Raw genomic sequence first — 57,671 nt, 5'->3', positions numbered from 1 at the left:
ACGATTCCGCTGTTCTCACCCGAGAAAAAGCTTCAAAAGCTGGTGCGTAAAATCAAGACCAACTCGCTTGAGCCCGGCGAGCCGAAAGACCCGGATACCTGCACCCTGTTCCAGATATACGCGGCATTTGCCAATGAGAGCGAAACGTCTGCTCTGCGTGAACAGTACGCCGCCGGTATTGGCTGGGGCGATGCTAAAAACCAGGTGTTTGAGTATATCAATGCGCAACTGAGCGAACCCCGCGAGCGCTACAATGCGCTAATGGATGACCCTGCCCATATTGAAGCGGTGCTGCAAAAAGGTGCTCAGCGCGCTCGGGAGGAGGCCGCGATAACCATGGATAAACTGCGCTCAGCGGTCGGCCTTGGGCGTTTTATTTAAGCTTATTAGCGGCTGAGTAACTAAAAACCCCTTCCAATTGGAAGGGGTTTTTTTAATGCGAGCATCGAAAAGGTTTAGCCTTCGATAGGTGCGCGCCAATCGTCCGAGCCAGAGGTGCCGGCAACGGTGTGCTCCCAGTCAATCTTACGGTACGCCAAGGAGACATCCATCAACTGGGTGAATTCTGACTTGTTAATGTCCTGAGCGTGCGGCATGCGCAGGTTGATATCAACAATAGTGGCATCCGTCAGCGACGTGGTGAAGAAGTGCTCTTGCTTGCCTTCCACAGAGGTGCGGTACCATTTCAGTGCCACATTGGGCAGCATCTCACCAGAGGCGAGAGCGTTATACATCAGTGGCACAGACTTGTTTAAAGCAACTGTGAAAACGAAGGGTTTGTGGGCGCGCTGACCGGAAGGCTGGCCTGACTGCGGGTCAGTTGGCACGGTGACGACATGCTTGAACTCTTGTACCAGCATTTCGTCTTCGTGGCCCTCAACGTAGATGTTGCCTACGGAATCAGGTGTAAAAGCACCGGCAGTGATGTTGCCCTGAGTTTGGCCTTCGATGCTGATATAACATGGTGTTGGCATAGTCTGCTCCTTGACGAAAAAGTGAATAATGTCCAGTGGACACGAATATAGAGGGCAAGTGCTATGCCATTGTTTTTTTTTGTTTATTATTCATAGGGTTATTTGTTTAGTTAGTTATAATTAGGCAATGGTTCGCTTGTTTTCAAGCAACTCCTTGCCTGCCTGGCAATAAATTGCTTGTTTTCGCGCTAGAAATAGGTATGTGCGTAACTTTGTGTATAAAAAGATTCTTTTTGTATCTTTGGGTAAGTAGTGTTGTTCGTGTTTGTTATTGGCTTGGCCTGTTTTACAGCTAAAAACAGCCTTGGCCTCCTCTTATTCTGTTTCCTTTCCATGAAGATTGCGCTTAAAAGTGGGTAATCATGTAAGCCATCACTGATAGTTTTTGTAAGATATTTCTTACAAGCGCCTTTTCTAAAAATATAATATTTAAGTCTTGCTCTAATATGCTGCGTTCTTCGCGGATAATCCGGTTAAATGGACGGTTTTTCACTGCCAGCGTTTTGTCTCCACTTTTTGGGGGAAGGTAGAGAATTTATCCCTGTTTCGCTAACGTTGCCTGATTGAGAATTGTTCACGGTTACATTAAGAAACTTCTTCCAGGGCGGAGTGACATGGCTAAACAAGGAACCGTTGCGCCTAAAGAGCGCATCAACATTAAGTACGTGCCAGCTACCGATGGCCAACAGGCTGAGACTGAGCTTCCGTTAAAATTGCTGGTTGTTGGCGATTTTAAAGGCGGCGAAGAAGAAACCCCTATCGAAGAACGTCAGGCTGTTTCGGTTGATAAAAACAACTTCCAGTCTGTTATGCGTGAAGCCGGACTGACGCTTCAAGCCGCTGTGCCTAATCGCTTGGACGACAGCGAAGAGCCGTCGGATATGGCGGTTGATCTCACCTTCAAATCGCTCGACGATTTCTCGCCAGATGCCATTGCCAAGCAAGTTCCCGAACTGCGCAAGCTGGTCGAGTTGCGCGAAGCCCTGGTAGCCCTTAAGGGGCCGTTGGGCAATGTTCCGGCATTTCGTGACCGTTTGCAGAAGCTTCTTGAGAACGATGATGCTCGCCAGCAACTTTTGAATGAGCTGGAACTGCTGGATACCGATAGCACGAGCGAATAACGGTTTATCGCAAGTAGCGCACCTATCAAACGGTAAAACGAATTCGAGGCACAGCAATGAGCAAAACGGCTAAGCAGCAAGCAGCAGTAACAGAAACAACAGAAGGTTCGCTTCTTGATCAGGTCATGGCCCAAACGCGGATGGCCCCGGCAGATGAAGGCTACGACGTTGCCAAGCAGGGCGTGGCTGCCTTTATAGCGGAGCTTTTGAATAGTAACGATGAAGCACCTACCGTCAATAAATCACTTGTTGATAGCATGATTGTTGAGCTTGATCGCAAAATTAGCCATCAAGTCGACGAAATTCTGCATGAACATGATTTCCAGCAGCTGGAATCTGCCTAGCGTGGTTTGAAGCTTCTCGTGGATCGCACTGATTTTCGTGAAAATATAAAATTAGACGTTCTACATGCAACAAAGCAGGAACTGCTTGAGGACTTTGAATTCGCCCCTGAAATAAGTCAAAGCGGTCTCTATCACCACGTTTATAACGCGGGATATGGTCAATTTGGTGGTGAACCTGTTGCCGGAATCATTGGGCATTACGATTTCACGCCTTCCACCCCGGACATGAAGCTTCTGCAGCACTCCGCAGCCGTAGGTGCAATGGCGCACGCTCCCTTCATGTCGTCGGTAGCGCCTTCCTTCTTCGGTATTGATAGCTTTGAAGAACTGCCTAACATCAAGGATTTCAAGGCTATTTTTGAAGGCCCGAAATACGCGCGCTGGCGCAGCTTGCGTGAGTCCGACGATGCACGCTACCTGGGATTAACGGCGCCACGATTTTTGCTACGTACGCCGTACGACCCTATTGAAAATCCGGTTAAAACTTTCAACTACCGCGAAACGGTTAGTGAAGATCACGAGCATTATCTCTGGGGCAACACCTCTTACCTGTTGGCCGAGCGCTTAACGGACAGCTTCGCTAAATATCGCTGGTGCCCCAATATTATTGGCCCGCAAAGTGGCGGTGCTGTCGAAAACTTGCCGGTGCACACCTATGAGGCTTTTGGCCAGCTACAAGCCAAAATCCCGACCGAAGTATTGATTACTGACCGGCGCGAGTTTGAGATGGCCGAAGAGGGCTTTATCTCACTAACCATGCGCAAAGGCAGTGACAATGCTGCTTTCTTCTCAGCTAACTCAGTGCAAAAGCCGAAGGTGTTTCCTAATACCGCTGAAGGTAAAGCGGCGGAAACAAACTTCAAGCTGGGTACACAGCTTCCCTACATGTTCATCATTAACCGTTTGGCGCATTACATCAAAGTGCTGCAGCGTGAGCAGATTGGTTCTTGGAAAGAGCGTCAGGATCTTGAACGCGAACTTAACGCATGGATTCGCCAATACGTAGCTGATCAGGAAAACCCGCCATCCGATGTGCGCAGCCGCCGTCCGCTGCGTGCCGCCTCGATTCAAGTATCCGATGTTGAAGGCGAGCCAGGCTGGTACCAGGTCTCAATGGCAGTACGCCCGCATTTCAAATATATGGGGGCAAATTTTGAGCTATCACTGGTCGGACGTCTCGACAAGGAATAAAGGGCTGGCGAAGTCATGGCAACTGGCAGTAGTAGCTTGTTAAGTAGTCGGTTGTTTGAACGCCTTGCTGCACCCCATCAACCTGCGACTCTTAAAGAAGAGGAGCGGTTGATGGAGGTGGTCGAGTCGATCAAACGTCACTTGGTTGAATTGCTTAATAGCCATCCAGGCAACAGCCCCTGCGCGCCTGAACTGGGCCTGCTTGATTTCAATGACGCCACCATTGGTGTGCTGGACCTGGAACTCAACATCCAGCAGGCCATTCGCCAATGCATTGAACAATTTGAACCGCGTGTAAAGCGGGTTGATGTCGAGTCGCTGCCCAATTCCGGCGACCCATTGCAGCTGCATTTTCAGGTTCATGCAACGGTAGCATTAGGCAGGGACAGTGCGCTCACTACTATAGATCTACTGTTAAACAACAAGCGTTATCAGTGTCTCAATTGATGGACCCAAGGGGCACTCATGCTCAACCGTTATTATCGCGATGAACTCAATTTCTTAAAACGCCAGGGACGCGAGTTTGCTGAAGCAAACCCGAGCCTGAGCCGGTTTCTGTCTGAACGAAGCACGGACCCGGACGTTGAGCGGTTGCTTGAGGGCTTTGCATTCCTGACCGGGCGCATGCGAGAAAAAGTGGAAGATGAGTTCCCGGAACTTACTCACTCATTGATCAGCATGTTGTGGCCGAACTACTTGCGGCCCGTGCCAAGCATGACCGTTGTGCAGTTCACGCCCATGTGGCACTCCTTGAGCCAGCATCAGCAGGTGAGCCGGGGAACCGAGCTTGCCAGTAACGCTGTTGAAAACACGTCTTGTCAGTTTCGTACCTGTCATGACGTTAGGCTTTATCCGCTGGAGCATGCAGGTGTAGAGGCGCGGCACACGCGTGAAACCTCACTTGTCGAGCTAGCGATGGATGTACAAAGTGACCAGCCCATGAACGAAATGGGGATAACGTCACTGCGTTTGCACTTGGGAGGCGATACTTACACAGCGCGCACGCTTTATTTGTGGATGAGCCATTACCTTTCACGTCTTGAACTCGACATTGATGGGAACCGTCAAACGCTTCCTGCCAGTGCGCTGAAGGCCGTGGGGTTTGAGCGTGAGCAGGCATTGCTACCCTATCCAAGCAATGTGCACCAGGGGTATCGCATACTGCAGGAGTATCTCTGTTTTCCAGAGGCATTCCATTTCTTTGATGTGCTGGGACTGGATCAGGCGCTACCGGCAACGCCTGCGCAACGGGTCACGCTTCGGTTTGTTTTTGCGCGGCCGTTGCCTACGGATGCTCGCCTCCAAAACGAACACCTGGCGCTTTACTGTACGCCTGCCATTAATCTTTTTGAGCATGATGCAGAGCCTATCGACCTGACGGGCGAGCGTAGCGAGTACCGCATTAGGCCCAGTAGTAAGGCGCCCTCGCATTATGAAATATTCAGCGTGGATAATGTGTCAGGCCGCCTGGAAGGCGAACAAAGTAGCTCGCAGACCGTTTCGCGGCGATATGTTCCCTTTGAGAGTTTTCAGCATCAGATTGAACGGGATAGAGGGCGCCAAGCGCTTCACTTTCGTGTGCGTGTTGGCAATAGCCTGCGCAGCGATGGGTTTGATCACGATATTGCGTTTATACGTGAGGATGAGCAGGAGTGCCTGGGGCGCCGGGAAACCGTTTCTCTTGCGCTGACCTGTTCCAATCGGGAACTGCCAGAGCAGCTAACCGTTGGCGATATATGTGTCGGCACGGAAAAAAGCCCCTCGTTTGCCACGTTTTCCAATATTACCCGGCCCACTCCCGTGCTTCGGCCAGCCATTGACGATGGGTTGTTATGGATACTGATTTCAAACCTGTCGCTTAACTATCTTTCGCTGCTCAATCGCGATGCGCTGTGTTCGGTATTGAGAGCGTATGACTTCCGCGCCCTGGTTGATCGTCAGGCCGAGCGCATTGCCCAAAAACGTTTGGCGGGCATTATCAGTATCGACACACAGCCGGTTGATCGTCTTCGTAAAGGCCTACCGGTGCGCGGTTTGCGCTCCGTCATGACGCTTGATCAGGATGCGTTCGGCGATGAAGGCAGTTTGTACCTGTTTGGCAGCGTGCTCGCCCGCTTCTTATCACTTTACGCCAGCATTAATTCGTTTCACGAGTTGCAGGTCATTAATCGCCATAACCAGGAACGCTACGTATGGAGCCTACAGGAAGGGCAACAGCCACAGATGTAGCGTTGGCACCCCTGATTCAAAAGGCGCGCCGCTACGAGTTTTTTCAACTGGTCGAACTGCTGCACCGGCATCACGAAGATGATCAGGAGCAACGCCATAGTGAGGGCGTGCCTTCTTTTCAACGGGTGCGCTACAAGGCCTCATCCTCGCTCGGTTTTCCGGGAAGCGATGTGTTGGCACTGGGCGTTGGTGAGCGTGGCCAGTATGAAATGGAAGTGAGTTTCCTGGGACTGCAGGGGGCGCAATCTCCGTTACCCAGCTACTACCTGGAGGCACTGGCGCATGAGTCTGCGCATCAGGAGGGCGCGGCAGGCGACTTTTTGGATTTTTTCAATCATCGCCTGTTGACCCTGATGCATCAGAACTGGCGGAAGTATCGTCACTACGTGCGCTATCAGGACAATGCGCGGGATGGCTTTTCAGCAGCCGTCTTTGCATTGGTGGGGCTTGCCGACAGTGACCTGCGCGGCGAGACCCCCATCAACTGGAGCAAGATGCTGGCTTATGCGGGGCTTCTGGCAGGTCGCTCACGCTCGCCGGATGTGGTCACTGGTATCGTCAGCCACTGCTTTGACTTGGCCAGTGTGGACATCGAGGAGTGGGTTCACCGTTGGGTGGAGATCCCGCTGAACCAGCGTAGCCGTATGGGAATGACGGGAATGACGCTGGGTGAGGACATGGTCGCAGGCGAGCGTGTGGCCGATGTAAAAGGCAAATTTGCGCTGTGTCTGCGTGGCTTGACCCTGGAGCGTTTCCGAGACTTTCTGCCCGATGGGGAAGAGCATCAACCGCTAAAGACGTTGGTTAGCTTTGTACTGCGAGAGCCGCTCGCCTATGACCTGGAGCTTGAGCTGCTGGAAAGTGAGGTTAAGCCCATGCGCTTGGGTGATGGTGGATCATGTCAGTTGGGCTGGACAACGTTTGTAGACCCTGATGGTGACGATACCTCTACACGTCGCCGTGTACGCATTCAGATGATGAGTTAACGCATGCAAGTCGATCCGTTTGACGCCGTGACCTTAGTGGTTATGAACAGCGAACAGCTGGAAGGCCGTTCGTCCAGTAGCTATGTCTTCCAGGGGGAAGGAGGAACGCTTGGCAGCAGTGATTACGATGACTGGCTGCTACAGGACCACGCCGGAAAAGTGCGCCCTCAGCATGCCGAGATTACCAGGATGGACGGCAAGTTTTGTCTGATTGACTCAAGCGGCCACACGTATATCAATCGCGCCACGCTGCCGGTAGGGCGCAATCGTAAAGTTGCCCTGCGCGATGGTGATGAGCTGACGATTGGCGTCTATCGCCTGAAAGTACACTCAGGCGACCGGCACGCCTGGCAGCCTGGGGTCCATTCGCTCACTACGCTGATTGATGAAGAGCAAGACGACGTCACGGCGCATGAGCATGCCGCTTGGCCGGTGGGAAGTAGGCAGGAGCGGCAACACCCTACTCAGCAGGAAGACCCTATAGAAGCGTTAGGCGGTGTTGTGCCCGGGGCCATGCAGCATGACCCCATGGTCGCGCTTGATAAGGAGGCCGCGCCACCCTCCACGTTGGAGCCATTGGATGCGAATCCCGGCTCGTACCGTAGCCACGCCAACGAGTGGCCACAGAAAGAGCATCGCGATGACGCGGTGCGCCTTCCCGATATCAAACCCTTGAATGGCACGACAAAACAGAGGAGCAGTGGCATGGATGAACGGCAGCTAAACGACTTGGAGCGCTCTGTTGGCGAACAGTTAGAAGATCGCTGGCAGCAGCCAACCACTCAGGCGCTGGGTCATATAGGTGCCGACCCGTTGCTGAGAGGGTTAGGGCTTGATCTGCCTTTTCGAAATAGCGAAGAACAGCAGGCGTTCCTGGAAGAGGCGGGCCATACACTCCGCGCTACTATCGATGGCCTCCGGTTACTGCAACAGAGCCAAAACGATAGCAAGTACCCGCTTCGTGATCGGCGTTTGCAGCCTATTGAAGATAATCCTATCCGGCTTGGCCTGTCGTTTGAAGAGACGGCAGAAACCATGTTCTCTGCACAACGCAGCCCCGTTCACCTGTCAGCCCCTGAAGCGGTTGCTGAAAGCCTGCGTCATCAAGGGCAGCATCAGGCAGCGGTTGAAGAGGCCATCGGTCAAGCGCTGGGTGCCATTTTGGATGCCTTCTCTCCCGAGGCGTTGCTCAAACGTTTTCACGCCTATCGAGGCGCTGGAAATCGCATTGAGAACGAAGATGGCTGGGCCTGGGAGATGTATCAGCACTATTACCGCGAGTTGAACTCTGGCCGTCAGCAGGGCTTTCAAAAGCTTTTCTGGGAAGTGTTTGAGCAAGGCTATGACCAGTCCGTACGCCGCCAGCAACGGGAGGGTGCATGAGCGCCTCAGGCCTGAGCATGACGCTAATTCGCCTTGTCGGGCTGTTCTGCGTGCTTCTTCTGTTGGCCGGTTGTGCGTCGACTCGGGAGGCTGCGGGTAAAACGTGGCAGGTAATGCGCGACCCCTCCATTCCCGTCGGCTACCCCGAAGAGCGCCCCACGACGGTGGATCTCAGCATGGTGGCCGAGCCCAACATGAACCCCAATGTGGAAGGCGATGGCGCGCCGCTACGTTTCCAGGTGCTACAGCTGAAAGATGACTCCATGTTGATGGCTGCTGACTTAAGCCAACTGCAGGAAGACCTGGAGGGAGCGCTGGGTACGAATTACCTGACCCATGACGACTTTACCTTGCTGCCGGGCCAGTGGAAGTTCTATGAACCGTTCGCGGTTGATGAAGAAACACGCTACATCGGGCTAATTGCTTTTTATGCCACGCCTAACGAGGCGGAATGGAAAAAAGTCGTGAAAGTAACCAGCAGTGGAGAGCATTACCACCTGTTGGTTCACCTCCGTGACAATGAAGTTGAGCTAAGGAAGGAGGAGTAATGGCTAGCCGGAATCGAGTGGTATGGAGCGAAGGTCTGTTTATCAAGCCCCAGCATTTCCAACAGCAGCAACGCAGCCTTGAAGGGCTGTTGGACACGCGTCTAAAAGGGGTCAGCCACTACCTTTATGGGTTTTTGTCCCTTGAGTTGAATAACGAATTTCTAAGCTTTGGGCGGGTAGCGATCAGTCGGGCCAGCGGTGTCATGCCTGATGGCGTGGCCTTTCATTTGCCTGTCGATGATGTCGAGCCAACGCCGCTTGAAATTGATGATGCAAGCATCACAAACCAGGTCGTCTATCTTGGCTTGCCGCTGGCAACCGATGGGGTGGGCGAGGTGCGCTGGCCAGGCGATGACCTGCCTGCCCGTTATCGTCACTCATCGCGTAGCGTACGGGATCTTCACTCACAGGATGGCGCCACCGCCGAACTTGAAGTCGCCAGGGTGTCGCCGCGCTTACTGCTGGAGCGTGATGACCGCAGTGGCTATGCCTGTCTAGCCGTGGCGCGCATCGTTGAGCGTCGGCCCGACGGTAGCCTGGTGCTGGATGAACAGTTCCTGCCCACCCTGCTAAACGTGCAAGCGGCGCCAGGGTTACAGCGCTTTGTGGGCGAAATGGCGGGCCTGATGCGCGAACGCGCGCGTAATATCGCCCAGAGGCTTTCTACGCCCCACCAGGCAGGCGTTGCGGATGTGGCTGATTTTATGCTCCTTCAGCTGCTTAATCGTGCTCAGCCTCGCTTCCAGCATCTGGCGCGTTTGGGGCAGCTGCATCCTGAGCGTCTCTACGACACCATGCATGAAATCGCCTGTGAGCTGGTGACCTTTACGGATGAGTCTCGGCTGCCGCCCGAATGCCCGGCCTACGACCATGATCACCCTGAACGGGCCTTCAAGCCGTTAATGAAAATGCTGCGCCAAGCGCTTTCTACCGTGCTTGAACCACGGGCAGTGGCTATCCAGTTGCAGTCACGCCGCTTTGGCCTGCTGGTCGCACCGCTTTCTGATCTCAGCCTGATCGAATCTGCCGAGTTTATCCTGGCCGTGCGCGCTGACATGCCCAACGAGCGCCTGCGCAAGCTGTTTCTTCAGCAAACCAAAGTCGCCAGTGTCGAGCGGATCCGTGACCTTATTAGCCTGCAATTGCCCGGCATACCGCTTGAGCCGCTGCCGGTGGCACCTCGCGAGCTGCCTTATCACGCAGGCTACACCTACTTCCAGTTGGACCGCCAAAGCGAAGCGTGGGGAATGCTTAACGGTGCCAGCGGCTTTGCGTTCCACGTGGCCGGGGAGTTTCCGGGGTTGGAAATGCAGTTCTGGGCGATCAGGAGTTAAACCATGCAACATCTTGTCACTGATGGGCAACGCTCGACGCGTGGGGTTGCCGCGCCGCAAAAAATGCGCCACGAGGACCTCATTAACGAGCGAGGGTTAGAGCACCTCATTCATAGCCATGCAGAGCAGCTGGACGCTGACGAGGACTACTGGTTCCGGCTGCGCGGACATAACCTGAATCCCTTGGTAGATGCTGCCAGCAGCCTGTTAGGCATGGTGGTTAGAGTTCGCCAACTTGATAGCGCGAGTGATATCGAGCGTCTTTACCGCCAAGTGGTGGATGAAATTGCGGCTATTGAGATCGAACTGACCGAGCAGGGTTATGATCGCGCCACGCTGCTTGCCTACCGCTATGTGCTTTGCTCCTTTATCGACGAAGCGGTGATGGGTATGCCTTGGGGGCGGCAAAGCAAGTGGGCCGAACACTCGTTGTTAACCCGGTTTCATAACGAAACATGGGGAGGCGAAAAAGTGTTCTCCATTCTGGCGCGCCTGCAGCAAGAGCCTCAGCGCTATCGCGACATGCTGGCCTTTATCTACCTGTGCCTGTGTCTTGGGTTTGAAGGCCGTTATCGCGTCATGTCCCATGGCCGCGATGAGTATGAACAGATTGTTCGCGCGCTAGGCGACCAGCTCTCCTCTCTGGAACAACCCGCTGAAGACACACTGACTCAGCCGCTTAAAAACGTGGTCCAGGGGCGCTCTCAGCGCACAGGTAGTTTTCCGACCTGGGGAATCTTTGCGCTCTTCGGCATCGCCATGGTGGCTGTTTATCTAGGGTTCTCATGGTCGCTTGATCAGCAGGCCGAACAGATTACGACGCTTCTTAACCAACTTTATCGCTAGGAGATACCATGCTCAGGGTAGAGCTACCGGCGCTTATTGACCGCCTTAATACGATTGCTCGCCAAGGGCTTGAGCAAGCGGCCGTGCTGTGCGCGCAGCAGCAGGCGCCTGAGGTTACCGCCGGGCATTTGCTACAGGCGATGCTTGATCAACCCCTATGCGATGTACGCTGTATCTGTGAAGACCTTGAGGTCGATACCGCTGCCTTGCGTGCCCAATTGGCAGAAGAAACGCGCCCGCCGCACAATCTGGAGGTGGCAACCCCCAGCTTTTCACCGTTGTTGGTTGAACTGCTCCAGGATGCGTGGCTACTGGCATCCACCGAGTACCAGCATCAGACGCTGCGCAGCGGCGCCGTCTTTACTGCTCTTTTGCATAACCCGGAGCGCTATCTTGGCGCGGGTTCAGTGCGTTTGCTTGCCGAGATTAACCGGGAAAACCTGCGCCGCCACCTTAACCGCTTAACGGCTGATTCGGCAGAGGCGCCTCAGGAAGCGAGTGCCAGCACTCAGCGTGTAGGCACGCATGGCTCTGGCGATGATAGTGCGCTTGCGCGCTTTGCGACCTCACTTACGGAGCAGGCACGCAAGGGTGAACTTGACCCTGTACTTGGCCGGGACCCTGAAATTGACCAGATGCTCGATATCCTTGGGCGTCGGCGTAAGAATAACCCTATTGTGATTGGCGATGCGGGGGTCGGCAAAAGTGCGGTGGTAGAAGGGCTGGCTGCACGTATTGTGGCAGGCCAGGTGCCTACCGCGCTGGCAGGTGTAGAGCTATTGACGCTGGACCTCGGCGCTTTACAAGCGGGTGCTGCGGTCAAAGGCGAGTTTGAAAAACGCCTTAAGGCGGTGATTGATGAAGTTAAAAACGCCCCGTGCCCCACGCTACTGTTTATCGACGAAGCGCATACGCTGATTGGTGCCGGTAATCAGGAAGGTGGTGGCGATGCGGCCAATTTATTGAAACCGGCGCTGGCGCGTGGCGAGCTACGCACGATTGCCGCGACGACCTGGCGCGAGTACAAAAAGTACTTTGAGAAAGACCCAGCGCTTTCACGCCGCTTCCAGCCCGTCGCGCTTTCCGAGCCCAGCGTCGATCAGGCCTTGGTCATTCTACGCGGGTTACGAGACGTGTATGAGTGTGCCCACGGCGTACTGGTCGGCGACAGCGGCCTGCGCGCGGCGGCGTCTCTTTCTGCCCGCTATTTGGCCGGTCGTCAATTGCCGGATAAAGCCATTGATGTACTGGATACGGCGTGTACACGGTTAGCGCAAGCACTGGATACGCCGCCGCGCAAATTAAGTCACCTGCAAAGCGAGCACACCGCCGCCCTGCGCGAGCGCGATCACCTGACTCGCGAACAGTTACTGGGCCGTGAACCAGATGCCTCGATGAGCCAAGCGCTTAACGAGCGTTTGATGTCGCTTGAAGCTGAACTCGCCACGCTTGAAGCCGCTTGGCACGAGCAGCGTGAATGCGTTGATGCGATTGTGACCCTGCACCGCCAACTGTTGGATGCCGATGGCGTCTACGACAGCGACCAAAACGACGATCAACATGCTGAACTTGCCGAGCGCGAGCAACAGCTGGCGCGATTGCAGCAGTCTCATGCGCTGGTCAATCCAAGCGTTGAAGAGGCCCAGATCGCTCAAGTCATTGGTGACTGGACGGGCGTACCGGTTGAGCGGATGACCAGCGATGAGCTGACGCGTTTGACCGAACTCCCCGCTCACTTGGGCGAACAGATTCAAGGCCAGAACACGGCGATCGAACGTATTCACCGCCACCTGCTGACGGCGCGTGCCGATTTGCGTCGTCCGGGTCGCCCGTTAGGTGCTTTCCTGCTCGTTGGCCCGAGTGGCGTGGGTAAAACGGAAACCGTGGTACAGATTGCCGACCAGCTGTACGGCGGCCGCCAGTTCCTGACCACTATCAATATGTCTGAGTATCAGGAAAAGCACACGGTTTCACGGTTGATAGGTTCTCCTCCTGGCTATGTAGGGTTTGGCGAGGGCGGGTTACTGACCGAAGCGATACGTCAGCGCCCTTACTCGGTGGTCCTGTTGGACGAAGTTGAGAAAGCTCACCCTGATGTGCTGAATCTCTTCTATCAGGCGTTCGATAAAGGCGAGCTGGCCGATGGCGAAGGGCGACTGATCGATTGTAAAAACGTACTGTTCTTCCTTACCTCTAACCTGGGCTACGAAGCGATTGTGGCCCACGGGCAGAATACCGCAGCGCTGGATGCGGCGCTTTATCCCGTGCTTGCCGAGTTTTTCAAACCGGCTCTGCTGGCGCGCATGGAAGTGGTGCCTTACTTGCCGCTGGATAGCGATACGCTGCGCGACATTGTTAAAGCCAAGCTCAATACCCTGTCAGCCCGTATCCGTGAGCGTCATCGTCAGGCGGATGTGGTGCTGGAAGAGGCCTTGGCTGAGGCGATATGTGCACGTGCCACACGCAGCGAAAACGGCGCTCGTATGTTGGAGTCAGTGATTGATGGTGAGCTGCTGCCGCCGCTTTCCAAGGCACTGCTTGAGCGCATGGCGCGCCGCGAGGCGGTTTCCAGCGTAGTGCTGGGCGTCGACGCGCAAAGCGGCACCTTCACGGCAGAGGTTGCCTAGCCCATGACGGAGCCTGCTGTTCCCACTAGCGCTGGTTCGGCGCTATCGGCTGAGCTTTCGGCCATGCCGTTGGCGTTAACCCTGGTGGAGAGCCTCAGCGCTGCTGCTCTGCGTCAGCGCTCGGCCACGCTCTTGCAGCGCCACCTTGGGCTGGCGCTCGCGGAGTGCCTTTACATTGATGGGAGTGGGCGCTGGTTGGGTCGAGATGTCGGCGAGGACCAGTTCGACTGCGGCGACTTTCATCATCCCTATGCGCATGTTATTCGCAGCGGCAAGCCGCTGCTGCTTAGCGTTGCTGATGCACGCATTCGCTTGGATCATCCCGGCTTCCAGTCCCAAGTGGCATCGCTAGGCGCTTCACTGCATCTTCACATTCGGCCACTGCGTGGAGGGCAAAGCGGGCGTGAATGGTTGGGAGTAATCGTGCTGGCGGGTACGCAAGCACGGTTGAAGGTGCTCGCTGAAGATCCCGGCATGGCAGCGTTTGAAGGGCTTCTGTGTCGGCTATGGACGCGACTTGCCAGAGAGCAGGGCGAGCGTCACCGCTCGCAGATATTGCAGGACTCCTTGACCAAACTGAACGATGGCGCGCGGCGTCAGGCGCTGGCTGATCGGCTAGCTGAGGAGCTGCTTGGACACTCCAGCGCCATGCAGGCACTGCGTCGGCATATCGTACGAGCGGCAGAGACAAACCTTGCGGTACTTTTGCAAGGTGAAACCGGTACCGGCAAGGATCGCGTAGCGCGCGCCATGCACCAGCTTTCGGCGCGCGCTGAAGGCCCCTTTATGGCGATCAATTGTGCCGCCATCCCTGAAACGCTGCTGGAGTCTGAATTGTTTGGGCATGGTAAGGGCGCGTTCTCGGGGGCTGAGCATGCTCGAGAAGGGCTTATCAGTCAGGCCGATGGCGGTACGTTGTTTCTCGATGAGATAGGGGATATGCCGCTGGCGCTGCAAGCCAAGTTGTTACGCGTACTCGAAAGCGGTCGCTACCGCCCGCTGGGAGAAAACGAAGAGCGCTGCGCTGACCTGCGTGTGGTGGCTGCAACGCACCAGCCACTGCGTGAACAGATCAAGGAGCAGCGATTTCGTGCGGATCTTTACTACCGGCTCGGTCAGTTTCCGATCACCCTGCCGCCCCTGAGCGAGCGCCGGGATGATATCGCCCAGCTAGCACAATCCTTTATTACCGATTTCTGCGCCCGAGAGGGGCGCGACGAAATGGGAATTACCCCAGCGGCCCTGCGGCTGCTTTATCGTCGGGAGTATCCGGGCAACGTCCGTGAGCTTAAAAACGTGATTGATTACGCCTGTGCGATGACACCTCACGATGCAGACATTGATACGTACCTGTTGCCCGGCGAGCAAGGTGGCTTTTTAACCGGCAGCGGTTTGGAAGAAACGCCGCCACCTGGCGAAGACGCTACGCTGGCACTGCCCAACGACATTGTTGATCTTCGCCAAGCGATGCGCGATATCGAATCCATCATTATTCGTCAGCGATTGAGTCGCTTTGGTGGTAATCGTGCGCAAACGGCGCAAAGCCTTGGGCTGCCCAAGCGAACTCTGGCTCATAAATGTCAGCTACTGGAACTGGATATTAAATGAACGCGATGCTGCTAAAACGCCAGTGGACCATCGGTGGCTTGCTGATGCTCTGCCTGTTGGCCTGTACGCCTTCAAAGGCAGATGAACAAAGCGCATTGCTTAAGAGCGCTCAAACCTGTGCGGAAGAGACCTCGCGCCTGGAGCGACTGAATTGCTATGACGCGCTTTTTCTGGAGGCAAATCTCAGTGTTGGTGAAAACGAACTGCCCGCGCTCTGGCGAGCCATTGAGCGTCAGGAGTCGGCCCGGCCTGATGACAACGTTGGGCTGATAGTGAATGAATCCGGTGAGAGCGTGCTGATCAGCGTGCCCGCACTGGGAACGACACCACCCAGGCCCATCATGGTGGTGGCCTGCGAAAGGCTGATCACTCGTTTCCAGCTACATCTTCCCACGCCTATCAGCGGTGCCCGAGTGGACCTGCAGATCACAGGAAACGGGCGTGCAGTGCAGCAGCAGTGGCGCATACGCGACGGTGGCCGGGTCGTTAGCGGTGGGCGTGGGCTACCTGCCATCGACACGCTGCGCCAATTGCTTGATGCCAATGAAGTCACGCTGCGCAGCGATATAAAAGAACTGGATGGACTGCGTTTTAACGTGGCGGGGCTGCGCCAGGAAATTGCCCCGCTACGCGAAGCGTGCCGCTGGTAAGGAAGGTTTTATGCGCATTACTGCCGAGTCACAACTAGCCCCCTTACTGGCACCCTTGGCCGCCAATGCTGAGGGGGAGCAGGTGGGCGTTCCCGTTGAAGATAGCAATGACTATCTGACGCTGGATGAGGAAATGATGAAGATAGGTTCGCTCCAGCACGCAACGGTGGAGTGGGACGTCGCCGAGGCGCTGGCCATCCGTATGCTGAGCGAGCGAGGCAAGGACCTAAAAGTACTGGGGCATTTGATGCACTGTATGCAGCACGGTAGTAGCGGCGTGCGCTTTGCACTCTCGCTTCGCTTGCTTGCCCGGAGTATTGCTCAGCCCTGGTGGGAACACGCTTACCCGTTTGCAGGAAAACGCGGCGCTAAGATGCGCCCCAGGCTGTTTCAGCAGTTAATCCAGCGCAGCGTCAAGCTTATATCAACGCTCGATTTTCACAATGCCGATGATGAGTTTGAAGCGTGCCAATCCTCGCTGAAAGAGCTTGAGCATCAGGTGGCCGAGAAGTCGCTGCCGGACGAGGCGATTGCCGAATTAAGCCGCCAGCTAAATGCCAAGCGGCCCACTCAACAGCCTGCGCAAGCCGCTTCTCAAGCGCCTTCTCAAGAGCCATCCGGGCAGGCAGCAGGGCAACCTGCTGGCCGCCAGGAGCAGGCCACTACCACGCCTTCAGCGGCCAAGGCGCCTGAGCTTCGCCTGGAGGCGGGGAACGAGCGTTCTAACCGTCAAGCGCTGCTCAAGATGGCGGAGTTTTTAGGCGAGCAATCGCCAGGAGAACCCTTGGCCTACCGCCTGCGCCGTTATGCGGTTTGGAGCACGATTCAAGCGCTGCCCGCCGCCAAGGAGAACGGCAAAACTGAACTTGCTCCGGTGTCGGCTGATCGTGTCGCTGATTATCGTGAGGCGCTAGCCAAGGGGGGAGACAACGAACTTTGGCAGCGTATCGAAAATAGCCTGGCGCTAAGCCCTTATTGGCTGGAAGGGCATCGCCTCAGCGCGGGGCTTGCCAAGCAGCTTGGCCACACCCGCTGCGCGGAGGCGATCCGAGATGAAACACTGCGGTTTGTAGAGCGCTTGGCGGGTATCGAGGCGCTTGCTTTTAACAGCGGCGCTTTGTTTGTTGATGAAGAAACGAAGCGCTGGCTATACAGCACCGAAAACAGCGGCGGCGCGGTTGGGGGTGGCGAGGCTTGGCATGCCGGGCTTGAAGAGGCGCGCGAAGCCGTGGAAAGCGGCGATATAGGCAAGGCGCTAAAGGTGCTTGATCAGGGCCTAAGCAGTGCCAGAACACCAAGGGAAAGTGCGTACTGGCGACTGGCCAGTGCTGATTTGCTGCATGAGACAGGGCTGGAAAGCCTGGCTCAGCAGCACTATCGCACGTTGCAGCAAACAGTAACTGCGCTTGCGTTAGAGCAGTGGGAACCCGCGTTGGTATCACGCTTGAACGCTGCGGTCCAAGAAACGCACTGATAACGGTCATCATTAAAGGGACGAGGGATAAGGCTAATGTGGTCAACCATAACGTCGAAGCTGAGCCGCTGGGTGCCTGGCTTGTCGCGGGCGCAAACAGCAAAAAATCGAGCCAATGCTCACGGCAATAAAGCCAAAGGGCTGCTGCGGCTATCCACGCTGCTATGGGCGCTACTGTTGGTTGTCCTGGTGGTCGCAATCTGGTGGTTGGGACCACGCTGGGAAGTGGGTGACATGATGCCTCTTGCCCCGCTGACCAACCGCCTGCTGGCAACGCTGGCGGTCGTAACGCTCGTTGCTGTTATATGGGGCGTACGTCTTGCCCGGCGGCTACGCAGCCTGGATGACGAGCGCCAGCAAGAAGAAGCGCGCCTGCAAGACCCGATTATGTCTCAGGTTGAGCGTCAGGAAACCTCTCTTAACCTTGCGCTCAACGAGATTTCCGACAGCCTGGGAGGCAGCAACAGCCGTTATCGCTTGCCGTGGTATTTGGTGATGGGGGTGGAAAATGCCGGCAAAACCAGCCTGATCAACCGCTCCGGCCAGAACTTTGCCCTCACCCATGTCATGAAAGCCTCGGGGCAGAGCAGTAAACAAGGCCAGCTGGGGTTCGATTGGTGGATTGGCGATAAGGCCGTACTGATTGACCCTGATGGCGAGCTGTTAACCCAAGGGGCAATGGAAGGAGGCGAGCCTCAAGAGCTTCAGCGCAGGCTGTGGGACCACTTTGTTGGCTGGCTGGAGCGTAATCGCCCCCAGCGCCCGTTGGATGGTGTCGTGCTGGTGCTGGATCTTGCACGACTAAGCCATGCTCAGGTTGCCGTTCGCAAAGCCTATGCCGCGCTTCTGCGCAGCCGGCTACGCGAACTGATGGAGCGTCACGGCACTCGCCTGCCCGTTTACGTCACGTTCAGCAAGATGGATTTACTGCACGGCTTTGATGATTTCTTTCGTCACTACTCTCGTGCTGCTCGCCGAGCGCCGCTGGGCTTTACGTTTACCCCTGCTTCCATGGACACCCCGGGCAAGTGGGAAGCAGAGTTCGAGGCCGACTACGACGCCATGCTGGCGCGCCTGAACCAACTGATGCCTTCCATGCTTTCCGAGTGCCGCGACCGTGAAGAGCGTGAATCCGTCTTCCGTTTTGTGCGGCAACTGGCAGGGCTGCGCGAGGTGCTGTTTGGCTTTTTGACGGAGGCACTTTCCAGTGACCGCTTTTCAACCGCTGCCATGGTGCGCGGTGCCTACTTTACGTCGGTGTATCAGCAAGGCGTGCCGGAAGACCCGTTCGTGGATGCTGCCGCCCGGCGCTATGGAATGGATGACAGTGTTCAGCCTGCTCATCGGGCCACGCGCAGCGCGCTCTACTTTACCGAAGAGCTGTTCGATAAGGTTATTTATCCGGAGGCAGGGCTTGCCGGTGACAACGCTCGTGTTACTCAACGGCGCAGGCGCATGCGCAAGGCAAGCCTGGCGGCATGCCTGGTGCTAGGTGTTATTCTGGTAGGCGGTTGGACGCACTTTTATCAGAAAAACAGCGTATCGCTCGCGGCGGTTGAACAGCGAGCAGAAACCTTTTTGGCCGCCCAGCCTGAAGCCTTCCAGAGTGATGATCCCACTGGATTTGAACTACTGGACCCACTTGACCGGCTGCGCTATGCCCTGGAAACGTTCGACGGATACCGCACACATACGCCTTATTTAGCGGATATGGGGCTGTACCAGGGGCATGTCATTGGTGCCCAGGTGGAACGTGCCTATCTTGCCATGCTGGAGCGTCAGTTCCTGCCCGCGCTGATGATCGGCATCATGGATGATATGAATCGCGCCGAAGAGGGCAGTAACACGAAGCTTTCTCTATTGCGTGTACTGCGCATGATGTCGGATGCCAGTGGCCGTCAGCCGGAGCGCGTTGAGCGATTTATGGCCAACCGCTGGCAGGGGAACTTTCCCCAGCAGGGCGAGGTTCAGCAGCGACTATTGATGCATTTGGACTACGCGCTGGAACATAGCGACCTTGAAGGCCGTATTGCCGAAGGCAGCCCGAGCGCCGAGCAGGCTATGGCCCCGCTTCAGGGCAGTATTGCCGCCTCTCAGCAGGAGTTGTCACGCCAGCCCATCGACGAACGGGTATACGCTGCCCTTAAGGCCGCCGGTAATCGCCAAGGGGAGCCGTTGGACCTACGCCGCAGCGTGGGCACGCTGTTCAACACCGTGTTTATGTCGCGTAACGATGACCCTGAAAATGTGCGCTTGCCGCATCTGCTCACCCGCGATGGCTTTGAGAACTACTTCCTACAAGAGCTTGACCGGGCGACGGAGCTTGCTCTGATTGATGCCTGGGTGCTGGGTCAGCGCGATAACATTAATTTCAGCGAAGCCGACCGGCAGCAGCTTCAGGTGGCCCTGCGTGAGCATTATGTAGGGGATTACCATGCCAGCTGGCGTGATGCCCTGCGTGATACCCAGCTAGTGCCACTGCCCGATATTCATCAGGCCATTGTGGTGGCAGACGCTCTGGTGGGCAGTCAGCGTCCGCTTGACAGGCTGTTGGCTGCGGTGGAACGCAATACCAGCCTCTACCCCGAGCTCCCCGACGATGACGAGCAGGCCCGTGAGGCGCTCCGCCAATCGCAGCGTTATCAGCTTGCGTTTGCCATCGAGCAGCCGTTCACGCCCATCAATCAGCTAAGCCAAGCGCGTAACAACAATCCCTCTTCGCTTGAGGAGATTAAAACGGCGGTAACCGCGCTGCGTGATTATCTGATGGAGATTGAGGAGTCGAGCAATACAGGGCGTGCCGCCTTCGTTAGCGTGCGTGACCGCCTGTCGCTGCGCGGTAATGACCCCATCTACAACTTGCAGCGCATTGCCGATAGTACGCCAGAGCCGGTGGGCCGCATGCTGCACAACTTGGCCGACCAGAGCTGGCAACTGATGATGGCCAGCGCCACGCGTCACCTTGAAAGCCAGTGGCTGGATGACGTGGTCGCGCCCTATCAGGAGCGCCTGGCAGGCCGCTACCCGCTGGCGCCCAATGCCAGCCAGGAAGTGGCGCTGAGCGATTTCGAGGACTTCTTCGCCCCAGGTGGCACGCTGGACACCTTCTACCAGGACAGCTTGCAGCCTTTTATCGAAGGTGCGCCTGAGTATCTGGTGGATGCCGAAGGTAATTCGCTGCTGCGCGACAGCCTGTACACCGCCATTCAGCAGGCCGAGCAGATCCGTCGCGCCTACTTTAGCCGCGACGGCGCGCTGGATGTGGAGTTTGCGCTTGAGCCCATCAGTCTTTCACCGGACAAGCGGCGCAGCGTGATCAGCGTCGATGGACAACTGATCGAGTATGCCCACAGTGCTAGCCAGCGTGTGTCGATGATTTGGCCAAACGCACTGCGCGGCGGCACCGAAAGCCGCATTACCATGGTGCCGAGCGAGGTGAACCGCTCACCGCGCAGCGTTACTCAGGATGGCGCTTGGGCATGGTTTCGGCTACTGGAACAGGCCGATATTACCAGTGTAAGCGAGCGCGAACTTGAACTCAGGTTCAACGTTGACGGCGGCACCATGCGCTATCGCCTGTTTGCCAACGGCGCGCCTAACCCCTTCACGCGTCCGCTGGCGGCAGGCTTCCAACTGCCGTCTGCCCTTTACGCCGAGCGAGGTGGCAATGCTGACCAAACTTAAGCAGCTGTTTACCTCGGGCGGGGTAACGCCCGCCACACGCCAGCGTCATGGCGCAAAGCGCTCACGCCCATTGGAGGATGCGCGCAACGAGGATATCGACAGCTTTATCGAGGCGGTGTATCACGCCGATGCCAAAGGTCACTCACCGTGGGTGCTGCGCGATAAAAGCGTGCTCGACACGTTGCGTCGAGCGCTTGAATTCACCGTTAATCGCCAGGTGTGGATGCAGCGGGAAAATGGCCAGGTGGTGCACTGGCAGGGCTGCCTGCTAGCACTTCGTCATGGTGAAGGCCCACCGCTGGGTATGGTGCTTGTCTGTCGGCCTGATGACGAAGCCGCCTGGCAGCTCAAGTTTTTCTATATCAGCCGGGAGTGGAAGGGCAGTGGCCACGGTACTCGCCTGCTGATGGCGATACGGCGCAGCTTAAGTGGCGTACCACTGCAAACACGCCTGCCGCTGGCCTGCCATTCGGCCATCGACAGCCTGGAGGCGGCAGGCTTTACCCGTCAGCACGTGGATGCCCTGGAAGTGGCAAGTTACGAAGCCCCCGCTCAGTGGGATGAGTAGCCCGCCAGCACGACAGCAGAGTGGCAGGCAGGACGGAAGATACGGGACCAGAAAAGGAGCAGTGGTAATGGGCCAGAAATTTGTACTCGTAGGTGATATAGGAACCGACCATGATGGTTATCCCCCTACGCCCGTCATTGCGGGTAGTGGCACGGTCATCATGGATGGCAAACCGGTGGCCCGAGTAGGTGACCCGTTAGAGCCTCACGATAAGCCCAATCACCCCCCGCACCCACGGGCGATTGCCCAGGGTTCCGGTACGATTCTTATTGACGGCAAGCCTGCTGCTTTAACAGGCCATGCGGTCGATTGCGGTGGTGTCGTCATTGGTTCAGGTTCAGGAGAGGGCAGTTAAGATGGCAAGCACAGGATTGCAATTTACCCTGACGTTACCCGGCGTTGATGATATCGCGGTGATCGACTTTACCCACCGCGAAGCGCTCTCCCAGCCTTTTGAACTGGTGCTCAACCTGGCCAGTCGCGATGGCCGGCTGGATGCCGCCGAGCTGCTGGACCGCGAAGCCGCCCTGACCGTTTGGCAGGATGGTGAAGCGTTGCGTCACGTGCACGGTATCGTTAGCGAGTTTGGTCGCGGCGACCGCGGCCATCGGCGCACCTTCTACTCCCTGGTGCTGCGCCCAGCGCTCTGGCGGCTTTCGCTGCGTCACAACTCGCGTATTTTCCAGAAAGTCGATCCGCTAACCATCATCAATACCCTGTGCGACGAACGTGGCATTACCGACGTGGCCTTCGCCGTCACCCGAGAGCTGCCCGAGCGCGAATACTGCGTGCAGTACCGCGAGACTGACCTGGCATTTATCGAACGCCTCGCCGCTGAAGAGGGCTTGTTCTACTTCCATGAATTTGAAGAGAACGCTCACCGGCTAGTGTTTGCCGATGATCCTCAAGTGCTGGCAAATTTAGGCGAGCGCACCTACCACAGCCGCGCCGGCGGCACCGCGCCCACGCGCCATGTGCGCAAGCTCAGCCACACCGCCCGCGTGGCGGCGGCCACTGCCACCCTGAAAGACTACAGCTTCAAGAACCCGGCCTACGCCCAACTGCACGAACACCTGGGCCGCGACGTGGAAGCTCACGGCCAGCAGACGGATTACGAACACTTCGATTACCCCGGCCGCTACAAGCAGAACGCCTCGGGCCAGCCGTTTACCCGCATCCGCCTGGAAGAACTGCGCCGCGAAGCGATCACCGCCAGCGCCGAAAGCGACCTGCCCGAACTTGCCCCCGGCGTGCGCTTTAGCCTGACTGACCACGACACGCAAAGCCTTAACCGCGACTGGCAAGTGGTGGAGGCACGCCACGTAGGCGAGCAGCCCCAGGCGCTGGAAGAAGATGGTATGACGCACAGCGATGCCAGCGGCATGACGCGCTATTTCAACCAGGTCACCCTCATGCCCGGCGACGCCCCTTGGCGTGCCACGCCCAATCCCAAACCGCGCGTTGATGGCCCCCAGGTCGCGTTTGTGGTCGGCCCGGAAGGCGAGGAAATTTACTGCGATGAACACGGCCGCGTAAAAGTTCAGTTCCCCTGGGACCGCTACGCCGAGCCCAATGAAACCGCCAGTTGCTGGGTGCGCGTGGCTCAGGGCTGGGCAGGCGGCGGCTACGGCAGCATTGCCATACCGCGCATTGGCCACGAGGTCATCGTTTCCTTTTTGGAAGGCGACCCGGACCAGCCGCTGGTCACCGGGCGTACCTATCACGCGGGTAATCTTTCACCGTACCCCTTACCCGAGCATAAAACCCGTACCAGTATTAAAACCCAGACCCATCAGGGCGAAGGGTTTAACGAACTCTGTTTTGAAGACCAGGCGGGGGAAGAGTTCATCTACATGCATGCTCAGAAGAATCTGGAGCTGCATGTCCTGAACTCCCGCCAGAAGCGCGTCGAGTTCGATGATACCACCACCATTGGCAATAACTCACACCTGGCGGTGGCCAAGGATCGTGTGGAAACCATTGATGGCAATCGTGATGTCACCGTGCACACCAACCACACCGAACAGATCGATGGCGAGCGCGGGTTAAAGGTTGGGGGCAACTATCAAACCCATGCCAATGGCGATATTACCTTCAAGGCCGACGGCGAACTCATTCTCGATGCGACCAAGATCACGCTGGTCGCGGGCGGGTCGGCACTGGTACTCTCCGGCGGCAGTGTGGATGTGACACCGGTACTGAACGTGGGTTCGGCATCACCTAGCGCCGCAGCTCTGCCACCGGTGCCTGCCGTACTGGAAGTAGCCGCGGGCGAAGGCAGCCCCTTCGTGTCTCACTGTCCGCTGGAAGAGGAGTAACCATGGCGACGCCGGATTACTGGGTTGCCCGTTGCCATATTGTGGCCAATACCCCGGCAGCCAGACAGTGGGAGGAAGAAGCCGATGAGGCCGTCGTTTCCGTAGCGGTACTGGCCGCATCAGAAGATGAGGTGCGTGCGCTTCTTCAAACCCGGCTCCAGGAAGAAGGCTTGAGCCTTCTGAAGCTGGAGTCAGTGCAAACGCTTTTACAACGCTTTCGGCACCAGGGAATGTCGCAGACGCTGGTGGAACTGGCCCATGCGACGTCATCCAAACAGCCGGTGGTGTACGGCGAGATGCTGCCCCTCATCGCCGAGCCGGAGCCTGTTGCGCCCGGGCCTTACATTGCCCCCATGACTTATAGCGAAACCTCATGGCAGGCATTGCTGAGTGCCAACCAGCCGCCCCTATGGGCAGTGGTGGACGGGGTGAACTGTCGCGAGGTGCAGGCACGCTTGGCTCAAACCGATGCGCAGCATACGTGCCTGTACGCTTCTACCAATACCACGACTCAGGCCAATGCCCCCTGGCTTGTGCGTATTGAAGCCGACAGCGACATTCGCACCTGGCTGGAAAACCTGCCCCAGGATCAGCACTGGGGCGTGCTGTTTCACTCCCACGCCACGCTTAAGCAACTGCGCACGCACCTTCGCAAGTTCACCATGCTCTGGACGCCCGCCAACGACCAGGCCCCGGTGTATTTCCGCTTCTACGACCCCCGTGTAGCCCTGGATATGACCCAGGCGCTCGAGCCCTGGAAGCTGGCGGCCTTTATGGCGCCGCTGGAAGCCGTCTTTATTCCTGCTTCCCCGCTGATGGTGTTTCCGGCTGAGTTAACGTTAATCCCCTCCATCGCGCTGGAGACGCCCGCTCAGCAGGTACAGGGTCGATTGCTGACGATCTCGCTCAGCGAAGGCGCCCGTGACGCGCGAGGGCGGGGGCGGCAGTTTGCCATCGGTCAGGAAGAGTTTGCGCGATTTGGTGGCTTGATGCAGCAACGGGCTCAGGCGGCCCTGGCACTCTCGATGACCCCACAGTATCCCCAGAAAACGGCCCAGCAGTTGCTGTCTACCGTTCACGCCGCGGTGCAGTTGGGGCAGCGTTATGGCCTCGCCTCAAAAAAACAGACCCGCACCCTGGCGAAGTGCGTGATCGCGTTTGGCGACACCTTTCCCACTCATCAAACCGAAGCACAGCAAATACTTGAAAACCCCACCATGGCCGCCTGGCGCAAGCGTGACCGCCTGGAAGCCTGGTTTCCCCGCGGGCGTATTCAGCAGGCTCTGCTGGCGAAATATTCCGACAAGGAAAGTGATATGCAACACGACAATTTTCGGCCCATCGTTAGCGGGGAGTGGTCATGAGTTATCAGCCGACTTACGAGGATGCTCTCTATCTGCTGAATGAAGAGTGGGAGGCGTTTGGTAACGCCGCTGACGGCACGTTGCGCTCACTTTATCGGTCACACCAAAATGGTGAGCCAATAGATGAGGTGGCTGTAGCAGACCGCGTTTATCAAGTCTATCTCGACAGTGGTGCAGAACCATTGACCGAAAGCCCTATTTCATCATCTAGCGATGGTTCTATGGAGAAGAGTGGCCCGGATACGGCATTTGCCGAACCTTGTGTTCAATGCCGACAGGATGATGGATGCTGTCTCAAAGCAGGAAGCGTTAGCGACAAAGAGGATAGTTCACGCAGGGTTGAATGGCCCGCTGTTGACGGAGCAATGACACTGCTCGTCGTCGCAAGGCCTCAAGGAAATGCTGTTACAGGCCAGTTAATGGCTAATGTAGAAGTCCTGTGGGAAGGTGAAACGAGTTGCCAAAACGGCCGCACGGACGATGTTCCCTGTATAGGGGCCTATGTAAACTCTGGTGGTGCTGGCGGACTTGGTGATGGGATACAAAAGCTTACCGATCAAAAGGTAGATGTTCCTATTATTTACAACCAGCCGACTCAGTTGGCGGGAAGCCTTAACGATTTTATTCCCTTCGATATCACACTGGGCTTTGTTGCCTTTGATGCGGTCATTGGCAACCGTATTTTGAGCGATCAAGGCGGAGAGGCCAACTTTCTACCGATGCAATGTTTGCCTGGCAAGGATATCAGCCACTCCCTGAAGGTCATTGCTTATCCTTACATGAAGTTAGAAGGTGACGTTACCTTGGCAGTAGAAACCGTCCTCATGACGAGTGAGGTGTCAGCGAAAGTATCCGCAACGGGGACGCTTTCGGGGCAGTACGGTCGGCATACACTGGAGTGGTCAAGAAGCGCCGAAGCCTCCGGTGGTGAACCCAAAAGCATCCCACGCCAAAACGATGCGCCTGGCCTCATCGGCATTATGGTCGACACCATACAGAAGATTAACCGCTACTTTTCTCTGGGGGCGCCCAGTGAAACGGTCGAGTACGATCGCTCCTCTATTGGCTCTGGCGTCATCATCAGTAAATCGTTGTCGTTTAAACCTTCGGGGTTCGAGTTAGTGCCGGAGCCAAACAGCCCAGATCTACAGCTTAATATCGGTAGTATGGAATCGGTTCTCAGCCTGGGAGTGACCGGCAGAATCGACTTGATTGAAGTGATTGCCTCAATTGCCCTAACCCCCGCAGGTGCCAATCGAATTCAGGACGCACGTGCTCGCATAAAAGCCGGCGAGAAAGTAAACGCGACTATCGAAGGTTATCTTCAGTTGAGTGCCACAGGATCGTTGCAGCATACCTTGGGCAAGGACGGTATGGTTTCCTACCGCATTCCGGCCTCTGGTGAGGGCATGGGATTTAACGCCCACGATGTAACCAGCGATTTCAGAGGAACATTGCAAATTCTCGGCCTGGCCGAAATAAAGCTCCATGTCGAAGGCAGTGTGTTTATGGTGAGAGCACAAGCGGGCGTGCGCGGTTCTATCCATACCTCTTGGATGTGGGAGGTAGAGAACAACGACGAAGGCCAGCGGATGAAACGCTATACCTTTGAAGGCGTTAGAGTCAGTGGGGAGGCTTACGCAGAAGTTTCGGTGGGCGGGCGGCGTGGTGGGGATGGATTGGGCTATAAGGAAGGTGGGAGCCTTGATTTAGTAAAGGGAGAAGAGAAAGAGAGTCTTTCAGAACAAGTGGACTCTTCGATTGCCGCTTCTAATACGAATGCAGCCAGAATGTCCAATTCAGCGCGAGAAAAAGCATCAGATACAGATAAAATAGCCGAGTTTGAAGGAGATGAAGGTGATGGAAAGACAATTTGGGAAGGGGAAGTTGGGTCGTGGGTGCCTTTTTAAAGGCTTTCGGAGTTGGGGCCTTTTTTTATGCTTATTTCTGTTTCAGGAGCTAGCCATGGCGCAGCCAATTGATCGCCAGTACTGGGTAAATATTCACACTCAAGGTGCAGCGTGGACGTTAAGAATTAATGATTTACATGTACAGTCTCATAGTACGACTGAGCAATACTCTATTTCATATCCTATTAGCGTTAATTTAAAAGAAGGCGCCAATACGGTTTCATTCATTTATGCGCCGATACTGGGAGATGACTCAACGGGAGAGTCAAAGCGTGACCCTGAAACGGGTGAGTTAATGCAGGGGCCTAAAGAAAGCTTTTGGGTCAACGTCACCATTGAGGCTATTAATACACAGACCCAAGCGAAGGAGGGGATTCATACGTTGCAGCTACGCTACGATATGGAGACGGGTGAGTTGATAGATTTTCCCAAAAACCCTGCCAACGTTATCGGCGAGACGACACATCAGAGCGAACACTTGCGTACTCGCGGGGAGTTTCAGGTGAACTCACCGGATCGCCTGGTAGTTAGTAATGGGGAGAGCATAGAAGCCGAACGTGTCGATATGAACTTCCGTTTGCTGGATACCATTCCCGATTTTCACTGGGTGAACGATGCCACGCCACTGCAAGATACCCCTCGGTTACGCCACGAGTTACGCCAAGCCTATGAACGTCTGCATCGCCTATTTGAAGAAGGTAATACAGACGCGATAGTATGCGAATTTGAGCCGGTTTGGGATCGGGCTGGTTTGCTGATGGCCGGAGGAAAGAGCGCCAAGGATTACATTGAATCACTGCCTGTTGGCTCACAACTAGTTGGACTGCATCAGGAGCCGAATGGCCCAGTTTTACAACCATTGGACATTGCAGATGATCCAGCAGACGATAGTTTAGAGTTTATGGGAGATGGGCGCCTTGTGCGTATTTTACCCAGTCCGATTTATTGGTCTTATCCCGGGAAGCCAGATAAAGAAGAAACAGCTATCCCTATGTTGTTTTATCGTACATCAGCAGGCGAGTGGCGTATTGCAACGGTGGCTTCATGAAGCCTGTTGCGCGCAAAGGTGACCTCCACAGTTGCCCCATCCCCGGTCACGGCACCACCGAAATCGTCTTCGGTTCGCCCTCTCACGTAGAGGGCCAGCCCGTGGCGCGGGTGGGGGATAAAACCGGCTGCGGCGCTACAATCATTCAGGGCTCGAGTAGCTCCCATCACGATGGCCGCCCAACAGCATATCTTGGCTGCAAGACGGATCATGGCGGTGAAATTGTCACCGCCTCGAGTAGTGCTAAGGTCGAGCCCTAAACCGCGTGTAGGACAGCTGCTGAGTCCGCGCTTCCCTAGGCAGGCGGCTACGGCAGTATCGCCATCCCCAGGATTGGCCACGAGGTCATCGTTTCCTTCCTGGAAGGCGACCCGGATCAGCCGTTGGCCACTGGGCGTACCTGTCACGCGGATAATCTTTCACCGTACCCATTTCCCGAGCATAAAACCCGTACTGGCATTAAAACGCAGACCCATCAGGGCAAAGGGTTTAACGAACTCTGTTTCGAAGACCAGGTGGGGGAAGAGTTCATCTACATGCATGCCCAGGAAAACATGGAGCTGCATGTTCTGAACTCCCGCCAGAGGCGGGTAGAGTTCGATGACATCGCGACCATTGGCAATAATTCCCGCTTGTTGGTCGCCAAGGACCGCATCGAAACCATTGACGGCAATCGCGATGTCACCGTGCACACCAACCACACTGAACAGATTGATGGAGAGCGCGGGTTAAAGGTTGGGGGTAGCTATCAAACCCGTGCCAATGGCGATATTACCTTCAAGGCGGACGGGGAGCTTATGGCGCGTGTCAAAGAGCAATGTCTGCTGGCCGCAGCATGTCAAAACCTCAAGAAGATCGCGCAGGCGCGTTGGCGCTGGCTTTTTTACGTCACCTGAGGGCTCATATGGCTTATCAGCGGGCGCGTGAAGAGGCAACCAAAACAATGGACCAGCTTCGTTCCGCGGTCGGCCTTGGGCGTTTTATCTGATGGATGATTGACGCGCTTTTTAGTGTAAAAAAAGCCAGCCTCAACGAGGCTGGCTAGCGGTTTTCAATGACTTCCCAGCCGTATTACTTCACTACCGGGCAACGCTCGCGGCGCAGTGACTTCATTAGTGTGTCATCGACGTCCAGGTGGCCTTGAACAATGCTGGCGGGTGTCAGCGCCAGCCATTGATTCAGTGAGACATCGCGGTAGTCGCCCTTGTTGAATACGTTGAGAACATACACTGGCTCGTCACCGATATTCTCAATGTAGTGCGCCAGGTTCTTCGGCACATAGCCGACGTCGCCGGGGCCGTAGTTAAAAGTACGCGCATTGCTGACAGCATTGAACACGGTCATGCGCGCCTGGCCAGACAGGTAGTACTGAATTTCATCAGCATCCGGGTGCCAGTGAATTTCTCGCATGCCGCCGGGCTCAAGCTTAATCATCAACATCGCCATGGTCGTGACGTCGAAACTTTTCGAATCGATGATTTTGGTCGCGCCGCCTTGCCATGTGTTTTCAGGAATATCGCCTCCCCGGAACACATATTTGCCTGTCATGTTACCAGCGCCGAGCTCTTCGCGAACCTGCTCAATGGGCGCTGGCTGTGGCTGACGGAAAATATACTTTTCAGACGGCGGGATGTTGTCGAAGGCACTTTCCGGAACACCGAAGTTCTTGGCCAGCACCTCTTTCGGCATATGTGCGAAGAGCTCTGTGACGAGCAGTGTCTCGTTTTCGGAGAAGTTACCGTCATTGAAGATCAGCACGAATTCGGTACCTTCTTCAAGACCCTGAATGGCATGTGGAACGCCTGCGGGGGCAAACCAGAGATCACCTGGCCCGAGATCTTCAACCAGCGTTTGACGGTTTTCGTCAACCAGGTAGAAACGCACGCGGCCTTCCGTTACATAGGCCCATTCGGCTTCTTTATGCCAATGGAGCTCACGAATAACACCAGGGCCAAGGCGCATATTAACGATAGCGAGTTCTTCCAAAGCCGGGCACTCGCGCAGCGTCACTTCCCGCGCCCAGCCGCCGTCTTCAAGACGGTTATGAGCCATGGCGAACGGAAACTTCAGGTTCGGGATCCCGGCATTGTCGGTTTCTGGAGGCAGGAAGATATCTGGGTTCATTTTATCCAGAACAACATTACGTGGGCCTGGGTCGTCAGCGCCCTGGGTTCCGCGAATGGGCTGAGGTACGTCTTTATCAGTCATGGCTTTGCTCCTGTATTTACTTACAACGTATTGGTCAATGTAGTTATTGTTACAGTTGAAGTGGATAACAGCCGGGTGATGCTATTCAGAAATTAAACGAACTCCTCACTCTCCTTCGCGCTATATAACCGTACGGCCAGAGCATCAAACTCCAGGTTCGATATGTCTGCTTTAGAAACGTTATCATTGAACTTTAAAGATAAAGTGGTGTGCTATTTTTCGGTGTTGGGTTCCGGATGATCAAATGAGCTATAGGAGTTATCCTTTGCTGGCAGCCAGAGAGCTTCTACAGCAATTCATCCGGGAGCAGGTTCATGGACATCAAGCTGCATAAGCAGGCGACCACGACACCGAAAATCCGTGCCGAGATCCAGGCAGCACCCGCCAGCATCACGGATAGCGAGTTGGCCCGTCAGTATGGCGTATCCGACTCGACCATACGCCGCTGGCGATACCGCGACGATGTCCATGACCGGCCGCATACACGCCACAACCTGCTGGCCACGCTCACTACCGAGCAGGAAGACGTGCTGATCGCCGCCCGCGAATTCCTTCGTCTCGGCCTGGATGACCTCCTCGTCGTGGCACGTGAGTTCCTGAATCCTCGGTTGTCACGCTCCGGCTTGCACCGCATGCTCAAGCGGCGTGAGGTGCCAACGCTGGCGAACCTGGCACGGCAGGATGCCGGCGATGACGCGAGACCTCGGCACAAGCCGTTCAAGGACTACGAGCCCGGGTACGTGCATATCGACATCAAGCACCTGCCCCAGATGCCTGACGAGCAGCAGAAACGCTACCTGTACGTGGCCATCGATCGGGCAACGCGCTGGGTGTATCTGGAAGTCAGACACAGCCAGTCCGCGAAGGATGCACGGGCGTTCATGAAGCGAGTGGAAGAGAAGAGCCCCTTCAAGATTCAGACAGTGCTGACCGACAACGGTAAGTCCTTCACGGATCGCTTCACAAGGGCCGGTGAACGTAAGCCTAGCGGCCGCCACCCGTTCGACCAGGAGTGCCAGGCCCATGGTATCGACCATCGCCTGATCAAGCCGGGAAGGCCGCAGACGAACGGTATGGTAGAACGGTTCAACGGCCGCATCAGCGACGTGCTGGCCACTCGACGGTATACCTCAGGCGAGGACCTGGAACAGACGCTAAAGCGGTACTGTTGGCTGTACAATCACCATATCCCGCAGAAGGCGCTGCATCATCAATCACCGATCGCGGCGATGAAGGAGTGGCAGGCCAAGCGACCTGAGTTATTTACCAAACGGGTTGTCAATCACGCGGGACCCGACACTTAGGCACCTGCAAGTCCACTGCCAACCATATCTAGCGGCTTAATAGTCTTGTCGAAGAGTTCGGCACTAACCTTGCCTGAAGCCAAGGCAGCATCACGCAGGCTTGTGCCGTCCGCGATTGCCTTTTCGGCTATGTGCGCTGCATTTTGATAACCGATCACGGGCGATAGAGCCGTTACTAGCATCACACTTCCTGCGACGTATTCTTTGATTTTCTTCTCGTTCAGTTCCGTGCCTTCCACAGAAAACTCACAAAATCTACCGCATCCATCGGCGATAATCCGGGCAGAATGCAAAAAGTTATTGATGATCACAGGCCGCATGGCGTTAAGTTCGAAGTTGCCTTGGCTGCCAGCGACGGAAACAGCTGTATCGTTGCCCATTACCTGGATAGCAATCATGACGATTGCTTCGCACTGGGTTGGATTAACCTTTCCAGGCATGATAGAAGAGCCAGGTTCGTTGGACGGCAAGGTGAGTTCGGCGAAGCCGCAACGCGGTCCAGAAGCCAGCCAGCGCATGTCGTTGGCAATCTTCATTAACGCTACTGCAAGCCCACGAAGTGCTGCATGTGCTCGGACCATTGCATCCAACGAGCCTTGTGCGGTGAACTTGTTAGGTGCTGTAATGAAAGGCTTGAAAGTCAGTTCGGCGATTTTTGCAGCAACGTCGACGGCAAAGCCTTTAGGCGCATTCAGGCCAGTGCCAACGGCCGTTCCACCGACAGCCAGCTCGTAGAGCCCCGAGCGGCTGGCCTCAATGTCAGCAATTGCTGCTCTAATCTGCCCGGCCCAACCGTGCCATTCCTGGCCAACCGTTAAAGGGACAGCATCTTCCAGGTGCGTACGTCCAATTTTTACTACGTCCATCCAGCGGTTGGCTTTGCTCTCAATCGTCTCCACAAGCTTTGTTACTTGGGGCAACAGTACCTCATCAATCGCGAATACTGAGGCGATGTGCATGGCGGTAGGAAATGTATCGTTTGACGACTGGCCCATATTGACGTCGTCGTTTGGAGCAACGGGTTGCTGAGAACCGATGCTACCGCCAAGAAGCTGAATTGCCCGGTTCGAAAGTACCTCATTAACATTCATGTTCGACTGAGTACCAGATCCTGTCTGCCAGACATACAGCGGGAAGTGGGCGTCGAGCTTACCGGTGATCGCCTCATCAGCGGCATGAATGATTGCGTCGCGCTTAGTGTCAGACAATCGACCAGCCGCCGCATTTACCATAGCGCATGCCTTTTTCACGTATCCATAGGCGTGATATACCTCTTTTGGCATTAAATCATCACCAATATTAAAGTGAATCAGCGAGCGCTGAGTCTGGGCACCCCAGTAACGATCCGCCGGCACGTCGACACTTCCCATAGAATCGAATTCAGAACGTGTGCCGTCGGCCTCAATGCCAATGGGGAGATCACGTAAGGCATCTGCTTGATTATTCGTCGTCATAGCTTATTATCCTGTATACAAAGATATAAAAGCGTAGCTGTCGTTGGAATGGGGGGAGACGCTGATGGCGTCATTGAAATATCGTCAGCGACAATGAACTGACAGCCTGCCCCCTATGTGAAGGTAGACTGTCAGTTCGCACTACTTTAATCAGCTTCCACAGGGTTATAGACTGGCCACCACTGAGCCTCACGTACGGCTTCCACAGGGTCCGAAAGATCCTTGGCGCGCACCAGCCCTTGACTCTGAGCAACCCGAATTACTTCCACAGCGACTGCACTGGATGTGGTGCGCAGCTCTGCATTCGATGGTAGAAGCGAAGCGCCGGGCTTATCTTCAGGACCTTGGCCCGCGACCGCTTGCGCGGCAGCAAAAATCATTTCATCCGTAATCTTGGCCACGCGTCCAACAATGACGCCAAAGCCCAACCCAGGATAGAGAGCTGCATTATTAGCCTGGCCAATGACATAGTTGACACCCTTGTACTGCACGTCATCGAAGGGAGCGCCGGTGGCGACAAGTACCTTGCCGTCTGTCCACTCTATGAGATGAGCAGGAGTTGCTTCATGCAGTAAGGTGGGATTAGAAAGCGGAAAGATGATGGGCCTCTCAACATTGGACGCCATGTCACGGACGATGCTTTCGGTAAATCGGCCTGGGGTCGTCGACGTTCCAATAAGGATAGTTGGCTTCACTTCGGAGACTACCGCCGCAAGGTCGATAATTCCGCTAGCGGCAGCGCGTGCTGCGCGTAGAGCCTCCATTGCAGGCCAGCGACTTTCGTCGGCCGGAATTGGCTCACAGGGTGTGCGTTTCCAATTAGTGACTTCATCAAGGGGCCGCGCATATGGACGCTGGAAATCAAGTAGGCCGTCCGTCATGTCGTCAGTAAGCAAGCCAGGAAGGTCCACCAACCAAATTTTACGAGTCGCCTCTTCTTTAGATACTCCGTGGCGAACCATTTGGTCCCGAATCTGATCTGCAATGCCGCACCCTGCTGTACCAGACCCTACGACTACAACGCGTTGTTCATTCCAGGGGTTTCCTGTGCGTTCTACCGCGTTTAGTAGACCTGCGAGTACGATTGCGCCCGTACCCTGCATGTCATCATTGAACGTTGGCAGCTTATCTCGATGACGCGCCAGAATGCGGCGTGCATTGGTGGAACCGAAGTCTTCCCAGTGCAACATTGCTTTAGGGAACAACTTATGCGCTGCGGCCGCATAGGCGTCCACAAAATCATCATACTGCTTGCCTCGTATACGACCATGGCGGTACCCAACATACTGGGGGGCATTCAACAATTTCTCATTGTCAGTCCCTACATCCAGTATCACCGGCACCACTCGGTGCGGATCTACGCCAGCAGCTGCAGTGTAAACAGCCAACTTACCAATAGAAATATCGATGCCGTTGGCCCCCCAATCACCGATACCAAGGATTTCCTCGGCATCAGATGCCACAAGCAAATCAATGTCATTCGCGCCTGCACCGAAGGCCGCAAGTTTCTCCTCGATTTTTTCTGGCTCATTGATTGAAAGGAAGATCCCACGTGGCCGGTGCATGATCTCACTAAAGTTCTCAATTGCCTCACCAACGATAGGGTCATAGACGATGGGAAGCATTTCCATCATATGACGTTGAAGGAGAGCATAAAATATTGTCACGTTGTCATCATGGAGATCCCACATATATATATGTTTTGCGAGATCAGTAGGTGCCGCGCTATAGGCCGCATAAGCGCGGATGAGTTGCGGTTCAAGTTCAGTAGTAATAATTGGGGGAAGCAGCCCGTTAAGACCAAGTGCGTCACGCTCACTCTGACTAAACGATGTTCCCTTATTTAAAGATGGGTCGCGAAGTACTGCGTACCCACGTGCTGCTGTTGTAATGCGCGTGCGACCAGAGCTATCTTTCGATATGTTGGCTTGCCTGCTAAACATTATAACTCTCCGTTTAATCGTTGCGACCCATCGTCGCTTTTTTCGCCAAAAGCCTGTAGTACAGGCGTTATTAGTTACCCATTATCTGATCTTGATAGTTCTTGTGATAGTTCTTGTAATGGTTGTTGCTCATGAATAACTTCTTTTTAAACTGCTTAAGGGGTCATTAATGATGCTTATCAATGTAGATTGGCTTATGAAAAAAAAACAATATAAAAGTTAGGATGATTTGACGCTTTTTATGGATAGGTATGAGAGAAACAAATAAGCCTTTAATATTAATATTGTTTTATAAAAAATATTGCTTATTTATTTTTAAAGTGATGGATGCAGCTTCTAAGTGAGCAACAAAACAGTCATCATGGAGTGGGTGGCGGAGCCCCGTGGTGCTTCGCCATCAGTTCGCTCATCATCTCAACACTGGAAGCGGCTCAGCCGGACTTATACCGCCGTGGTCTTTTATTACTGGCACCGGTTAAAAGCCGTCCGCGCTTGGGCGAGGCGTTGGATGCGAGTGGTAAGGCATTGCGCTATTGGCTAGGCGGTCAGGTAGTCGCTATGACGGTAACGGGCGTACTGGTGGGTATCAGCATGTGGCTGCTGGGCGTGCCAGCGCCATTAGGGCTGGGACTAGTTGCCGGTCTTCTGGACTTTGTACCGTTGGTCGGCCCCATTGCCGCCGCTATTCCTGCCCTGCTGTTGGCGTATACGGTCAGCCCTGAGACGGCGCTCTTCGTACTGATGGCTTACGTTATTATTCAGCAGATTGAAGGTAATATTTTGCAGCCTTTGGTGCAGCAGCGTGCCGTCAGCCTGCCACCGGCGCTATTGTTGTTTGCGCTCCTTGCAAGCAGCACGTTGTTTGGCTTACCTGGCGTTATTTTGGCCGCACCCTTGGCGGTTGTTTTATTCGTAATGGTGAATCGTCTCTATGTGGCGCATGAAGACGACGATAAAAAGAGCCGTAATTCTTCGTTAGCCCTGTAACGATTAGCCATAAATGATTTACCCCCTGTTGGCTGGGCGGTAAGCTTATAACGATTATCCACATCGACCAGAGCGCCTGTCTATCCACGGGCGCTTTTGGCGTTACCTATAGGTGAATTTATGTCGACGACGGCTGCCGCGACTCCGGCCAGTTATCGGGTACCACTACTGGCGACTGCGGCGATTGTATTAGGAGCGCTAATGATTGGCGTCATATTTGGCGCTAATACCGGTTTGCTAATGATTGTAGGCGGTCTGCTGGGCATGGTGTTGTATCACGCTGCCTTTGGGTTTACCTCTGCCTGGCGCGTGTTTATTACCGAGCGCCGCGGCCGCGGGCTGCGTGCGCAAATGGTGATGCTGGCCATTGCCGTGGTGCTGTTTTTCCCAGCGCTGGGTGCCGGTACATTGTTTGGTACGCCGGTGAGTGGTTTTGTCTCCCCTATCGGCATTTCCGTGCTGGTGGGCGCGTTTCTTTTCGGGATTGGTATGCAGTTGGGCGGCGGGTGCGCTTCAGGCACGCTGTTTACGGCGGGTGGCGGTAATGCCCGTATGTTGATTACGCTTGTCTTCTTTATCATCGGTTCGGTAATTGGCTCGGCGCATTTTGCGTGGTGGCAGCGTTTGCCAGCGTTTGAGCCGATATCGTTGATTGATGTTGCAGGTACGACGGGCGGTATCGCCATCAGCCTGGTACTGTTTGTGGCGATTGCGGTGTTTACGCTCGTGATGGAAAAGCGTCGTCATGGCCAACTTGAACAGGTACCCATGGTTGAGAAACCCGCTACTCTGCGTTGGTTAAGTGGGCCTTGGCCGTTATTGGCGGGTGCCGTGGTCTTGGCGCTGCTGAATTTCGCAACGCTTGCGCTAGCTGGTCGCCCATGGGGCATTACGTCGGCCTTCGCGCTTTGGGGGGCCAAGGTATATGAATTGTTCGGCGGTAGCGTAACGGGTTGGGGATATTGGCAGGCGCCAGGTAATGCGGCAGCGCTTGAAGCTAGCGTGTGGAGTGATATGACGACGGTCATGAACGTCGGTATTATGTTGGGCGCTTTAATGGCTGCACATTTGGCCGGTCGGTTTGCGCCTAATTTTAGAATCCCTCTGCGCTCGGTGGTGGCTGCGGTAATTGGTGGCTTAATGCTGGGTTATGGCGCGCGCCTGGCGTTTGGTTGCAACATCGGTGCTTACTTCAGTGGTATCGCCTCGGGTAGCTTGCACGGTTGGGTGTGGTTGGTGGCTGCCTTTGCGGGCAATATTGTCGGTGTGAAGCTGCGTCCGTTGTTCTTTACCGGTGAAGTAGGGCGCCAGCCAACGGCAAAAACCTGCTAATTATAACGTATTGATTTTCAGCTGCCCCGGCAAATGTCGGGGCATTTTTTTGGCTAGAGAAGTATGACTGTGCCACCTTTGTCGTAGTGACATGGTACATTATGTCGATAAACCGTAAACGCTTGAAATTGCTGCGATGCAGCGGTAATGGAAAAGAAGAGAGCCCCTATGACGACGAGTAAGCGCCCCTTATATATTCCTTACGCCGGTCCTTCCTTACTTGAAATGCCGCTATTGAACAAAGGCAGCGCGTTTACTCAAGAGGAGCGTTTGGCGTTTAACTTGATTGGTTTGCTGCCGCAAAATGTCGAAACCATTGATGATCAGCTAGAGCGCGCTTATCGGCAGTACCAGCAGTGCAATAGCGATCTTGAGCGCCATATTTATTTGCGCGCCATTCAAGACGACAACGAAACGCTCTACTTCCGCTTGGTATCTGAGCATCTTGAAGAGATGCTGCCGATCATCTATACGCCAACCGTTGGCCAGGCATGTCAGGAATTTTCCAATATTTATCGCAATCACCGGGGCTTGTTTATCGGCTACCAGGACCGCGATCATCTGGACGATATTCTGCGCAGCGCCACTAAGGATAACGTTAAAGTTATCGTAGTCACTGACGGCGAACGTATTTTGGGGCTGGGTGACCAGGGGATCGGTGGTATGGGGATTCCCATTGGTAAGCTGGCGCTTTATACCGCCTGTGGCGGTATTAGTCCGGCCCATACGCTACCCATCGTGATTGATGTGGGCACTAATAATCAGGCGCTGCTGGATGATCCCATGTACATGGGCTGGCGCCATAAACGCGTGGGCCAGGAAGAGTACAACGCCTTTATGGCAGCGTTCATCTCAGCGCTGAAGCGCCGCTGGCCGAATGTTTTGCTGCAGTTTGAAGATTTTGCCCAAGCCAACGCCGTACCGCTGCTTGAGCGCTATCGCAACGAGTTGTGCTGCTTTAACGATGATGTTCAGGGCACGGCATCCGTTGTTGTGGGAACGCTCATGGCAGCCTGTCAGGCGCGTGAAGAAAGCATTGCCCAGCAACGCGTGGTGTTCGTTGGCGGTGGTTCAGCCGGTTGTGGTATCGCCGAGCAGGTCGTGGTGGCCATGGAGGCCGAAGGTCTCTCCGAACATGAAGCGCGTGCGCGTATTTTTGTTGTCGACCGCGAAGGCTTGATGACGACGGATCAAGAGTGGCAGCGCGATTTTCAGCGTCGTTTGGCCCACGATCCTGCGCTGGTCGCGGATTGGAATGGCCAAGGGTTGGAAGAAACCATTGCCCAGATGAAGCCGACTATTCTGGTCGGTGTTTGCGGTCAGCGTGGGATATTCACCGAGCAAGTGGTTAAAACCATGCATGCAGGCTGCGAGCACCCGGTGATTATGCCGCTCTCTAATCCAACGTCTCAGGCAGAAGCTGTTCCTGACGATGTGATCCGCTGGACCGACGGCCAAGCACTGGTCGCCACCGGTAGTCCGTTTACTCCTGTGGTATATAACGGGCGCACATACCCCATTGCCCAGTGCAACAACGCGTATATCTTCCCGGGCATCGGGTTGGGCGTCATTGCTTCGAATGCAAATCGGGTGACCGATGAGATGTTGATGAGCGCGTCTCGTGCGCTGGCGCGTGAAGCACCCATCGTTAAAGAGGGTAAAGGTGCGCTGTTACCGCCGCTTTCGCGTATTCGTGAAATCAGCCAGTCGATTGCCTTTGAAGTAGCCGCCACTGCTCAGCATAACGGCGTTGCGCTAACGACCAGCGGCACCAAACTGCGCGAAGACATCGAGAAAGCAAGCTGGTCACCTGAGTATCGTACCTATCGCCGCCGCGCCGTTTAAACGAGCGCTCATAAAAAACCCCCACCGAGGTGGGGGCATACAAGCATTGGTAGGTATTACTTATGCGGCGCCGATCATTTTGCGCAGCACGTAGTGAAGGATACCACCATGACGGTAGTAAGCCAGCTCATTGACCGTATCAATTCGACACTTGGCATCAACGGTATGCTCTTTTTCACCGGTTTTAATCACTACCTGCACCGTTTTGCCGGGGCTTAAATCACTTAGTCCCGCAATGGATATCTCTTCATCGCCGGTTAATCCCAGCGTTTCGCGGGTTTCACCTTCCGGGAACTGCAGCGGCACCACGCCCATGCCGATCAGGTTGGAGCGGTGAATACGCTCAAAGGATTCCGCGAGAACCGCGCGAACGCCTAGCAAGCGTGTACCTTTGGCTGCCCAGTCACGCGAAGAGCCGGTGCCATACTCTTTACCAGCAATAACGACCAGCGGTGTGCCAGCCTCCTGGTATTTCATGGCGGCATCGTAAATCGCCATTTGCTCGCCACTGGGAACATAGCGCGTTTCGCCGCCGACCACGCCGTCCAGCATCTCGTTTTTGATACGTACGTTGGCAAAGGTGCCGCGCATCATGACCTCATGATTCCCCCGGCGCGAGCCGTAGGAGTTAAAGTCGACCGGCTTAACGCCATGTTCTTGCAGGTAGCGGCCTGCGGGGCTATCCGGTTTGATCGCGCCTGCGGGGGAAATATGGTCAGTGGTCACCGAGTCGCCCAACATGGCCAGAACGCGGGCATTGCTGACGTCCTCGATCGCATCTGGTTCGCGTCCCATGCCTTCAAAGAAGGGTGGGTGCTGGATGTAAGTAGATTCGGGCCATTGGTAGACCTGACTTTCAGGAACGTCAATTGCCTGCCAGGTTTCATCGCCTTTAAATACCTCACCGTACTCTTTACGGAACATATCGGTATTTACTTTCTCGACGGCCTCGGCAATTTCGGCTTGAGAGGGCCAGATATCCTTTAGATAAACCGGGTTGCCGTCACTGTCCTGGCCGAGTGGCTCCTGGGTTAAATCACGCTGTACATTGCCCGCCAGCGCATAAGCGACGACCAAGGGGGGAGAGGCAAGCCAGTTGGTTTTGACCAGCGGATGAACACGGCCTTCAAAGTTACGGTTGCCTGAAAGGACCGAGGCAACGGTTAAATCTCCCTGGTTTACCGCTTTCTCAATCGCTTCAGGCAGTGGGCCTGAGTTGCCGATGCATGTCGTGCAGCCATAACCCACCAGGTTAAAGCCCAGCGCATTCAAATCCTCGTTCAAGTTGGCCGCGGCCAGGTAGTCGGTGACGACCTTGGAGCCAGGCGCCAGCGAGGTTTTCACCCAGGGCTTGGTGGTTAGGCCTTTTTCACGCGCTTTGCGCGCCAGCAGGCCTGCAGCCATCATCACGCTGGGGTTGGACGTATTGGTGCATGAGGTGATGGCAGCAATGACCACCGCGCCTGGGTCCAGGCTGAAATCCTGGTCGTCAATGGTGACTTTCTGGCTGGAGGCGTGCTTGAAGTCCCCCTCAAGGCTGCGCTCAATGCCCACGGCTGTCTGGCCGCCTTCTGAGTCGAACTTGCCTTTTTCCGCGTTGGGCTGTGCCTTGGCATCCTCCTGCATGACTTTATTAAAGGCGGCGGCCATGTCTTTTAAGGCAACGCGATCCTGCGGGCGTTTAGGGCCAGCGAGACTGGCTTCCACTTCGGTCATATCAAGGTGCAGGGCATCAGTGAACACCGGCTCATCGCCCGGCTCACGCCATAAGCCCTGCATTTTGCTATAGGCTTCTACTAGCGCAATCTGGTCATCTTCGCGCCCGGTTAAGCGCATATAGTTTAGCGTTTCGTCATCGACCGGGAAGAAGCCGCAGGTAGCGCCGTATTCCGGGGCCATATTGGCAATGGTGGCGCGGTCAGCAAGCGGCAGGTCTTTTAGGCCATCGCCGTAGAATTCGACAAACTTACCCACAACCCCTTTTTTGCGCAGCATCTCCGTCACAGTGAGCACCAGGTCGGTGGCGGTAATGCCTTCTCGCAGTTTGCCGGTCAGTTTGAAGCCGATAACTTCTGGAATCAGCATGGAGACTGGCTGGCCGAGCATGGCCGCTTCCGCCTCAATACCGCCCACGCCCCAGCCTAGCACGCCCAGGCCGTTGATCATGGTGGTGTGGGAATCGGTGCCCACGAGGGTATCCGGGTAGGCAAATGTGGTGCCGTCCTCTTCCTTGGTCCACACGCTTCGGCCCAGGTACTCAAGGTTTACCTGATGGCAAATGCCGGTGCCGGGCGGCACCACGCTGAAGTTATTAAAGGCCTGTTGGCCCCAGCGCAGAAACTCATAACGCTCACGGTTGCGCTGCATTTCAATTTCGACGTTCTCTTCAAACGCTGTCGCGTTACCAAACTTGTCGACCATGACCGAGTGGTCAATCACCAGGTCAACCGGAGAAAGAGGATTGATGCGGGCCGGGTCTTCACCCAGTTTTTCTACCGCTGCGCGCATGGAGGCCAAATCGACCACGCCGGGTACGCCGGTAAAATCCTGCATTAATACGCGCGCCGGGCGATAGCCGATTTCACGACTGGATTTGCCCTCTTTCTGCCAATCGACAAGGGCTTGCATATCGTCTTTTTCAACGCTTTCATCGTCGGCAAAGCGCAGTTGGTTTTCGAGTAAAATTTTGAGCGATTTGGGGAGTCGGTCAATGTTGCCAAGCGCATCGGCCGCCTTGGGAAGGCTGTAGTAGCGGTACTGCTTGCTACCTACTTCCAACGTTTGAAGCGTATCGGGTGTATTGCTCATGCCTTTCTCCTCTCATTGCGTTGCACGGTATGTCACGCCGCGAAACGGTCACAGTCTTCCTTTTTAGTATGGCTTACATAGTAGTAGGACATGGGTGTTTATAAAGGTTGATTCAAGGTGTCTTCGCCTAATAGTCAATACTTAACCTTGCAATAGCTTGTACTTGGCACCATTTCAGGCAAACTCTTTGCGACTTTATCAGCTAGACATTTACAAGGTGGTGTCATGGAAACGCGTCATGAACGTTTGATTATTCTTGGGTCCGGCCCGGCAGGTTATACAGCGGCCGTGTATGCAGCACGGGCTAACTTAAAGCCTTTGCTGATCACCGGAATGCAAGCGGGTGGCCAGTTAACCACCACGACAGACGTTGATAATTGGCCAGGCGATGCCCAAGGGGTACAAGGCCCTGAGCTGATGGAGCGGATGAAAGCGCACGCCGAGCGCTTTAATACCGAGGTGCTGTTCGATCATATCAATGAAGTCAGCCTTGATGAAAAGCCGTTCATCCTCAAGGGTGACAGCGGTATTTACACCTGTGACGCGCTGATTGTGGCCACGGGCGCCAGTGCTCGCTATATCGGGCTACCGTCTGAGCAGCAGTTTATGGGCCAAGGTGTTTCAGCATGTGCCACCTGCGACGGGTTCTTCTACCGTAACCAGGAAGTCATTGTAGTGGGCGGCGGCAATACGGCCGTGGAAGAGGCGCTGTATCTCTCTAATATTGCGTCGAAAGTTACTCTGGTACATCGCCGCGACTCCCTTCGCGCGGAAAAGATCCTGCAAGACAAGCTGTTTGAAAAAGTCGAAGCAGGCACTATTGCGCTGGAGTGGTTCCAGGAAGTTGATGAAGTACTGGGCGACAACACTGGCGTTACCGGCGTACGGTTGAAATCAACACGGGATGGCACGGTAAAAGAAATCCAGGCGCCAGGCCTCTTTATTGCCATCGGGCATCACCCCAACACCGGGATGTTTGAAGGCCAACTGGTCATGAACGGCGGCTATATCAAGGTGAATTCAGGGCTTGAAGGAAATGCTACCGCCACCAGCGCGCCGGGTGTGTTCGCGTGTGGCGATGTGATGGATCACATCTATCGTCAGGCCATTACTTCGGCGGGCAGTGGCTGTATGGCCGCGCTGGATGCCGAGCGTTATCTGGACGGTATCGCCTAATTAAGCTGCTCAAGAAGGGAAAGCCGCCTGCCGCTAACAGCTGGCAGGCGGCTCTGCAATACGAGCCCGGCCAAGCGTACTGAGTACCAGGCTTGCTCCCTCAGTGCTGCTGTGTGTGCTGGCAGGGCAGATGGAGAACGTACTGTTAAACCCCGTGGCATGCCCGAGCGGGGTGTATTTGATCCGCGCATGACCGTTCTTGCTAACGTTAACGCCGTTGGTGGATGGAAACACCCGGATTATCTCGTCTTTATGGATGCCTCGGGTCTTGTCGGCGCTAACCACCATCAGTTCATTCCCCCAGTCACGCGCACAAGCGCTGCGGTCAGCCGTCGCGGGGCACAAGGTAATATCGCGGTGCTGAGTAATGGCGGTACTGCGGGCTAACGTGAGTGCGGTTTGTAATCGGTTCACTTCGCTGGTAACTGCAGTACGCTCACTCAGTGATTGAAGGCCGGGTATGCCCCAAGCCGCCAATATGCCTGCCAGAATCAGCACAATCAGCAGCTCAATGAGCGTAAACCCTTGAAGGTAGGTTGGATATTCGCTGTGCTTGTGCGTCATGCAGTCTTCCCTGTGACTTGACCTGCTCGGCCTCCTCGCTATGCTCACTGTCCGTATCCGGCCTGGGCCGGTCATCAAGTAAGCCAGAGTAGGCAATGCCTGTGAGCGATTTTCTAATTATTGGCGGCGGTGTGATCGGCATGCTGACCGCGTTGCAGTTAGCGGATGCCGGTCAACACGTCACTCTTGTTGAGCGCGGCATGTGTGGCAAAGAGGCCTCCTGGGCGGGTGGTGGCATTGTATCACCGCTCTATCCGTGGCGTTACGCACCGCCCATTTCGCAACTTTCTCGCTGGTCGGAAGGAGTTTACCCAACGCTTGCGCTACGTTTGCTGGAAGAAACCGGCATTGACCCTGAGTACCGTCAAAAGGGGTTGCTCTATTTAAATGTCGATGATGACGATAAAGCACTGCAGTGGGCGCGTCAGCTAGGCAAACCGCTGGTGCAGATTAACGCTGATTTCGTGCAACAAAAAGAACCCGATGTTGCCATTGCCCATGAAAATGCCTTGTGGATGCCAACCCTTGGCAGTGTGCGAAACCCACGGCTTGGCCAGGCGCTGCGCGCTAAATTACTCGCCATGCCCAATGTAACGCTACAGGAGCAGTGCGAGGTGCATGGCGTGATACGCCGTGGTGGCCAGGTGGTGGGTGTTAACACCTCGCAAGGCGTGGTGGAGGCGGGGCGGTTGGTCGTGTGTGGTGGTGCCTGGAGTGCAGGGCTTTTGGCTACGCTTGACGTGGCGTTACCCGTACGCCCAGTGAAAGGCCAGATGATCGCCTACCAGGCACCTGCCGGGCTTGTGCAGCGGGTCGTCTTGAAAGATGGTCGCTATGTAATTCCGCGTAGCGACGGTCTGCTGCTTGTCGGCTCCACCCTGGAAGACACCGGGTTTGATAAAGCTACCGATGAGGAGGCGCTGGCCTCGTTAAAGCAGAGCGCTGAGCGTATTGTTCCCTCGCTGGCGGACTGCCCGGTTGCTTATCACTGGGCAGGCCTGCGCCCCGGCTCACCCGATGGCATCCCGTTTATTGGCGCACTTCCAGAGCAGCCCAACGTCTACGTAAACGCCGGGCATTACCGCAATGGGCTCGTACTGGCGCCTGCTTCTACCCACTTGCTGGTGGACCAGCTGCTTGATCGGATGCCGTTGATTGACCCTACGCCCTACTTGCCGACGCAAGCACGGTTAAAGGGTTAAGCGCCGTCGTTTTTATCCTGTTGTTCTTGAAGATAACGGTCGCGATGGGCGCTGCAGCAGAACCACTGTTCGTGGTCGCGCAGTGCCTCGCTTTCCGGTACATGGACCTCACACCAGCGGCAGCGCACCATTTGGCCGCCTTCGTGGCGGTTCAAGGCATTGCGCTTTGCGTCGCGGTCGAGCTTGTGCTGCCGATACATGCCGTAAAGCTTTAGGCCTGCGTAAAACAGTACGGCGAAAATTATCAAGCGAATAATCAAAAGGTTCATCCTTGCCAGTCCTCCTAAACGGAGCCGAAAACGATCAATGCGCATGCGGGCTTTGCCAGCAGGCAGTCCTTGCGGGACAATGCATTGACGCAGGTAATAATGTTCCAAGGATTCTCAAGAGATTTTAACGCCCATGCAAGATTTAACGCTGGTAATGGCCCAACTCGATCCGCTTGTCGGGGATATTCCCGGTAATGCGGCGCGCGCTATTGAAGCCGTGCGCGAAGCGCGCATTGAGCATGGGGCAGATATTGTTATCTTCCCTGAGCTGTTTTTGTCCGGTTACCCACCGGAAGATTTATTGCTGCGCCCCTCTATGGAAGCACGGTTGCGCGAAGCGCGGGCCAAAATGGCAGAAAAGGTCGCCCGCGACGTGTTGGTGATTATTGGTTATCCGGGGACCCGTGAAGGCAAGTGCTATAACATGGCGGGCGTGCTGTATAACGGCCAGTGGGAGGCCGAATACGCCAAGCAAGCGCTACCCAATTACCAGGTTTTCGATGAGCAGCGCTACTTTACCCCAGGCACAGAGCCGTTGGTGTATGAGCATAAGGGGGCCAAGCTCGGGCTTTTAATTTGTGAGGACCTGTGGGAAGGCGCGCCTGCACGGGCTGCCACCGCCGCCGGGGCGGAAGTGCTGATTAGCCTGAACGCCTCCCCTTATCATCAGGATAAACCAGACGAACGGCTCCGCTTGCTGGAGCTGCGCGCGCAAGATGTAAGCCGCCCGATTGTGTATGTGAATACCATTGGTGGCCAGGATGAGCTGGTGTTCGACGGCGGTTCCAGCTGTGTGGATGCACAGGGCCAGCTAAAAGTGCTTGCTCCGTATTGGCAGGCAGGCTTAATGCCGGTGCAACTGCTGCAAACCAGCGCCTCTACCTGGGAGCCGCAGTCAGGTGAAATTGAGCCGGATGCTGAGCCAGAAGAGAGCCTGTACTGCGCGCTGGTAACGGGGCTGCGTGATTACGTCAATAAAAGTGGCTTTGAAGGCGTGGTGCTGGGTCTTTCCGGTGGAATCGACTCGGCGCTGTCCTTGGCGATTGCGGTAGACGCACTAGGCCCGCAGCGCGTTCAGGCAGTGATGATGCCGTACCACTACACTGCGGATATCTCCCGGCAGGATGCTGCCCTTCAGGCAGAAATGCTTGGCGTGCATTACGACATTTTGCCTATCGAGTCCATGGTCGATGCCTTTATGGCGACGCTTTCGGAAAGCTTTACGGGCACTGAACGTGATACCACCGAAGAGAACCTTCAGTCGCGCTGTCGGGGCGTACTGCTGATGGCACTTTCCAATAAGAAAGGCCTGATGGTACTGACCACCGGCAACAAAAGTGAAATGGCGGTGGGCTATGCCACGCTGTATGGCGACATGGTGGGTGGCTATAACGCCATCAAGGATGTCTATAAAACCTGGGTATACCGCCTGGCCCGCTGGCGTAATACGCAGTCTCCTGCTATTCCTGAGCGCGTCATTGAGCGTCCGCCCAGCGCAGAGCTTGCGCCTGACCAGCAGGATAGCGATTCGCTACCGGATTACGATGTGTTGGACGCTATCCTCATGTGCTATATCGAAGGTGATATGAGTGCTGAAGCGATCATCGCAGCGGGTTATGACCATGAAGATGTCTATCAAGTGGTCAAGCTGGTAGACCGTTGTGAGTATAAACGTCGCCAGGCCCCGGTGGGCGTGCGCGTTACATCGCGCGGCTTTGGACGTGATCGCCGTTACCCGATTGTTAACGGTTGGCAGCCGGGCGATTAACAGGTATTAGCGTAACGCCAACTAAAAAACCACGCCGAGGCGTGGTTTTTTTGGGAGGGTAAACCGTACTGTCATCAGTCCATTGCGTTCATTTTAGTGCTTGGGTACAAAGCGGTCGCCTTGAAGTTGCTCGTGGTCGGGAGCATTTTCACGCAGTACGATGATGACTTCTTGAGCGCGATCGTTCATGCCCAAACCCTGATAACCCTCGATCATAACGGCCAGTGCGTCGCGGGTGGCACTGGATTCGGGGTAGTTTTCGATCACCCAACGCCCACGCTCGACAGCGGCCAGGTAAGCCCCACGGCGCAGGTAATAGTCAGCAACATGCAGTTCATGCTGGGCCAGCAAGTCGCGCAAATAAATAATGCGCTGCTGCGCATCCGGGGCGTATTCACTTTGCGGGTAGCGCTGGATCAGTTCACGGAAGTCGTTATACGCATCACGCGAGGCGCCTATGTCGCGCTTGGAAATATCAATTAAACGAAGGCGCTCAAGGCTGAAACGACCCGCCTGCCAGGCAGAAAGTCCGCGCAGGTAGTAGGCATAATCAACCTGCGGGTGGTCGGGGTGCAGGCGAATAAACCGACTGGCGGCGGCGCGTGCTTCTTCCCAGTCACCGTTTTCATAGTAGGCGTACACCAGCTCTAATTGCGCCTGTTCAGCATGGGGGCCGAAAGGATAGCGTGTATCCAACGCTTCCAGCCGCTCAATCGCAATGGGGTAGCGGTTGCTATCCAGCGCGGTGCGAGCAAGTTCGTAGAGCTCACGCTCTTGCACTCCGGAAAACTCATCTTCTTCTTCCGGGGTCGTGTCATTACTGGCGCAGCCTGCCAATAAGGCAAGACTTAAAGCAAGGGCACCAAAGCGGTTGGCAGCAGAAAAAACGCGCATCATCATCCTCGTTGCAAACAAGCCTCAATCACCGAAAAGCGACGATGGCCATAAGTAGAAATGGTAGAATAGGTCGCAGTAAGCCCACTATAAATCACCTCGACGCAAAACGCAGGCTTAGTGGCGTTTTGTCGAGTGTTGTCAAAGGAAATAACGTCATGCCCCGGATAGTTGAAGCCATGCAGCGCGTGCCCGCAACACTTGCAGGTGCACGGTTGGATCAAGCAGCGGCGGAGTTATTCAGCGATTACTCACGCGAGCGCCTGAAAGCATGGATCAACGCGGGTGAGCTAACCATCGATGGCGCCCAGGCCAAGCCGAAAGCGAAGCTGCACGGTGATGAAATGCTAGTGTTAAAGGCCACCATTGAAGAAGATCTACGTTTTGAAGCGCAGGACATACCGCTGAGCATTGTCTATGAAGATGATGCCGTGATGGTGATCAACAAACCCACCAATATGGTGGTGCATCCTGCGGCGGGCAATCGTGATGGCACTTTGCTCAACGCGCTGCTTTATCATCACCCGGCACTTGCTGAAGTGCCTCGCGCGGGGATTGTTCACCGCTTGGATAAAGATACCACTGGCTTGATGATGGTGGCTAAAACCATTCAAGCGCAAACGGCCCTGGTTGAGCAACTGCAGGCACGCAGCGTATCACGCCAGTATGACGCGGTGGTGATCGGTAAGCCCGTGGCAGGCAGCACCATTGATGCGCCTATTGGCCGCCATCCTAAAGACCGTAAACGCCAGGCTGTCACCACCGCTGGTAAACCTGCCGTGACCCACTTTCGCGTTGTGGAGCGTTTTCGTGCGCATACGCACGTTCGCTGTAAGCTGGAAACCGGGCGCACGCATCAGATACGCGTGCATATGTCCCATGCCCGTTACCCATTGATTGGCGACCCGCTCTATAGCGGACGTGCCAAGCTGCCACCTGGTGCTGCCGGACCGCTTAAGGAGATCCTGCGTGAGTTCCCGCGCCAGGCGCTGCATGCCCGCGAGCTAAGCTTTGTGCACCCGGTGAGTGGTGAAACACTGACTTTTTACGCCGATTTGCCCGATGATCTACTAATGTTGTTGGACTACCTGCGCGAAGACAGTGAGACCATGCAATGAGTGATGCCATCGATTTACGGCCAACGCTACTAATACCGGATTGGCCTGCGCCTGATAATGTGCAGGCCTTTGTGAGCACCCGGGAAACGGGCCCTAGCCAGGAAGCGTTTGCCGCGTTCAACCCCGCCTCTCACGTCGGTGATAACCCTGAGCATGTGGCGCTTTGCCGCCGCTTGATGCAAAAAGAGATTGGCGATGAGCGCCCGCTGCTATGGCTAAATCAAACGCATGGCGCGCGCGTTCAGCAGGGCTACCAGGCCGACGTGCCAGAGGCCGATGCTGCCGTCGCCACCTCCAATGAATACGCCTGTGTCGTGCTGACCGCAGACTGCCTGCCGGTGATGTTTTGTAATCAAGCCGGGACGCAGGTGGCCGTTGCGCACGCCGGTTGGCGGGGGCTGGCTGGCGGCGTTTTAGAGGCGACGGTGGCCGCCATGAATAGCGAGCCCGAGGATATTCTCGTATGGCTAGGCCCGGCTATTTCCAATGCTCAGTTTGAAGTTGGGCCGGAAGTGTATGGCGCCTTTGTTGCCGTACACCCAGAAACGGCGGAAGCGTTTGACCATAGTCCCTATCGAATGGGGCACTACATGGCCGATTTGTACCGGCTGGCGCGGTTTCGCTTGGAAGCGCTCGGTGTTGAACATATTAGCGGTGGGCACTTCTGTACGGCCTGCGAATCGCGTTTTTACTCTTATCGGCGTGATGGCGGTACGACGGGACGCATGGCCAGTGTGATCTGGGTCAAAAAATAACCAGGTTGGCATTATCTCCTCTTGAAAACGGCGGAACTAGCACCATTTAACTTACAAAGCTAATATTTATTAGGAAAGTGGACAGCAGTTTTTTCCGAAACGCCGTGCGTTCGGGCGCAGGGCTAATCCAAGAGGCTCACTATGCGTTTTGATAAGTTTACTGCCAAGCTTCAGGCCGCTATTGCTGAAGCGCAATCCTTGGCCGTTGGCCGCGGTCATAACCAGTTAGACCCTTCTCATCTTCTTCTTGCGCTACTGGATACCAAGGATACGGGTATTAAAGCCCTGATCGAAAAATCCGGAGGCTCAAGCTCGCGTCTGCGTGATGGGTTAGTGCAGCAGCTTGATAACTTACCTAAAGTAAGCCAGTTCGATGGCGAAGTGCAGCCATCACGGGATTTCATTAAATTATTCAACCTGACCGACCGTGAAGCACAAGCGCGTGGCGACCAATTCATTGCCAGCGAACTCGTGCTGCTGGCGGCGCTGGAAATGAATGGCCCGCTTGCCAAGTTAATGAAAGAGGCGGGCGTTAACCGGAAGTCCCTTGAGGCGGCGATTAATAGCCTGCGCGGTGGGGCAAGTGTTGATGATCCTAACGCTGAAGATCAGCGGGAATCGCTCAACAAGTACACCCTTGACCTTACTCAGCGCGCGCTGGATGGCAAGCTTGACCCGGTAATTGGCCGTGATGATGAAATCCGCCGCACCATTCAGGTATTGCAGCGCCGTACCAAAAATAACCCGGTTTTGATTGGCGAGCCTGGCGTCGGTAAAACGGCGATTGTTGAAGGGTTGGCGCAGCGTATCGTTAATGGTGAAGTGCCGGAAGGCTTAAAAGATAAACGCGTGCTGTCGCTGGATATGGGCTCGCTGTTAGCAGGTGCCAAATTCCGTGGTGAGTTTGAAGAGCGCTTAAAGTCGGTGCTCAAAGAGCTTGCCCAGGAAGAGGGGCGGGTCATTCTGTTTATCGATGAGCTGCACACCATGGTCGGCGCCGGTAAGGCGGAAGGCGCGATGGACGCGGGCAATATGCTCAAACCTGCGCTTGCACGGGGTGAGCTGCACTGCGTGGGCGCGACCACGCTGGATGAGTATCGTAAATATATTGAAAAGGACGCGGCACTTGAGCGTCGGTTCCAGAAAGTGTTGGTCGATGAGCCGACGGAAGAAGATACCGTGGCCATTCTGCGCGGCTTGAAAGAGCGTTATGAAGTGCACCACGGCGTGGATATTACCGACTCGGCAATTATTGCCGCGGCGAAGCTGTCCACTCGCTATATCACTGATCGGCAGTTGCCCGATAAAGCGATAGATCTGATTGATGAAGCGGCTTCGCGGATTCGTATGGAGCTTGATTCCAAGCCCGAAGCAATGGACCGCCTGGACCGGCGTTTAATCCAGCTCAAGATGGAGCGGGAAGCGCTTAAAAAAGAGACCGACGAGGCGACTAAAAAACGCCTTGAAGCGCTTAACAACCAGATTCATGAGTTTGAGCGCGAGTATGCCGACCTGGATGAAGTCTGGAAGGCAGAAAAAGCCAGTATCCAAGGCTCGGCTCAGTTCAAGGCAGAGCTGGAGCAGGCACGCCTTGACCTGGAACAGGCACGACGGCAGGGCGATTTAGGGCGCATGTCGGAAATTCAGTACGGGCAAATCCCTGAGCTGGAAAAGAAAATTGCCGAAAGCGGTGAAAGTGAAGCCGATATTACCAAGCACCAACTGCTGCGCTCCAACGTGACGGAAGAGGAAATAGCAGAGGTGGTATCGCGCTGGACCGGCATTCCAGTGTCCAAAATGCTGGAAGGCGAGCGCGATAAATTGCTGCGGATGGAAGATGCTCTGCATGAGCGTGTCATAGGCCAGGATGAAGCAGTTGAAGCTGTTGCCAACGCCGTGCGGCGCTCACGTGCGGGGTTGTCCGACCCTAACCGGCCGAACGGTTCGTTCCTGTTCCTTGGGCCTACCGGGGTGGGTAAAACCGAGCTTTGCAAGTCATTGGCCAACTTCCTGTTCGACACCGAAGAGGCCATGGTGCGTATCGATATGTCGGAATTCATGGAGAAGCACTCTGTGGCGCGGTTGATTGGTGCGCCTCCCGGCTATGTAGGTTACGAAGAGGGCGGCTATTTAACCGAGGCGGTGCGCCGTAAACCTTACTCCGTGCTGTTGCTGGATGAGGTGGAAAAGGCCCACCCGGATGTTTTCAATATTCTGCTGCAGGTATTGGAAGATGGCCGGTTAACGGATGGCCAGGGCCGCACGGTGGACTTTCGCAATACCGTGATCGTGATGACCTCCAACATGGGCTCAGACATTATTCAGCGCATGGGCGGTGACGTCAGCGCTGATAAAGAAAGCGCCTATGAGGACATGAAAAACAAGGTCATGGAGGTGGTGGGTAATCACTTCCGCCCTGAGTTGATCAACCGGATTGATGAAGTGGTCGTCTTCCACGCCTTGGGTCAGGAGCAAATTCAGGCAATTGCAGGCATTCAACTGGAGCGCTTGAGAGCCCGCTTGGCTGAGCACGATTTAGGCCTTGAGGTGAGCGATGACGCCATGGCGCAACTAGCGGTTGTTGGGTTTGACCCTGTCTATGGCGCGCGGCCACTCAAGCGTGCTATTCAGAGCCGGATCGAGAATCCGCTGGCGCAAGACTTGCTGGCAGGCAAGTTTTCACCCGGCGATGTCATTCGGGTGAGTGCCTCGGACGGTAAGCTTGCGTTTAATAGCTAACCGCTCACTGATAATCAGACGTTACTGGTTATAACCATATGCCCCGCTCGGCCTTGCCGGCGGGGCTTTTTTTGTCTCAAATCGCTCCTTTGCACATTCATCGGGCATTGATGGTTGACATGCCAAGAGCCTAATGGAATCTTATCTGTTCCTGATTTGCGGGCGCGGACCTACGGGTAACCCCTTTTCACCGCGCGAAGGGTAGGCGTAAGCCTTTACCCGCCGAAGGACTTCCGGGTTTGAGCTAACCGCTCAGCCTGGCCAACGCCCCGACACGGCAATCAGCCGTGAAAGAGAGCCACTGATATATGTCGTCATGGATCAGTGCCTCTCAGAGAGTGCAGGCCCTAACCGGGCCGTATGCCAGGGTTTGGCATCAGGTGCCGGCATGGGCCGGCAGCGGCATACCGCCGCACTCGACACCGCAGGATGTCCTGCGGATCGCACTCGAGACCTCCAGGGGAGAAATACAGTGGAACTGCTTTCCGGCGCAGATATGATCGCCCGCTTCTTGAAAGATGAGGGCGTTGAGTACATTTATGGTTATCCCGGCGGCGCGGCGCTGCATATTTATGATGCGCTGTTCCGCCAGGACGATGTGAAGCACATTCTTGTGCGTCACGAACAAGCGGCCACGCATGCCGCCGACGGTTACGCCCGCGCCTCGGGTAAGCCAGGTGTGGTGCTGGTCACATCAGGGCCTGGTGCAACCAATGCCGTCACCGGTATTGCGACTGCCTATATGGATTCCATTCCGATGGTGGTGCTGTGCGGCCAAGTGGCTAGCCATCTGATTGGTGAAGACGCCTTCCAGGAAACCGATATCGTGGGTGTCACCCGGCCTATCGTGAAGCACAGCTTTTCGATTCGTCATCCGTCTGAAATTCCGGAAGTGCTTAAAAAAGCCTTTTATCTGGCTTCTACCGGGCGCCCCGGTCCTGTGGTGGTCGATATTCCCAAGGATATGACCGCGCCGACCGAGCGCTATGAGTACATCTACCCGAAAAAGGTCAAGCTGCGCTCGTATAACCCGGTGACACGTGGCCATACAGGGCAGATTAAAAAAGCCATCGAGCTAATGCTCAAAGCCAAGCGCCCGGTGTTTTATACCGGTGGTGGTGTGGTGACCGGTAAGGCCAGTGAAGGCTTAACCGATCTGGTCAAAAAGCTGGGTTTCCCGATTACCACCACGCTGATGGGCATTGGTGCATATCCGCAAAGCGATCGTCAAAGCCTTGGCTGGCTGGGCATGCACGGCTCGTATGAGTCCAACATGGCCATGCACCACGCTGATTTGATTATCGCTATTGGCGCACGCTTTGATGACCGGGTTACCAACAACACGTCGAAGTTCTGCCCCACGGCGAAAATTATTCACGTCGATGTTGATCCCAGCTCTATCTCTAAAACCGTGCGTGCTGATGTGCCTATCGTAGGGCCTGCCGCTAGCGTTATTAATGAGATGATTAGCCTGGTTCAGGGCCATCCCATTGCGCATCCTGAAGCACTTGCTGAATGGTGGGAAAAGATCGACGGCTGGCGTGCCGAGCGTAAAGGCAAGCTTTACGAACCGTCCAAGTCAGGTGAAGCGTTAAAGTCGCAGGAAGTTGTTGAAGCGCTGTGCCGGATAACGCGCGGTGAAGCATTTGTCACGACCGACGTAGGTCAGCACCAGATGTTTGCGGCTCAGTACTACAAGTTTGATAAGCCCAACCGGCTGATTACCTCAGGCGGTCTTGGCACCATGGGCTTTGGCTTTCCGGCCGCCATGGGGATCAAGCAGAACTACCCGGACGACGACGTCGTGTGTGTCACCGGGGAAGGCAGCTTCCAGATGATGATGCAGGAACTCTCCACCTGTAAGCAGTACGGCGTAGGGGTCAAAATTCTCAATCTGAACAATGCCTCGCTAGGCATGGTGCGTCAGTGGCAGGACCTGAACTACAAGTCACGTCATGCGCACTCTTATATGGAATCACTGCCTGATTTCCATCTGTTGATTGAGGCTTATGGATTTACCGCGATTACCGTCACTACTCAGGATGAGCTTGAGCCGGCGCTTGAGCGTGCATTTGCCGACAAGCACGAACTGGTGTTCCTTGACGTGAAGGTGGATCCTTTCGAGCACGTCTACCCGATGCAGGTGCCGTTAGGCTCCATGCGCGACATGCTGCTGTCTAAAACGGAGCGTACCTGATGCGACATATCATCTCGATTCTGTTGGAAAACGAACCGGGTGCGCTGTCACGTGTGGTCGGCCTGTTTTCCCAGCGTAACTTCAACATTGAAACGCTTAACGTAGCGCCTACGGAAGATGCGTCGCTTTCGCGGTTGACGGTGACCACGGTTGGCGATGATCGTGTCATTGAGCAGATCACCAAGCACCTCAACAAGCTGATTGATGTGGTGAAGCTGGTTGACTTGACCGAAGGCAACCATATCGAGCGTGAGCTGATGATGGTGAAGGTAAAGGCATTGGGGGCTGCCCGCGATGAAGTGAAGCGTACCGTGGATATTTTTCGGGCGCAGATCGTCGATGTCACACCTAATCTATATACCGTGCAGATTACCGGTGATGCCGCCAAGTTGGACGCTTTTCTGCAGGCCATGGCGCCAGTAGGGATTCTTGAAGTAGCACGTACAGGCGTTTCTGGTATTGCGCGTGGTGACAAGGTGCTATCGATTTAAGTACGTGATCACTGCACGTTTAGCCAAGCTGTATTGCTCGACCCAAAAGCACCGTCTCGCCGAGGCGGTGCTTTTTATAATCGATTAGCGTTCGCTAATCGCAGACCAAAGCGCCTCAATAAGCGGATTTTTTAAACGCCGATTTAGGACGCAAAGGCCCACGTCATAGTGGGGCAGCTCTGGTTTTACGTTTAACATGCGAACGCGGTTGGCAAGCGGGCTGTTATCCAACACGATTTTGGGAACCACGCCTACGCCAAAGCCCAGCCCCACCATACTAACAATCGCTTCGTGCCCGGCCACCTGAGCGTAAATTCGTGGCGTGATACCCATCGCTTTAAACCAGGTGTTGGCGTACTCCCGCGATAAGCCTGCTTCAGAAAGAATCATGGGCACTTGCTGCCACTGTGCTGCCGTGGAGCTTTCAGGGAAGCTGGGTAGCCAATCACACGGTTCGTTAGGCGCGATAAATACCAGTGGTGAACGTGTTAATGACTTAAACGCCAGCGCATTAGGGGGAATGCGGGGGCGCGGCGTAATCGCCATATCATCGTCACCCTCCATTACTCTTTTCATGGCATCCGCCGGATCACCGGTATGCAGCTTTAACTCAATGCCGGGATGACGTGTTCGTACATCGCTTAATAGCTCATACAGAAAGCTGTAACTGGCAGTTACTGAGCAGTAGATGCTGATCTCACCGCTCAGCATGGTCGCTTCATTGGCCAGGCGACGCTTGGTCATTTCCCACTGTTCTAACGTTTCGCGTGCGTAGTGCTGAAAACTGAGCCCTTGGGGAGTCAGTGCGACATGGCGGTTGTCACGCTCGAACAGCCGAGTGGCCAACTCCTCCTCCAACTGCTGAATAGAGCGGCTAAGCGTCGAGGGGCTTATGTGGCTCAACTCGCTGGCGCGGCCAAAATGGAGCGTGTCAGAAAGCGTGACAAAGTGCTTCAGTAAGCGAAAATCCATGCCAGTACCGTCATTTCAATATGTGAAATAGTTTGTTGCAAATACAGCGTTTTACGCAAAGATACGTGTGTCGTAAAGTTGCTTGACGCTTTACCAGCGCTGCACTAGACGGCGCGGTGGCCATCAGCGCTGACACGCTACTATAACAACGTAATGACTTAATAATGGTTTTCTGAAACCTCGCTTACGTGGTTGTCACGATATAAATGGTGACCTTTTCCTGGTTTAAGACCAACAGTCACTTCAGATGAAATTGCCAGATAAGCCCTAAACTGCATGATGCTCTGGATCACGGTCAGTTGGTTGGCAAATCCAGGGCTAGTGTTTTCAAGCAGTAGGTGCTTATTAACTTGGTGACGGGGTGCGCTTTGGCGCACCCCGTTTGTTTTATGGGGCTAGCCGTGATGCATTTTTGTCTACGTGCGGTAATTGACTGGCTGACCAAAGCTCACCGTGTAGAATGAAAGTGTTCACTATTTGTGGCTTTTTATTAAACGGATGACACCTATGATTCAGGACGCTCGCGATCAAGAGCAGGCCAGTACACCCCAGCCCGAAAACCACGACCAGGCTCAAAAGGTCGACAATGAGGATTTAGCTGCCGCCTTTCTACGCGACACAGAGATCGTCGAAGATGCGGTAGAGGATGGCAAGAAAGTTCGCCGCAAGGGAATCTATTTACTGCCCAACCTGTTTACTACGTCCGCTCTGTTTTCAGGCTTCTTTGCCGTTGTCGCCGGTATTAACGGTGATTTTACGTCGGCTGCAGTCGCTATTTTCATTGCTATGGTGCTGGATGGGCTGGATGGCCGCGTTGCGCGTATGACCAATACGCAAAGCGAATTTGGGGCTGAGTACGATAGTCTGGCCGATATGATTTCCTTTGGTATGGCGCCTGCGCTTGTCGCGTTCACCTGGATTTTGCAGGATATCGGGAAGACCGGCTGGGTGGTCGCGTTTCTCTATGTCGCCTGCGCGGCACTTCGCTTGGCACGCTTTAATGTCCAAAACGGAAGTGTTGATAAGAAGTGGTTTATCGGCCTTCCTAGTCCATCAGCGGCAGCACTAGTGGCTGCGTGTGTTTGGACCTTCCACAGCTTTGATGCGGATGCGTTTGGCTTCAAGCTGCTGATGTTGGTCGTTGTGGCGGCCGCCGGCATTCTGATGGTCAGCAACATCCGCTATTACAGCTTTAAAGATCTCGACTTTAGAAAGCCCGTACCCTTTGTAGTGTTGCTGGCCGTTGTGTTGGGGTTTGTCATGATTTCGGTCGAACCGTCCGTAATGCTGCTCTTGCTGTTTGGTGCCTATGTGCTCTCAGGCCCGGCGTATGCGCTTATGCGCAAGGCAAAACCCAAAAGCTGAGCTTTTTAACTGAGCTTTTTGAAACTATCTTCAAAAAGGCCTTGCCAAACCGGCAGCGAATCCGTAAAGTACC

The 57,671-nt window shown here is 55.2% G+C and carries 44 protein-coding genes and 1 pseudogene (1 of these 45 running past the window's edge); 36 read left to right on the top strand and 9 right to left on the bottom strand.

Annotation, left to right across the window (positions count from 1 at the left end; genetic code table 11):
* Positions 1–381, top strand: partial view of a tryptophan--tRNA ligase gene (locus ACT3TJ_RS12305; protein WP_444622230.1) — the end only. Its footprint begins 642 nt before the window's first position; only the last 381 of its 1,023 coding nucleotides appear in the window; its start codon lies off the left edge, out of view; its stop codon occupies positions 379–381.
* 74 nt (positions 382–455) lie between these two features.
* On the opposite strand, the gene ACT3TJ_RS12300 is transcribed toward ACT3TJ_RS12305, so the two are convergent.
* Entirely contained in the window at positions 456–974 is a 519-nt protein-coding gene (locus ACT3TJ_RS12300) for an Hcp family type VI secretion system effector (RefSeq protein WP_087105289.1), read from the bottom strand.
* A 614-nt stretch (positions 975–1,588) separates the two neighbouring features.
* Here ACT3TJ_RS12300 and tssB point away from each other — a divergent pair.
* From tssB to ACT3TJ_RS12190, 22 genes and pseudogenes are all read left to right on the top strand, one after another.
* Positions 1,589–2,095 (top strand): type VI secretion system contractile sheath small subunit, encoded by a 507-nt coding sequence (tssB, locus tag ACT3TJ_RS12295; RefSeq protein ID WP_193054736.1) that lies wholly within the window; start codon positions 1,589–1,591, stop codon positions 2,093–2,095.
* Positions 2,096–2,151: 56 nt separating this feature from the next.
* A pseudogene (tssC, locus tag ACT3TJ_RS12290) lies at positions 2,152–3,630 on the top strand (type VI secretion system contractile sheath large subunit).
* Between the two features lie 15 nt (positions 3,631–3,645).
* A complete protein-coding gene (gene tssE / locus ACT3TJ_RS12285; RefSeq protein WP_193054734.1) occupies positions 3,646–4,077 on the top strand; it encodes a type VI secretion system baseplate subunit TssE in 432 nt (143 codons plus the stop codon).
* 18 nt (positions 4,078–4,095) lie between these two features.
* Positions 4,096–5,859, top strand: a complete 1,764-nt coding sequence (gene tssF, locus ACT3TJ_RS12280) for a type VI secretion system baseplate subunit TssF (protein WP_192528348.1) — start codon at positions 4,096–4,098, stop codon at positions 5,857–5,859.
* The gene (tssG, locus tag ACT3TJ_RS12275; protein WP_193054733.1) at positions 5,823–6,845 is read left to right on the top strand and encodes a type VI secretion system baseplate subunit TssG; all 1,023 of its coding nucleotides are present in this window, start codon (positions 5,823–5,825) and stop codon (positions 6,843–6,845) included. The genes tssF and tssG overlap by 37 nt, the downstream gene beginning before the upstream one ends.
* A 3-nt stretch (positions 6,846–6,848) precedes the next feature.
* The gene (gene tagH / locus ACT3TJ_RS12270; protein WP_444622229.1) at positions 6,849–8,228 is read left to right on the top strand and encodes a type VI secretion system-associated FHA domain protein TagH; all 1,380 of its coding nucleotides are present in this window, start codon (positions 6,849–6,851) and stop codon (positions 8,226–8,228) included.
* On the top strand, positions 8,225–8,776 hold the full coding sequence (gene tssJ / locus ACT3TJ_RS12265) for a type VI secretion system lipoprotein TssJ (protein ID WP_192528351.1): 552 nt from the start codon (positions 8,225–8,227) through the stop codon (positions 8,774–8,776). The genes tagH and tssJ overlap by 4 nt, the downstream gene beginning before the upstream one ends.
* A complete protein-coding gene (gene tssK / locus ACT3TJ_RS12260) occupies positions 8,776–10,110 on the top strand; it encodes a type VI secretion system baseplate subunit TssK (RefSeq protein ID WP_444622228.1) in 1,335 nt (444 codons plus the stop codon). The genes tssJ and tssK overlap by 1 nt, the downstream gene beginning before the upstream one ends.
* A 3-nt stretch (positions 10,111–10,113) precedes the next feature.
* On the top strand, positions 10,114–10,956 hold the full coding sequence (gene icmH, locus ACT3TJ_RS12255) for a type IVB secretion system protein IcmH/DotU (RefSeq protein WP_192528353.1): 843 nt from the start codon (positions 10,114–10,116) through the stop codon (positions 10,954–10,956).
* Positions 10,957–10,964: 8 nt separating this feature from the next.
* The gene (gene tssH / locus ACT3TJ_RS12250; protein ID WP_444622227.1) at positions 10,965–13,583 is read left to right on the top strand and encodes a type VI secretion system ATPase TssH; all 2,619 of its coding nucleotides are present in this window, start codon (positions 10,965–10,967) and stop codon (positions 13,581–13,583) included.
* A gap of 3 nt (positions 13,584–13,586) precedes the next feature.
* Complete coding sequence (locus ACT3TJ_RS12245) at positions 13,587–15,191, top strand: sigma-54 interaction domain-containing protein (protein ID WP_444622226.1); 1,605 nt, start codon at positions 13,587–13,589, stop codon at positions 15,189–15,191.
* Positions 15,188–15,841: a type VI secretion system-associated protein VasI gene (gene vasI, locus ACT3TJ_RS12240; protein WP_444622225.1), complete on the top strand. Its 654-nt coding sequence runs from the start codon at positions 15,188–15,190 to the stop codon at positions 15,839–15,841. The genes ACT3TJ_RS12245 and vasI overlap by 4 nt, the downstream gene beginning before the upstream one ends.
* 10 nt (positions 15,842–15,851) lie before the next feature.
* Entirely contained in the window at positions 15,852–17,315 is a 1,464-nt protein-coding gene (tssA, locus tag ACT3TJ_RS12235) for a type VI secretion system protein TssA (protein WP_444622224.1), read from the top strand.
* Between the two features lie 36 nt (positions 17,316–17,351).
* A complete protein-coding gene (gene tssM, locus ACT3TJ_RS12230) occupies positions 17,352–20,999 on the top strand; it encodes a type VI secretion system membrane subunit TssM (RefSeq protein ID WP_444622223.1) in 3,648 nt (1,215 codons plus the stop codon).
* A complete protein-coding gene (locus ACT3TJ_RS12225) occupies positions 20,983–21,567 on the top strand; it encodes a GNAT family N-acetyltransferase (RefSeq protein WP_444622222.1) in 585 nt (194 codons plus the stop codon). The genes tssM and ACT3TJ_RS12225 overlap by 17 nt, the downstream gene beginning before the upstream one ends.
* A gap of 67 nt (positions 21,568–21,634) precedes the next feature.
* Positions 21,635–21,922, top strand: coding sequence for a type VI secretion system PAAR protein (locus ACT3TJ_RS12220; protein WP_192528360.1), 288 nt, complete (start codon positions 21,635–21,637; stop codon positions 21,920–21,922).
* Position 21,923: 1 nt separating this feature from the next.
* Positions 21,924–23,885 carry a type VI secretion system Vgr family protein gene (locus tag ACT3TJ_RS12215; protein WP_444622221.1) on the top strand — a complete coding sequence of 654 codons (1,962 nt, stop codon included), beginning with the start codon at positions 21,924–21,926 and terminating at the stop codon, positions 23,883–23,885.
* Between the two features lie 2 nt (positions 23,886–23,887).
* The gene (locus ACT3TJ_RS12210) at positions 23,888–25,249 is read left to right on the top strand and encodes a DUF4123 domain-containing protein (RefSeq protein ID WP_444622220.1); all 1,362 of its coding nucleotides are present in this window, start codon (positions 23,888–23,890) and stop codon (positions 25,247–25,249) included.
* A complete protein-coding gene (locus tag ACT3TJ_RS12205) occupies positions 25,246–27,159 on the top strand; it encodes a hypothetical protein (protein WP_444622219.1) in 1,914 nt (637 codons plus the stop codon). Before ACT3TJ_RS12210 ends, ACT3TJ_RS12205 begins: the two co-directional genes overlap by 4 nt.
* A 55-nt stretch (positions 27,160–27,214) precedes the next feature.
* On the top strand, positions 27,215–28,207 hold the full coding sequence (locus ACT3TJ_RS12200) for a hypothetical protein (RefSeq protein ID WP_444622218.1): 993 nt from the start codon (positions 27,215–27,217) through the stop codon (positions 28,205–28,207).
* Entirely contained in the window at positions 28,204–28,467 is a 264-nt protein-coding gene (locus ACT3TJ_RS12195; protein ID WP_444622217.1) for a PAAR domain-containing protein, read from the top strand. The genes ACT3TJ_RS12200 and ACT3TJ_RS12195 overlap by 4 nt, the downstream gene beginning before the upstream one ends.
* A 123-nt stretch (positions 28,468–28,590) precedes the next feature.
* Complete coding sequence (locus tag ACT3TJ_RS12190) at positions 28,591–29,103, top strand: bacteriophage T4 gp5 trimerisation domain-containing protein (protein WP_444622216.1); 513 nt, start codon at positions 28,591–28,593, stop codon at positions 29,101–29,103.
* 175 nt (positions 29,104–29,278) lie between these two features.
* Here the strand turns inward: ACT3TJ_RS12190 and ACT3TJ_RS12185 are convergent, their stop codons facing one another.
* Complete coding sequence (locus ACT3TJ_RS12185) at positions 29,279–30,415, bottom strand: cupin domain-containing protein (protein WP_444622215.1); 1,137 nt, start codon at positions 30,413–30,415, stop codon at positions 29,279–29,281.
* Positions 30,416–30,729: 314 nt separating this feature from the next.
* Between ACT3TJ_RS12185 and ACT3TJ_RS12180 the strand changes: the two genes are divergently transcribed.
* Positions 30,730–31,719: an IS481 family transposase gene (locus ACT3TJ_RS12180; protein WP_444622214.1), complete on the top strand. Its 990-nt coding sequence runs from the start codon at positions 30,730–30,732 to the stop codon at positions 31,717–31,719.
* Here ACT3TJ_RS12180 and fumC read toward each other — a convergent pair.
* Both fumC and ACT3TJ_RS12170 read right to left on the bottom strand, forming a co-directional pair.
* Positions 31,716–33,173 carry a class II fumarate hydratase gene (fumC, locus tag ACT3TJ_RS12175; RefSeq protein ID WP_193054720.1) on the bottom strand — a complete coding sequence of 486 codons (1,458 nt, stop codon included), beginning with the start codon at positions 33,171–33,173 and terminating at the stop codon, positions 31,716–31,718. The genes ACT3TJ_RS12180 and fumC overlap by 4 nt on opposite strands.
* Positions 33,174–33,319: 146 nt before the next feature.
* Positions 33,320–35,116, bottom strand: coding sequence for an NAD-dependent malic enzyme (locus ACT3TJ_RS12170; RefSeq protein ID WP_444665780.1), 1,797 nt, complete (start codon positions 35,114–35,116; stop codon positions 33,320–33,322).
* Between the two features lie 327 nt (positions 35,117–35,443).
* On the opposite strand from ACT3TJ_RS12170, the gene ACT3TJ_RS12165 reads away from it, so the two are divergent.
* The 3 genes from ACT3TJ_RS12165 (at position 35,444) to ACT3TJ_RS12155 (ending at position 39,280) form a co-directional block, all read left to right on the top strand.
* Positions 35,444–36,103, top strand: coding sequence for an AI-2E family transporter (locus ACT3TJ_RS12165; RefSeq protein WP_444622212.1), 660 nt, complete (start codon positions 35,444–35,446; stop codon positions 36,101–36,103).
* A gap of 120 nt (positions 36,104–36,223) precedes the next feature.
* Entirely contained in the window at positions 36,224–37,435 is a 1,212-nt protein-coding gene (locus ACT3TJ_RS12160) for a YeeE/YedE family protein (protein WP_444622211.1), read from the top strand.
* Between the two features lie 168 nt (positions 37,436–37,603).
* Positions 37,604–39,280, top strand: a complete 1,677-nt coding sequence (locus tag ACT3TJ_RS12155; protein ID WP_444622210.1) for an NAD-dependent malic enzyme — start codon at positions 37,604–37,606, stop codon at positions 39,278–39,280.
* 60 nt (positions 39,281–39,340) lie between these two features.
* Here the strand turns inward: ACT3TJ_RS12155 and acnA are convergent, their stop codons facing one another.
* On the bottom strand, positions 39,341–42,088 hold the full coding sequence (gene acnA, locus ACT3TJ_RS12150; RefSeq protein ID WP_444622209.1) for an aconitate hydratase AcnA: 2,748 nt from the start codon (positions 42,086–42,088) through the stop codon (positions 39,341–39,343).
* Positions 42,089–42,313: 225 nt separating this feature from the next.
* Between acnA and trxB the strand changes: the two genes are divergently transcribed.
* Positions 42,314–43,264 carry a thioredoxin-disulfide reductase gene (trxB, locus tag ACT3TJ_RS12145; RefSeq protein WP_444622208.1) on the top strand — a complete coding sequence of 317 codons (951 nt, stop codon included), beginning with the start codon at positions 42,314–42,316 and terminating at the stop codon, positions 43,262–43,264.
* A gap of 33 nt (positions 43,265–43,297) precedes the next feature.
* On the opposite strand, the gene ACT3TJ_RS12140 is transcribed toward trxB, so the two are convergent.
* A complete protein-coding gene (locus ACT3TJ_RS12140) occupies positions 43,298–43,828 on the bottom strand; it encodes a GspH/FimT family pseudopilin (RefSeq protein WP_444622207.1) in 531 nt (176 codons plus the stop codon).
* Between the two features lie 101 nt (positions 43,829–43,929).
* Here ACT3TJ_RS12140 and thiO point away from each other — a divergent pair, with 101 nt between their 5' ends.
* Positions 43,930–45,030: a glycine oxidase ThiO gene (gene thiO, locus ACT3TJ_RS12135; RefSeq protein ID WP_444622206.1), complete on the top strand. Its 1,101-nt coding sequence runs from the start codon at positions 43,930–43,932 to the stop codon at positions 45,028–45,030.
* On the opposite strand, the gene ACT3TJ_RS12130 is transcribed toward thiO, so the two are convergent.
* Positions 45,027–45,299, bottom strand: coding sequence for a PP0621 family protein (locus ACT3TJ_RS12130; RefSeq protein ID WP_193054712.1), 273 nt, complete (start codon positions 45,297–45,299; stop codon positions 45,027–45,029). The genes thiO and ACT3TJ_RS12130 overlap by 4 nt on opposite strands.
* Before the next feature lie 133 nt (positions 45,300–45,432).
* Between ACT3TJ_RS12130 and ACT3TJ_RS12125 the strand changes: the two genes are divergently transcribed.
* Positions 45,433–47,067, top strand: coding sequence for an NAD+ synthase (locus ACT3TJ_RS12125; RefSeq protein WP_444622205.1), 1,635 nt, complete (start codon positions 45,433–45,435; stop codon positions 47,065–47,067).
* A gap of 93 nt (positions 47,068–47,160) precedes the next feature.
* On the opposite strand, the gene ACT3TJ_RS12120 is transcribed toward ACT3TJ_RS12125, so the two are convergent.
* Positions 47,161–47,961: an outer membrane protein assembly factor BamD gene (locus ACT3TJ_RS12120; protein ID WP_193054710.1), complete on the bottom strand. Its 801-nt coding sequence runs from the start codon at positions 47,959–47,961 to the stop codon at positions 47,161–47,163.
* A 158-nt stretch (positions 47,962–48,119) separates the two neighbouring features.
* Between ACT3TJ_RS12120 and rluD the strand changes: the two genes are divergently transcribed.
* The 5 genes from rluD (at position 48,120) to ilvN (ending at position 55,261) form a co-directional block, all read left to right on the top strand.
* Positions 48,120–49,079, top strand: coding sequence for a 23S rRNA pseudouridine(1911/1915/1917) synthase RluD (rluD, locus tag ACT3TJ_RS12115; protein ID WP_444622204.1), 960 nt, complete (start codon positions 48,120–48,122; stop codon positions 49,077–49,079).
* The gene (gene pgeF, locus ACT3TJ_RS12110; protein ID WP_444622203.1) at positions 49,076–49,834 is read left to right on the top strand and encodes a peptidoglycan editing factor PgeF; all 759 of its coding nucleotides are present in this window, start codon (positions 49,076–49,078) and stop codon (positions 49,832–49,834) included. The genes rluD and pgeF overlap by 4 nt, the downstream gene beginning before the upstream one ends.
* Before the next feature lie 141 nt (positions 49,835–49,975).
* Positions 49,976–52,573 (top strand): ATP-dependent chaperone ClpB, encoded by a 2,598-nt coding sequence (clpB, locus tag ACT3TJ_RS12105; RefSeq protein ID WP_444622202.1) that lies wholly within the window; start codon positions 49,976–49,978, stop codon positions 52,571–52,573.
* A gap of 472 nt (positions 52,574–53,045) precedes the next feature.
* A complete protein-coding gene (locus ACT3TJ_RS12100; RefSeq protein WP_087107276.1) occupies positions 53,046–54,770 on the top strand; it encodes an acetolactate synthase 3 large subunit in 1,725 nt (574 codons plus the stop codon).
* Positions 54,770–55,261, top strand: coding sequence for an acetolactate synthase small subunit (ilvN, locus tag ACT3TJ_RS12095; protein ID WP_172118949.1), 492 nt, complete (start codon positions 54,770–54,772; stop codon positions 55,259–55,261). Before ACT3TJ_RS12100 ends, ilvN begins: the two co-directional genes overlap by 1 nt.
* Positions 55,262–55,345: 84 nt before the next feature.
* Here ilvN and ilvY read toward each other — a convergent pair whose 3' ends face one another.
* Positions 55,346–56,233, bottom strand: coding sequence for an HTH-type transcriptional activator IlvY (ilvY, locus tag ACT3TJ_RS12090; protein ID WP_444622201.1), 888 nt, complete (start codon positions 56,231–56,233; stop codon positions 55,346–55,348).
* Positions 56,234–56,740: 507 nt separating this feature from the next.
* Here ilvY and pssA point away from each other — a divergent pair.
* Positions 56,741–57,598, top strand: a complete 858-nt coding sequence (gene pssA / locus ACT3TJ_RS12085) for a CDP-diacylglycerol--serine O-phosphatidyltransferase (protein ID WP_193054705.1) — start codon at positions 56,741–56,743, stop codon at positions 57,596–57,598.
* Positions 57,599–57,671: the final 73 nt, after the last annotated feature.

The organism is Halomonas sp. AOP30-A1-24, assembly GCF_052378165.1.
Lineage (GTDB): Bacteria > Pseudomonadota > Gammaproteobacteria > Pseudomonadales > Halomonadaceae > Vreelandella > Vreelandella citrativorans.
This window is presented reverse-complemented; position numbering and strand designations above follow the sequence as displayed.

Excerpts from the sequence above, each read along its gene's own strand:
- ACT3TJ_RS12220 (WP_192528360.1), top strand. The coding sequence starts at position 21,635 with ATGGGCCAGAAATTTGTACTCGTAGGTGATATAGGAACCGACCATGAT.
- fumC (WP_193054720.1), bottom strand. The coding sequence starts at position 33,173 with ATGACGACGAATAATCAAGCAGATGCCTTACGTGATCTCCCCATTGGC.
- ACT3TJ_RS12180 (WP_444622214.1), top strand. The coding sequence starts at position 30,730 with ATGGACATCAAGCTGCATAAGCAGGCGACCACGACACCGAAAATCCGT.
- tssG (WP_193054733.1), top strand. The coding sequence starts at position 5,823 with ATGGAGCCTACAGGAAGGGCAACAGCCACAGATGTAGCGTTGGCACCC.
- ACT3TJ_RS12225 (WP_444622222.1), top strand. The coding sequence starts at position 20,983 with ATGCTGACCAAACTTAAGCAGCTGTTTACCTCGGGCGGGGTAACGCCC.
- ACT3TJ_RS12200 (WP_444622218.1), top strand. The coding sequence starts at position 27,215 with ATGGCGCAGCCAATTGATCGCCAGTACTGGGTAAATATTCACACTCAA.
- ACT3TJ_RS12125 (WP_444622205.1), top strand. The coding sequence starts at position 45,433 with ATGCAAGATTTAACGCTGGTAATGGCCCAACTCGATCCGCTTGTCGGG.
- tssF (WP_192528348.1), top strand. The coding sequence starts at position 4,096 with ATGCTCAACCGTTATTATCGCGATGAACTCAATTTCTTAAAACGCCAG.
- tssM (WP_444622223.1), top strand. The coding sequence starts at position 17,352 with ATGTGGTCAACCATAACGTCGAAGCTGAGCCGCTGGGTGCCTGGCTTG.
- ACT3TJ_RS12300 (WP_087105289.1), bottom strand. The coding sequence starts at position 974 with ATGCCAACACCATGTTATATCAGCATCGAAGGCCAAACTCAGGGCAAC.
- tssE (WP_193054734.1), top strand. The coding sequence starts at position 3,646 with ATGGCAACTGGCAGTAGTAGCTTGTTAAGTAGTCGGTTGTTTGAACGC.
- pssA (WP_193054705.1), top strand. The coding sequence starts at position 56,741 with ATGATTCAGGACGCTCGCGATCAAGAGCAGGCCAGTACACCCCAGCCC.
- clpB (WP_444622202.1), top strand. The coding sequence starts at position 49,976 with ATGCGTTTTGATAAGTTTACTGCCAAGCTTCAGGCCGCTATTGCTGAA.
- ACT3TJ_RS12185 (WP_444622215.1), bottom strand. The coding sequence starts at position 30,415 with ATGACTGATAAAGACGTACCTCAGCCCATTCGCGGAACCCAGGGCGCT.
- ACT3TJ_RS12155 (WP_444622210.1), top strand. The coding sequence starts at position 37,604 with ATGACGACGAGTAAGCGCCCCTTATATATTCCTTACGCCGGTCCTTCC.
- ACT3TJ_RS12165 (WP_444622212.1), top strand. The coding sequence starts at position 35,444 with ATGCAGCTTCTAAGTGAGCAACAAAACAGTCATCATGGAGTGGGTGGC.
- ACT3TJ_RS12170 (WP_444665780.1), bottom strand. The coding sequence starts at position 35,116 with ATGTTTAGCAGGCAAGCCAACATATCGAAAGATAGCTCTGGTCGCACG.
- ACT3TJ_RS12210 (WP_444622220.1), top strand. The coding sequence starts at position 23,888 with ATGGCGACGCCGGATTACTGGGTTGCCCGTTGCCATATTGTGGCCAAT.
- ACT3TJ_RS12205 (WP_444622219.1), top strand. The coding sequence starts at position 25,246 with ATGAGTTATCAGCCGACTTACGAGGATGCTCTCTATCTGCTGAATGAA.
- tagH (WP_444622229.1), top strand. The coding sequence starts at position 6,849 with ATGCAAGTCGATCCGTTTGACGCCGTGACCTTAGTGGTTATGAACAGC.
- ACT3TJ_RS12130 (WP_193054712.1), bottom strand. The coding sequence starts at position 45,299 with ATGAACCTTTTGATTATTCGCTTGATAATTTTCGCCGTACTGTTTTAC.
- ACT3TJ_RS12245 (WP_444622226.1), top strand. The coding sequence starts at position 13,587 with ATGACGGAGCCTGCTGTTCCCACTAGCGCTGGTTCGGCGCTATCGGCT.
- pgeF (WP_444622203.1), top strand. The coding sequence starts at position 49,076 with ATGAGTGATGCCATCGATTTACGGCCAACGCTACTAATACCGGATTGG.
- tssA (WP_444622224.1), top strand. The coding sequence starts at position 15,852 with ATGCGCATTACTGCCGAGTCACAACTAGCCCCCTTACTGGCACCCTTG.
- ilvY (WP_444622201.1), bottom strand. The coding sequence starts at position 56,233 with ATGGATTTTCGCTTACTGAAGCACTTTGTCACGCTTTCTGACACGCTC.
- acnA (WP_444622209.1), bottom strand. The coding sequence starts at position 42,088 with ATGAGCAATACACCCGATACGCTTCAAACGTTGGAAGTAGGTAGCAAG.
- tssB (WP_193054736.1), top strand. The coding sequence starts at position 1,589 with ATGGCTAAACAAGGAACCGTTGCGCCTAAAGAGCGCATCAACATTAAG.
- tssH (WP_444622227.1), top strand. The coding sequence starts at position 10,965 with ATGCTCAGGGTAGAGCTACCGGCGCTTATTGACCGCCTTAATACGATT.
- ACT3TJ_RS12215 (WP_444622221.1), top strand. The coding sequence starts at position 21,924 with ATGGCAAGCACAGGATTGCAATTTACCCTGACGTTACCCGGCGTTGAT.
- ACT3TJ_RS12195 (WP_444622217.1), top strand. The coding sequence starts at position 28,204 with ATGAAGCCTGTTGCGCGCAAAGGTGACCTCCACAGTTGCCCCATCCCC.
- trxB (WP_444622208.1), top strand. The coding sequence starts at position 42,314 with ATGGAAACGCGTCATGAACGTTTGATTATTCTTGGGTCCGGCCCGGCA.
- rluD (WP_444622204.1), top strand. The coding sequence starts at position 48,120 with ATGCCCCGGATAGTTGAAGCCATGCAGCGCGTGCCCGCAACACTTGCA.
- vasI (WP_444622225.1), top strand. The coding sequence starts at position 15,188 with ATGAACGCGATGCTGCTAAAACGCCAGTGGACCATCGGTGGCTTGCTG.
- ACT3TJ_RS12160 (WP_444622211.1), top strand. The coding sequence starts at position 36,224 with ATGTCGACGACGGCTGCCGCGACTCCGGCCAGTTATCGGGTACCACTA.
- ACT3TJ_RS12120 (WP_193054710.1), bottom strand. The coding sequence starts at position 47,961 with ATGCGCGTTTTTTCTGCTGCCAACCGCTTTGGTGCCCTTGCTTTAAGT.
- tssK (WP_444622228.1), top strand. The coding sequence starts at position 8,776 with ATGGCTAGCCGGAATCGAGTGGTATGGAGCGAAGGTCTGTTTATCAAG.
- ACT3TJ_RS12140 (WP_444622207.1), bottom strand. The coding sequence starts at position 43,828 with ATGACGCACAAGCACAGCGAATATCCAACCTACCTTCAAGGGTTTACG.
- tssJ (WP_192528351.1), top strand. The coding sequence starts at position 8,225 with ATGAGCGCCTCAGGCCTGAGCATGACGCTAATTCGCCTTGTCGGGCTG.
- icmH (WP_192528353.1), top strand. The coding sequence starts at position 10,114 with ATGCAACATCTTGTCACTGATGGGCAACGCTCGACGCGTGGGGTTGCC.
- ilvN (WP_172118949.1), top strand. The coding sequence starts at position 54,770 with ATGCGACATATCATCTCGATTCTGTTGGAAAACGAACCGGGTGCGCTG.